This window comes from Streptomyces phaeoluteigriseus (assembly GCF_001896135.2).
Taxonomy (GTDB): Bacteria; Actinomycetota; Actinomycetes; order Streptomycetales; family Streptomycetaceae; genus Streptomyces; species Streptomyces phaeoluteigriseus.
In genome coordinates, this window is sequence record NZ_MPOH02000009.1 from 277,725 (window position 1) to 335,395 (window position 57,671).

48 protein-coding genes and 6 pseudogenes (1 of these 54 only partly in view) are annotated in these 57,671 nt (G+C 71.8%); 19 read left to right on the plus strand and 35 right to left on the minus strand.

Features of this window, described 5'->3' with window-relative positions; all coding sequences use genetic code 11:
• Positions 1–312: 312 nt before the first annotated feature.
• From BM536_RS09005 to BM536_RS09015, 3 genes are all read right to left on the minus strand, one after another.
• On the minus strand, positions 313–1,218 hold the full coding sequence (locus BM536_RS09005; protein WP_073491624.1) for an ADP-ribosylglycohydrolase family protein: 906 nt from the start codon (positions 1,216–1,218) through the stop codon (positions 313–315).
• Positions 1,208–1,888 (minus strand): histidine phosphatase family protein, encoded by a 681-nt coding sequence (locus BM536_RS09010; protein WP_073491625.1) that lies wholly within the window; start codon positions 1,886–1,888, stop codon positions 1,208–1,210. The genes BM536_RS09005 and BM536_RS09010 overlap by 11 nt, the downstream gene beginning before the upstream one ends.
• Before the next feature lie 121 nt (positions 1,889–2,009).
• On the minus strand, positions 2,010–2,615 hold the full coding sequence (locus tag BM536_RS09015; protein WP_073491626.1) for a YdbC family protein: 606 nt from the start codon (positions 2,613–2,615) through the stop codon (positions 2,010–2,012).
• 149 nt (positions 2,616–2,764) lie between these two features.
• Between BM536_RS09015 and BM536_RS09020 the strand changes: the two are divergent.
• A pseudogene (locus tag BM536_RS09020) lies at positions 2,765–3,304 on the plus strand (TerD family protein); the annotation flags it as partial.
• Here the strand turns inward: BM536_RS09020 and BM536_RS09025 are convergent.
• From BM536_RS09025 to nrdR, 4 genes are all read right to left on the minus strand, one after another.
• Positions 3,279–3,866: a hypothetical protein gene (locus tag BM536_RS09025; RefSeq protein WP_073491628.1), complete on the minus strand. Its 588-nt coding sequence runs from the start codon at positions 3,864–3,866 to the stop codon at positions 3,279–3,281. The pseudogene BM536_RS09020 and the gene BM536_RS09025 overlap by 26 nt on opposite strands.
• Positions 3,867–3,980: 114 nt before the next feature.
• A complete protein-coding gene (locus tag BM536_RS43945; RefSeq protein ID WP_281258553.1) occupies positions 3,981–4,106 on the minus strand; it encodes a hypothetical protein in 126 nt (41 codons plus the stop codon).
• A gap of 563 nt (positions 4,107–4,669) precedes the next feature.
• A complete protein-coding gene (locus BM536_RS09030; RefSeq protein ID WP_073491629.1) occupies positions 4,670–7,564 on the minus strand; it encodes a vitamin B12-dependent ribonucleotide reductase in 2,895 nt (964 codons plus the stop codon).
• Between the two features lie 163 nt (positions 7,565–7,727).
• Positions 7,728–8,330, minus strand: coding sequence for a transcriptional regulator NrdR (nrdR, locus tag BM536_RS09035; protein ID WP_073491630.1), 603 nt, complete (start codon positions 8,328–8,330; stop codon positions 7,728–7,730).
• Between the two features lie 606 nt (positions 8,331–8,936).
• On the opposite strand from nrdR, the gene lexA reads away from it, so the two are divergent.
• Positions 8,937–9,716, plus strand: coding sequence for a transcriptional repressor LexA (gene lexA / locus BM536_RS09040; RefSeq protein WP_073491631.1), 780 nt, complete (start codon positions 8,937–8,939; stop codon positions 9,714–9,716).
• Positions 9,717–9,855: 139 nt separating this feature from the next.
• Here the strand turns inward: lexA and BM536_RS09045 are convergent, their stop codons facing one another.
• The 4 genes and pseudogenes from BM536_RS09045 to BM536_RS09060 form a co-directional block, all read right to left on the minus strand.
• On the minus strand, positions 9,856–11,829 hold the full coding sequence (locus BM536_RS09045) for an ATP-dependent DNA helicase (protein WP_073491632.1): 1,974 nt from the start codon (positions 11,827–11,829) through the stop codon (positions 9,856–9,858).
• A 183-nt stretch (positions 11,830–12,012) separates the two neighbouring features.
• Positions 12,013–12,705: a GNAT family N-acetyltransferase gene (locus tag BM536_RS09050; RefSeq protein ID WP_094102782.1), complete on the minus strand. Its 693-nt coding sequence runs from the start codon at positions 12,703–12,705 to the stop codon at positions 12,013–12,015.
• A gap of 28 nt (positions 12,706–12,733) precedes the next feature.
• A pseudogene (locus BM536_RS09055) lies at positions 12,734–14,607 on the minus strand (IucA/IucC family protein).
• Positions 14,604–16,088, minus strand: coding sequence for a diaminobutyrate--2-oxoglutarate transaminase family protein (locus tag BM536_RS09060; RefSeq protein WP_073491633.1), 1,485 nt, complete (start codon positions 16,086–16,088; stop codon positions 14,604–14,606). The pseudogene BM536_RS09055 and the gene BM536_RS09060 overlap by 4 nt, the downstream one beginning before the upstream one ends.
• Positions 16,089–16,462: 374 nt before the next feature.
• On the opposite strand from BM536_RS09060, the gene BM536_RS09065 reads away from it, so the two are divergent.
• Entirely contained in the window at positions 16,463–17,686 is a 1,224-nt protein-coding gene (locus tag BM536_RS09065) for a trypsin-like serine peptidase (RefSeq protein WP_094102783.1), read from the plus strand.
• Positions 17,687–17,708: 22 nt separating this feature from the next.
• On the opposite strand, the gene hflX is transcribed toward BM536_RS09065, so the two are convergent.
• The 6 genes and pseudogenes from hflX to miaA form a co-directional block, all read right to left on the minus strand.
• Positions 17,709–19,202, minus strand: coding sequence for a GTPase HflX (hflX, locus tag BM536_RS09070; protein ID WP_073491634.1), 1,494 nt, complete (start codon positions 19,200–19,202; stop codon positions 17,709–17,711).
• A gap of 134 nt (positions 19,203–19,336) precedes the next feature.
• Positions 19,337–20,770, minus strand: a complete 1,434-nt coding sequence (locus BM536_RS09075) for a M1 family metallopeptidase (RefSeq protein WP_245873401.1) — start codon at positions 20,768–20,770, stop codon at positions 19,337–19,339.
• Positions 20,771–20,983: 213 nt separating this feature from the next.
• Positions 20,984–23,156, minus strand: a pseudogene (locus tag BM536_RS09080) (RelA/SpoT family protein).
• A 297-nt stretch (positions 23,157–23,453) separates the two neighbouring features.
• The gene (dapF, locus tag BM536_RS09085; protein WP_094102785.1) at positions 23,454–24,323 is read right to left on the minus strand and encodes a diaminopimelate epimerase; all 870 of its coding nucleotides are present in this window, start codon (positions 24,321–24,323) and stop codon (positions 23,454–23,456) included.
• Between the two features lie 71 nt (positions 24,324–24,394).
• Positions 24,395–24,988, minus strand: a complete 594-nt coding sequence (locus BM536_RS09090) for an ICP22 family protein (RefSeq protein WP_073491636.1) — start codon at positions 24,986–24,988, stop codon at positions 24,395–24,397.
• A 108-nt stretch (positions 24,989–25,096) separates the two neighbouring features.
• Positions 25,097–26,035 carry a tRNA (adenosine(37)-N6)-dimethylallyltransferase MiaA gene (gene miaA, locus BM536_RS09095; protein WP_073491637.1) on the minus strand — a complete coding sequence of 313 codons (939 nt, stop codon included), beginning with the start codon at positions 26,033–26,035 and terminating at the stop codon, positions 25,097–25,099.
• A 191-nt stretch (positions 26,036–26,226) separates the two neighbouring features.
• On the opposite strand from miaA, the gene BM536_RS09100 reads away from it, so the two are divergent.
• Together BM536_RS09100 and BM536_RS09105 are read left to right on the plus strand one after the other, a co-directional pair.
• Positions 26,227–26,487 (plus strand): hypothetical protein, encoded by a 261-nt coding sequence (locus BM536_RS09100; RefSeq protein ID WP_245873335.1) that lies wholly within the window; start codon positions 26,227–26,229, stop codon positions 26,485–26,487.
• A 24-nt stretch (positions 26,488–26,511) separates the two neighbouring features.
• Complete coding sequence (locus BM536_RS09105; RefSeq protein WP_073491639.1) at positions 26,512–26,781, plus strand: antitoxin; 270 nt, start codon at positions 26,512–26,514, stop codon at positions 26,779–26,781.
• Between the two features lie 174 nt (positions 26,782–26,955).
• Here the strand turns inward: BM536_RS09105 and BM536_RS09110 are convergent, their stop codons facing one another.
• The 4 genes from BM536_RS09110 to BM536_RS09125 all read right to left on the minus strand — a co-directional run bounded on the left by BM536_RS09110 (position 26,956) and on the right by BM536_RS09125 (position 30,716).
• Positions 26,956–27,672, minus strand: coding sequence for a class III extradiol dioxygenase subunit B-like domain-containing protein (locus BM536_RS09110; RefSeq protein ID WP_094102786.1), 717 nt, complete (start codon positions 27,670–27,672; stop codon positions 26,956–26,958).
• Between the two features lie 75 nt (positions 27,673–27,747).
• Positions 27,748–29,277: a tRNA (N6-isopentenyl adenosine(37)-C2)-methylthiotransferase MiaB gene (miaB, locus tag BM536_RS09115; RefSeq protein WP_211362852.1), complete on the minus strand. Its 1,530-nt coding sequence runs from the start codon at positions 29,275–29,277 to the stop codon at positions 27,748–27,750.
• A gap of 112 nt (positions 29,278–29,389) precedes the next feature.
• Positions 29,390–29,899 (minus strand): hypothetical protein, encoded by a 510-nt coding sequence (locus tag BM536_RS09120; RefSeq protein ID WP_143650864.1) that lies wholly within the window; start codon positions 29,897–29,899, stop codon positions 29,390–29,392.
• Between the two features lie 433 nt (positions 29,900–30,332).
• Positions 30,333–30,716: a hypothetical protein gene (locus BM536_RS09125; RefSeq protein WP_073491642.1), complete on the minus strand. Its 384-nt coding sequence runs from the start codon at positions 30,714–30,716 to the stop codon at positions 30,333–30,335.
• Between the two features lie 3,842 nt (positions 30,717–34,558).
• Between BM536_RS09125 and BM536_RS09130 the strand changes: the two genes are divergently transcribed.
• Complete coding sequence (locus tag BM536_RS09130; protein WP_245873337.1) at positions 34,559–35,359, plus strand: CHAT domain-containing protein; 801 nt, start codon at positions 34,559–34,561, stop codon at positions 35,357–35,359.
• Positions 35,360–35,397: 38 nt separating this feature from the next.
• Here the strand turns inward: BM536_RS09130 and BM536_RS09135 are convergent, their stop codons facing one another.
• Positions 35,398–36,069 (minus strand): response regulator, encoded by a 672-nt coding sequence (locus BM536_RS09135; protein WP_094102789.1) that lies wholly within the window; start codon positions 36,067–36,069, stop codon positions 35,398–35,400.
• 76 nt (positions 36,070–36,145) lie between these two features.
• Positions 36,146–37,114 (minus strand): sensor histidine kinase, encoded by a 969-nt coding sequence (locus BM536_RS09140; protein ID WP_094102790.1) that lies wholly within the window; start codon positions 37,112–37,114, stop codon positions 36,146–36,148.
• Between the two features lie 310 nt (positions 37,115–37,424).
• Here BM536_RS09140 and BM536_RS09145 point away from each other — a divergent pair, with 310 nt between their 5' ends.
• The 3 genes and pseudogenes from BM536_RS09145 (at position 37,425) to BM536_RS43950 (ending at position 39,367) form a co-directional block, all read left to right on the plus strand.
• Positions 37,425–37,910, plus strand: a complete 486-nt coding sequence (locus tag BM536_RS09145; protein WP_073491648.1) for a cation:proton antiporter regulatory subunit — start codon at positions 37,425–37,427, stop codon at positions 37,908–37,910.
• A gap of 4 nt (positions 37,911–37,914) precedes the next feature.
• Positions 37,915–39,142 (plus strand): annotated as a pseudogene (locus BM536_RS09150) (cation:proton antiporter).
• Between the two features lie 102 nt (positions 39,143–39,244).
• Positions 39,245–39,367, plus strand: a complete 123-nt coding sequence (locus BM536_RS43950; protein WP_281258554.1) for a hypothetical protein — start codon at positions 39,245–39,247, stop codon at positions 39,365–39,367.
• Positions 39,368–39,458: 91 nt separating this feature from the next.
• Here the strand turns inward: BM536_RS43950 and BM536_RS09155 are convergent, their stop codons facing one another.
• On the minus strand, positions 39,459–39,866 hold the full coding sequence (locus tag BM536_RS09155) for a pyrophosphohydrolase domain-containing protein (protein WP_073491649.1): 408 nt from the start codon (positions 39,864–39,866) through the stop codon (positions 39,459–39,461).
• Positions 39,867–39,965: 99 nt separating this feature from the next.
• On the opposite strand from BM536_RS09155, the gene BM536_RS09160 reads away from it, so the two are divergent.
• The gene (locus BM536_RS09160) at positions 39,966–40,964 is read left to right on the plus strand and encodes a TAXI family TRAP transporter solute-binding subunit (RefSeq protein ID WP_094102791.1); all 999 of its coding nucleotides are present in this window, start codon (positions 39,966–39,968) and stop codon (positions 40,962–40,964) included.
• A 34-nt stretch (positions 40,965–40,998) separates the two neighbouring features.
• Here the strand turns inward: BM536_RS09160 and BM536_RS09165 are convergent, their stop codons facing one another.
• Both BM536_RS09165 and BM536_RS09170 read right to left on the minus strand, forming a co-directional pair.
• Positions 40,999–42,411: a sensor histidine kinase gene (locus tag BM536_RS09165; protein WP_094102792.1), complete on the minus strand. Its 1,413-nt coding sequence runs from the start codon at positions 42,409–42,411 to the stop codon at positions 40,999–41,001.
• A gap of 9 nt (positions 42,412–42,420) precedes the next feature.
• Positions 42,421–43,104, minus strand: a complete 684-nt coding sequence (locus BM536_RS09170) for a response regulator transcription factor (RefSeq protein ID WP_073491650.1) — start codon at positions 43,102–43,104, stop codon at positions 42,421–42,423.
• 324 nt (positions 43,105–43,428) lie between these two features.
• Here BM536_RS09170 and BM536_RS09175 point away from each other — a divergent pair, with 324 nt between their 5' ends.
• The 8 genes from BM536_RS09175 (at position 43,429) to BM536_RS09205 (ending at position 49,963) form a co-directional block, all read left to right on the plus strand.
• Positions 43,429–44,205, plus strand: coding sequence for an amino acid ABC transporter ATP-binding protein (locus BM536_RS09175; protein ID WP_073491651.1), 777 nt, complete (start codon positions 43,429–43,431; stop codon positions 44,203–44,205).
• Positions 44,206–44,299: 94 nt separating this feature from the next.
• Positions 44,300–45,145 carry a glutamate ABC transporter substrate-binding protein gene (locus BM536_RS09180; RefSeq protein WP_073491652.1) on the plus strand — a complete coding sequence of 282 codons (846 nt, stop codon included), beginning with the start codon at positions 44,300–44,302 and terminating at the stop codon, positions 45,143–45,145.
• A 131-nt stretch (positions 45,146–45,276) separates the two neighbouring features.
• On the plus strand, positions 45,277–45,945 hold the full coding sequence (locus BM536_RS09185; protein WP_073491653.1) for an amino acid ABC transporter permease: 669 nt from the start codon (positions 45,277–45,279) through the stop codon (positions 45,943–45,945).
• Entirely contained in the window at positions 45,942–46,841 is a 900-nt protein-coding gene (locus BM536_RS09190) for an amino acid ABC transporter permease (protein WP_073491654.1), read from the plus strand. The genes BM536_RS09185 and BM536_RS09190 overlap by 4 nt, the downstream gene beginning before the upstream one ends.
• 175 nt (positions 46,842–47,016) lie before the next feature.
• Positions 47,017–48,618, plus strand: a complete 1,602-nt coding sequence (locus BM536_RS09195; protein WP_094102793.1) for an FAD-dependent monooxygenase — start codon at positions 47,017–47,019, stop codon at positions 48,616–48,618.
• 197 nt (positions 48,619–48,815) lie between these two features.
• Positions 48,816–48,887, plus strand: a complete 72-nt coding sequence (locus BM536_RS44310) for a putative leader peptide (RefSeq protein WP_309544753.1) — start codon at positions 48,816–48,818, stop codon at positions 48,885–48,887.
• Between the two features lie 87 nt (positions 48,888–48,974).
• Complete coding sequence (locus tag BM536_RS09200) at positions 48,975–49,526, plus strand: cupin domain-containing protein (RefSeq protein ID WP_211362853.1); 552 nt, start codon at positions 48,975–48,977, stop codon at positions 49,524–49,526.
• Positions 49,523–49,963 (plus strand): rhodanese-like domain-containing protein, encoded by a 441-nt coding sequence (locus tag BM536_RS09205; RefSeq protein ID WP_425444614.1) that lies wholly within the window; start codon positions 49,523–49,525, stop codon positions 49,961–49,963. The genes BM536_RS09200 and BM536_RS09205 overlap by 4 nt, the downstream gene beginning before the upstream one ends.
• Before the next feature lie 57 nt (positions 49,964–50,020).
• Here the strand turns inward: BM536_RS09205 and BM536_RS09210 are convergent, their stop codons facing one another.
• From BM536_RS09210 to BM536_RS09235, 6 genes and pseudogenes are all read right to left on the minus strand, one after another.
• On the minus strand, positions 50,021–50,989 hold the full coding sequence (locus BM536_RS09210) for a sugar ABC transporter substrate-binding protein (protein ID WP_073491657.1): 969 nt from the start codon (positions 50,987–50,989) through the stop codon (positions 50,021–50,023).
• Between the two features lie 167 nt (positions 50,990–51,156).
• Positions 51,157–51,579, minus strand: a pseudogene (locus tag BM536_RS09215) (ABC transporter permease family protein); the annotation flags it as partial.
• Positions 51,580–51,716: 137 nt separating this feature from the next.
• Positions 51,717–52,505 carry a recombination regulator RecX gene (recX, locus tag BM536_RS09220; protein ID WP_094102794.1) on the minus strand — a complete coding sequence of 263 codons (789 nt, stop codon included), beginning with the start codon at positions 52,503–52,505 and terminating at the stop codon, positions 51,717–51,719.
• Between the two features lie 8 nt (positions 52,506–52,513).
• A complete protein-coding gene (recA, locus tag BM536_RS09225; RefSeq protein ID WP_073491658.1) occupies positions 52,514–53,650 on the minus strand; it encodes a recombinase RecA in 1,137 nt (378 codons plus the stop codon).
• Positions 53,651–54,076: 426 nt separating this feature from the next.
• Complete coding sequence (locus BM536_RS09230; protein WP_073491659.1) at positions 54,077–55,333, minus strand: AI-2E family transporter; 1,257 nt, start codon at positions 55,331–55,333, stop codon at positions 54,077–54,079.
• Positions 55,334–55,393: 60 nt separating this feature from the next.
• On the minus strand, positions 55,394–55,588 hold the full coding sequence (locus BM536_RS09235; RefSeq protein WP_073491660.1) for a DUF3046 domain-containing protein: 195 nt from the start codon (positions 55,586–55,588) through the stop codon (positions 55,394–55,396).
• Between the two features lie 79 nt (positions 55,589–55,667).
• Between BM536_RS09235 and BM536_RS09240 the strand changes: the two are divergent.
• Positions 55,668–56,613, plus strand: a pseudogene (locus tag BM536_RS09240) (hypothetical protein).
• Positions 56,614–56,644: 31 nt separating this feature from the next.
• Here the strand turns inward: BM536_RS09240 and BM536_RS09245 are convergent.
• The 3 genes in view from BM536_RS09245 to BM536_RS09255 are tightly spaced (each overlapping or abutting the next) and all read right to left on the minus strand, a layout consistent with a single transcriptional unit that may run on beyond the window.
• Positions 56,645–56,953, minus strand: a complete 309-nt coding sequence (locus BM536_RS09245) for an AzlD domain-containing protein (protein WP_073491663.1) — start codon at positions 56,951–56,953, stop codon at positions 56,645–56,647.
• Positions 56,950–57,666: an AzlC family ABC transporter permease gene (locus tag BM536_RS09250; protein ID WP_245873403.1), complete on the minus strand. Its 717-nt coding sequence runs from the start codon at positions 57,664–57,666 to the stop codon at positions 56,950–56,952. Before BM536_RS09250 ends, BM536_RS09245 begins: the two co-directional genes overlap by 4 nt.
• Positions 57,570–57,671: the 3' portion of an AraC family transcriptional regulator gene (locus BM536_RS09255; protein ID WP_245873340.1), read on the minus strand. Its footprint extends 885 nt past the window's final position; only the last 102 of its 987 coding nucleotides appear in the window; the start codon falls outside the window, past its right edge; the stop codon is at positions 57,570–57,572. Before BM536_RS09255 ends, BM536_RS09250 begins: the two co-directional genes overlap by 97 nt.

The following is a 57,671-nucleotide window of genomic DNA, read 5'->3' on the forward strand; positions in this document are numbered from 1 at the left end:
CCGCCCCACCCCACCCACCCGGGCCGATGCGCACTCGCCCTGTGCCTCCCCGCCCGCCGAGCACCCCGGCCACGACCGAGGACACCAGCAGGACCACCCGGCCCACCCGGACCACCGACCTCATGACCACCGCGCACACCTCCACCACAGCCGCTCGTCCCGCCCTCCACCGCCGTGCCCGTACATGGCACAGCGGATGCCAGGACAACGCCCACCGGATCACGCAGAGTTCCCACCGAACACACAGTGTTCACATCGACGGGCTGGGAGGGGCGGGCGGCGACCACTCGGTGGGACACCGGGCGGAGCCGCTCAGACGGACGAAGGGACCCAGGCCGGGAAGGCCTCCACCCGCTCCGTCCAGGCGGCGGGAGGCCTCCCGGCCGTGCCGGAGGCGATGACGCCGCCCACGATGGCGCAGGTCGTGTCCACGTCCCCGCCGACCTGCGCGGTGGTCCAGAAGGCCTCCTCGTAGTCACCGAGGGAGCGGGCCGCGGACCAGAGCGCGAACGGGACGGTGTCATGGGCCGTCGTACGCCGTCCGCAGCCCAGGACCGCCGCCACGGTGCCGGCATCGCCGTAGTCGAGCATGTCCCGGGCCCGCCGCAGTCCCGCGGTCACGGCGCTCCTGGGGATGAGGCCGATGACGCCTTCCAGGAGGGCGTCCGCGCTGGGCGGGCCCCCCGGCGCACCGGCCAGCGCGGCTGCCGCGGCGACGGCCATGGCGCCGACCACGGCCTCCCGGTGCTGGTGCGTGGGGTAGGCGGAGATCTCCGCCTGGTGGATCGCCTGTTCGGGATCGTCGGCGTACCAGGCGCCCAGGGGGGCGATCCGCATGGCGGCACCGTTGCCCCAGGAGCCCTGGCCGTTGAACAGGGCGGCGGCGAGTTCACGCCAGTCGCCGCCCTCCCGGACGAGTCTCAGCAGCCGGTTGACGGCGGGGCCGTAACCGCGGTCGAAGTCGTGGTGCGCGGCGAAGGACTGGGCCAGGGCGTCCTGGTCGATGCGCCGGTGTGCGGCCAGGACGGCGACGACGGAACAGGCCATTTCCGTGTCGTCCGTCCACTGCCAGCGGCCGGGCGGCAGCCCGCGGTCCTTCAGCAGCGGGTAGTGCGCCGGCACGAAGAACTGCGAGCCCAGCGCGTCCCCCACCGCCAGTCCGCGCAGGGCCGCCAGGGCGCGCGCCAGGCGCCCCTCGGGGGAGGAGTCAACGGTCATCGCTCTGCCACTCTCCAGTGATCCCGTACGGCTCCGGATCCCGCCAGCGGCCGAACGGCCGGTCGAGGGCGTACTTGCCGTCGTCCCCGAGAACGAGCATCCGCATCTCGGCGTTCCCCGGATTCGACAGGGACTCGAACTCGGCGACCGTCCAGTGGAACCAGCGCATGCAGAACAGTCGCATGGCCAGCCCGTGCGTCACGATCAGCACGTTCGGCGGGTGGTCGGGAGCCTCGAAACTGCGGAACAGGCTCTCCAGGAAGCCGCCGACCCGGTCGTACACGTCCGCCCCGCTCTCGCCCTGGGCGAAGCGGTAGAAGAAGTGCCCGTACGCGTCACGGTAGGCCTTCTGGAGGCGGACGTCGTCGCGGTCCTGCCAGTTCCCCCAGTCCTGCTCGCGCAGCCGGGGTTCCTCCCGTACGCGTATGAGGTCGGGGTCGAGGTGGAACGCGCGGAGGGTCTCGTGCGTGCGCCGGTAGGGCGAGACGTACACGCTGACCCGCTCGTCGCCGAGCACCTCCCGCAACCGCTTGCCGGTCTCCTCCGCCTGTTGCCGGCCTCGCTCGGTCAGTGCCAGTGCGTGGTCGGGTTCACGCTCGTAGACGGTGTCATCAACATTGCCCGTTGACTCCCCGTGCCGGACAAGGACGATGCGCCGTGGTCTTACCATGCGAAAACACTAGATCGGGTGGCGCCCGATCGAGCACTCGTACGGCCTCCATACGGCGTAGGTCACACGAAAACCGCACACAGGAGGCGTCTCCGGGGGACATGACGTGTGGGTCCGGACATCAGACTATCCAGGTGGGTTCCAGCTCGACGATGTCGCCCGTGAGGGCGGAGACATCCGCTTCCGTCTGTGCTCGCAGGGCCAGCCGCTCTATCCGCTCGGCGCGGTACTTGCCGTGTTCGGCCTGCGAGCGCCACATCGACAGGACCAGGAACTCGTGTCCCGGCGCCTCGGCGAACATGCCGCGGATCATGCCGGGCGACCCGGCCATGGCCGGGTTCCACACCTTCTCCTGCATCAGGGTGAAGTGTTCGGCCCGTTCCGCATGGACCCTGCACAGGGCCACCCGCACCAGGTCGGAGTCGGTGAAGCGGGGTTCGAAGCCCGTCTTCACGTCGAACCGGTAGTCGAACAGCCGGACCTGGGCGTCCTTGAAGGTGCCCGCCTGGGTGGTCGCGAGCCGGTCGTGCGAACGCGCCATGAAGGAGTCGTAGAAGGCGCGGCTCTCCCAGAACGCGAAGACGTGCGCGACCGAAGGCCGTCCCCTGCTCCAGCCCCCGCCCTGTCCCCGGAATCCCGGCTCTCCCAGAAGCCCCGCCCACTTTCGCTGCCCCCGCTCGAAACCGCGGCGGTCCACCACGGTGCAGCGAATCCACTTGACCAGCACCGCGCCATGGTACGGCCAGCAGGCGTGGCGTCGGTCACTCTTGGCGGCCGGGCACCCGTGCGGGCCGCCACGCGCGCGTGGCAGGATGGACAACCGGCCCTGATGAGCGGCCAGTTCGGCGCGACAGTTGACGGGGACGGGGAGGGAAAAGACCGGTGAACGGCCTCAACAAGGGGATCCGCAAGGTCGAGATGGCTCTGAAGTGGGACCCCAGTCCGGCGGGTGAGCCGCCCACCGACCTGGACATAGTGGCCGGGACCTACCTGGCGGACGACCCACGGGGCGAGCCCGCCTACGTGGTGCACTTCGACAGTCGCTCCCCCGACGGCACCATCACGCTCAACCGCGACAGCACGGACGGCAAGGGCTTCGGCTGGGACGAGGTCATGACGATCGAACTCGACCGGCTGGACGCCCGGTACGCGCGCGTGGTGGTCGGTGTCGTCATCCAGCAGCGTCCCGCGGAGCGGACCTTCGTCAGCGTGATCAACCCGGCCTTCCGGATCCGCGAGGGCTACAACGTGCTGGCCGAGGACGACTTCGGCGGGGTGCTCGGCGCGACGGCGGCCACGGTCGCGGAGTTCGTGCGCGACCCGGCCGACGGCTGGTCGCTCCACGACGGCGTACAGGGCTACGAGGACGACCCGGCGACGTTCACGAGGATCATGGGCCGGCTGCGCCGGTCCTGAAACTCCGGTGGGCTCGGACGACGCTGGTGGAGCCGGCCCTCGGCTCCACCAGGTCATCCGGGTCGGCCGACGTGTCCGAGAAGGCCCGCAGCTCCGGATCACCCGCTACGGCGGTCGCCGGCCACGTCAGCCGTTCGTCCCCCTCGGCGAGGCCCCTCCGGGCCACCTCGCGCCACTCCCTACGGTCGACGAGGGCGAGGTAGGACGCTCGGGCCTCGTCCCAGCGCTCCTTGATTCCAGGGACCTCGTCAGTGGGAAGAGGGGTCTGCTGGACGAGGTGGTGGGCGACGGTCGCCGCGGCGAAGAAGCGCTCTGCCGTCGGCCCGAGACGCCGCAGATGCCGGACGTGCGCTTCCATCAGGGAGACCGCGTGCGGACAGCGGCGGAGGGGGGTGCCCATGCCCTCGCAGTACGTCATCACGTGCAGGATCCGCCCGGTCTGGTCCACCACTTCGGCGTCGGCCCCGGACGCCGCGACCGCCTCGTGCAGCGCCGTCACCCGCGCGACGGTGTCGGCGAAGTAGCTGTTGAGGAAGTCGCCGTCCAGGGCTCGGCGCAGCAACCAGGGCCGGACAGCCGGGTGGTCATCGACATGTCGGCAGAGTGCGTCCACCGCATGGACCCGGCCCCAGGCCGTCACGCGGTCCGCCAGCCAGATCAGCGCGTCGACTCCGCCCTACAGACGGTCGAGAGCCCGCACCGCGAGAGGGCCGAAACCGTTGGACAGCAGGACGACGGTCTGGATCCGGGGGACGTCGTCCGATGTCGCGACCTCGGCGAGCACGGCCAGGCCGACGGCCACAACAGCGGCATCGGTCCCGTACCGGACCAGCCATCCGCCCGTCTCCCGAGCCCTTGGCTCCGGCGCTCTCCGGACCGCCTGGGCGACACGCTCGTCGTGCCGGAAGGGCACAGGACGGGGCTGAAGGCGGCGGGCCAGTGCGAGCGGCGTCGCGCTCGGGTCCGCGAAGTGCTCGTCGAGGATCCTGGCCGCTTCGCTTCCGTCGATCCTGTGGTCCGGCGGATGTCCCTGCCGACGCCGACGTCTCGCCGGAGCGTCCGGACAGGGCTCCCCGCTCCGCGGAAGGGGTTCGTGCGGGGTGAGGCGGTGCAGCCGCAGCGCGTGCTCGTACAGGGTGCGCGGGTGCTCGGCTTCCCGGGCGGTGGGGTCCCGATTATCGCGCTCACCGGCGGGAGAACGGCTCGATTCTGTTGATCATGCTCCGCAGCCTGCCACCCGAACATCCGCTCGACAAGCCCCGTGCGGAAGGGTGCCCGCCTCCCCGAACGCAGAGGGCGGTGGCGCCGGAAACCGGCTCCACCGCCCTGTGCCAGGTCATTCACCCCTGGCTGGTCCTACTGGGGTCAGCTGCAACCGCTGGTCGAGCCGCAGCCCTCGCAGATGTAGCAGGAACCGGCGCGCTGCATCTTCGTGCCGCAGGAGAAGCACAGCGGGGCGTCGGCCTGGATGCCCAACTGCATCTCCACCAGCTCGGCGCTGGTGTGGGCCTGCATCGGGGCGGGCTTGGCCGCCTCGACCTCGGCCTTCGGCGTGGCGACGGCCTTCAGGTCCGTCGGGCGCGGGGCCGACTGGGCCATGCCCTCCACGTCGACGTCCTCGTCGGACGGCTCGTACGAACCGGTCTCCAGGTGACGCTGACGCTCCTCGGCGGAGTGGATGCCGAGCGCGGAGCGCGTCTCGAAGGGCAGGAAGTCGAGCGCCAGGCGGCGGAAGATGTAGTCGACGATCGACTGCGCCATCCGCACGTCCGGGTCGTCCGTCATACCGGCCGGCTCGAAGCGCATGTTGGTGAACTTCGAGACGTACGTCTCCAGCGGCACGCCGTACTGGAGGCCGACGGAGACCGCGATGGAGAAGGCGTCCATCATGCCCGCGAGCGTGGAGCCCTGCTTGGACATCTTCAGGAAGACCTCGCCGAGACCGTCGTCCGGGTAGGAATTGGCGGTCATGTAGCCCTCGGCGCCACCGACGGTGAACGACGTGGTGATGCCGGGACGGCCCTTGGGGAGACGCTTGCGGACCGGGCGGTACTCGACCACCTTCTCGACCGCGGTGCGGATCGTGTCCTCGGCCTTCTCGGTGATCTCGACCTTCTCCTTCTCCTTGGTCTTCGCGGAGAGGGGCTGGCCGACCTTGCAGTTGTCGCGGTAGATCGCGAGCGCCTTGACGCCGAGCTTCCAGGCCTCGAAGTAGATCTCCTCGACCTCCTCGACGGTCGCCGTCTCCGGCATGTTGACCGTCTTGGAGATGGCGCCGGAGATCCACGGCTGGATCGCGGCCATCATGCGGACATGGCCCATCGGCGAGATGGCGCGCTCGCCCATGGCGCAGTCGAACACCTCGTAGTGCTCCTGCTTGAGACCGGGGGCGTCGATCACATTGCCGTTGTCGGCGATGTGGGCGACGATCGCCTCGATCTGCTCCTCCTGGTAGCCCATGCGGCGCAGGGCCTGCGGGACGGTGCCGTTGACGATCTGCATCGAGCCGCCGCCGACGAGCTTCTTGAACTTGACCAGGGCGAGGTCGGGCTCGACGCCGGTGGTGTCGCAGGACATCGCCAGACCGATGGTGCCGGTCGGGGCGAGCACGGACGCCTGGGAGTTACGGAAACCGTTCTTCGCGCCGAGGCGCAGCACGTCCTGCCAGGCCTCCGTGGCGGCGGCCCAGACGGGGCTGTCCAGGTCGTCGATGCCGACGGCCTTCTGGTTGGCGTCGGAGTGCTGCTTCATGACGCGGTTGTGGGCGTCGGCGTTGCGGGCGTAGCCGTCGTACGGACCGACGACCTCGGCCAGCTCGGAGGAACGGCGGTAGGCCGTGCCCGTCATCAGGGAGGTGATGGCGCCGGCCAGCGAGCGGCCGCCGTCCGAGTCGTACGCGTGGCCGGTCGCCATCAGCAGGGCGCCGAGGTTGGCGTAGCCGATGCCGAGCTGGCGGAACGCGCGCGTGTTCTCGCCGATCTTCTGGGTCGGGAAGTCCGCGAAGCAGATGGAGATGTCCATCGCGGTGATGACCAGCTCGACGACCTTCTGGAAACGGTCGGCCTCGAAGGACTGGTGGCCCTTGCCGTCGTCCTTCAGGAACTTCATCAGGTTCAGCGAGGCGAGGTTGCAGGACGTGTTGTCCAGGTGCATGTACTCGCTGCACGGGTTCGACGCGGTGATCCGGCCGGACTCGGGGCAGGTGTGCCAGGTGTTGATCGTGTCGTCGTACTGGATACCCGGGTCGGCGCAGGCCCAGGCGGCTTCGGCGATCTTGCGGAAGAGCGACTTGGCGTCGACCTCCTCGATCACGTCACCGGTCATCCGCGCACGCAGGCCGAACTTGCCGCCCTGCTCGACGGCCGTCATGAACTCGTCGTTCACGCGGACCGAGTTGTTGGCGTTCTGGTACTGGACGGACGTGATGTCGTCGCCGCCCAGGTCCATGTCGTAGCCCGCGTCGCGCAGGACGCGGATCTTCTCCTCCTCCTTCACCTTGGTCTCGATGAAGTCCTCGATGTCGGGGTGATCCACGTCGAGAACGACCATCTTGGCGGCGCGGCGGGTGGCACCACCGGACTTGATGGTGCCGGCGGAGGCGTCGGCGCCGCGCATGAAGGAGACCGGGCCGGAGGCGTTGCCGCCGGAGGAGAGCAGCTCCTTGGAGGAGCGGATGCGGGAGAGGTTCAGGCCGGCACCGGAGCCGCCCTTGAAGATCATGCCCTCTTCCTTGTACCAGTCGAGGATCGACTCCATGGAGTCGTCGACGGCCAGGATGAAGCAGGCGGAGACCTGCTGGGGCTGCGGGGTGCCCACGTTGAACCAGACGGGGCTGTTGAAGCTGAAGATCTGGTGCAGGAGGGCGTACGCCAGCTCGTGCTCGAAGATCTCGGCGTCGGCGGGCGACGGGAAGTACTTGTGGTCCTCGCCGGCCTTCCGGTACGTCTTCACGATGCGGTCGATCAGCTGCCTGAGGCTGACCTCGCGCTGCGGGGTGCCGACGGCACCTCGGAAGTACTTGCTGGTGACGATGTTGACCGCGTTCACCGACCAGAAGTCGGGGAACTCGACGCCACGCTGCTCGAAGTTGACCGAGCCGTCGCGCCAGTTGGTCATGACGACGTCACGGCGCTCCCAGGCCACCTCGTCATACGGGTGCACGCCGGGGGTCGTGTGGATGCGCTCGATACGCAGGCCCTTGGTCGCCTTGGCGCCCTTGGCTCGGGAACCCCGTGCCGGACCGCTCGCCGTCTCTGTCATGCCGCCTCCCTGTACGGGCGAAAACGCCCATAAATGCCACGTTGTTCCTGTGACACGGTGTTCTGTCTTGTGCTGCGGGCACCACGCGCTACGCCCGCAACAGGTCTTGGTCCGCCGCCGCCCGGCCGGACCCGGAGCTGCCGTTCCGGTTCCGGCCCGCCGGTCAGTCGGCGGAGTGGGCGGGCTCGGGAACCTGAACGGTTCCTCCGCGCCCGCCGTCGTCTTCCCGGCCCCCCGCGACAGCGGCTTCAGCACCGTCAGTGCCGTCAGCGCCGTCTGTGCCGTCGGCGTGTTCGCGGTCTTCGTCGTCCGCGGCGGGGTGCCCCGTCTCCCTGAGTTCCGCGATGGCGGCCTCGAAGTCGTCGAGCGAGTCGAATGCCCGGTAGACGGAGGCGAATCGCAGATAGGCGACGAGGTCCAGCTCCTGCAACGGGCCGAGTATGGCCAGCCCCACGTCGTGGGTGGTCAGCTCGGCACTCCCGGTGGCCCGCACCGCCTCCTCGACCCGCTGGCCGAGCTGGGCGAGCGCGTCCTCGGTGACAGGCCGTCCCTGGCATGCCTTGCGGACGCCATTGATGACCTTGGTGCGACTGAAAGGCTCGGTGACCCCGGACCGCTTGACCACCATGAGCGAGCACGTCTCCACGGTCGTGAAACGACGGGAGCAGTCAGGGCACTGGCGGCGCCTGCGGATCGACGTGCCGTCGTCGGTCGTACGACTGTCGACGACGCGGCTGTCGGGGTGCCTGCAGAAGGGGCAGTGCATGATCCATCCCTCCTCGCAGCAGACTCAATGGCCTCGCCGGGCCTCACGGGCCCCTCGAAGCAGCCCCCAGCATAGGCGATCCTCGAGGGTGCGAAGTCCCGGGGGACCACAACTTGTGGGCTGCTGGTGATATCCAACCACTAGATGTGGTGCCTGACTCATTCACCCAGGCTGTGTCGCGTGTCGCGTCGACGGCCTTCACACGCAGCGGTCCCACGGTCACAGCGAGCACCCGGAAACCGCCCTGCGCGACCCGCCCCGCGCGACACGACGCACGCGCGCGTACGGCCATATCGCCGGGCGTCGCGCAGGGATACGGTGAGCGCCAGGAGGAGGAGAGGTGGGACTCTCGCGCAGAGCCGGGCCCGGTTCCCGGATCACGGGAGTGCGGATGGCAGACTGGGGTCACACCTCACCAGGCCATCGGCCCCGGTGGCGAAGGGTACGACAAGCAGCCCTTCCGCCCGGCGGGCAACGCGTCAGCCATACACCCAGACACATGATCAAGTCAGGCTATCTGCGCTTTTTCACTCGAACGTGTGTTTGGCGCAACCTTTCGAAAGCAACTACCGTTGTCCAGCAGGGAGACAACCGAGAGGGGCCGACGTGACCACCACCGCAGACAGTGCCACCATCACTGCCCAGGACCGCTCCCAGGGCCGACTCGAGCCGGTGCATGCGATGAACGAAACCACGAACCCGGAGGGGCACAAGCGCTCCCTGCCGGGCCGACCTCCAGGCATCCGGGCGGACAGCTCGGGCCTCACCGACCGGCAGCGTCGGGTGATCGAGGTCATCCGGGACTCCGTGCAGCGGCGCGGGTACCCGCCATCGATGCGCGAGATCGGCCAGGCCGTCGGTCTGTCCAGCACCTCATCCGTCGCACACCAGCTGATGGCACTGGAGCGCAAGGGCTTCCTGCGCCGCGACCCGCACCGCCCCCGCGCCTACGAGGTGCGCGGGTCCGACCAGTCCGCGGCCGTCCAGCCCACGGACACCGCCGGCAAGCCCGCCGCGTCGTACGTCCCGCTGGTCGGCCGCATCGCCGCCGGTGGCCCGATCCTCGCCGAGGAGTCGGTCGAGGACGTCTTCCCCCTCCCCCGGCAGCTCGTCGGCGACGGTGAGCTGTTCGTGCTGAAGGTCGTCGGTGACTCGATGATCGAGGCCGCGATCTGCGACGGCGACTGGGTCACCGTCCGCCGCCAGCCGGTCGCGGAGAACGGCGACATCGTGGCCGCCATGCTGGAGGGCGAGGCCACCGTCAAGCGTTTCAAGCGCGAGGACGGCCATGTCTGGCTCCTCCCGCACAATGCCGCGTACGAGCCGATCCCCGGCGATGACGCGACCATCCTCGGCAAGGTGGTGGCCGTACTGCGCCGCGTCTGAGCGCGGCGGCGGACGGGTCTCCTCGACCGCCCCCTGACTGGGCCCCGGGATCCCTGCGCCGGTTCCGGGGCCCTGTGCTGTCCCGCAACCGGTCACATGGTCAAGAGGGTGTGTCCCCCGCGGGGACACACCCTCTCCGCTATTCCTCCGCCTGCTTCGCCGCCGCGTCGATCGCCGCCAGCGACCTGCGGACCTGGTTCGGGTCCGTCGTGAACCAGAAGTCGGGCATCGAGGCCTTCAGATAGCTGCCGTAGCGGGCCGTCGCCAGCCGCTGGTCCAGTACCGCGACGACACCGCGGTCGCCCGACGCACGGACCAGGCGACCCGCTCCCTGGGCCATCAGCAGCGCGGCATGGGTGGCGGCGACCGCCATGAACCCGTTGCCACCGGCCTCCTCGACCGCCTTCTGGCGTGCACTCATCAGCGGGTCGTCCGGCCGCGGGAACGGGATCTTGTCCATGACCACCAGCTGACAGCTGGGCCCGGGCACGTCGACGCCCTGCCAGAGCGACAGCGTGCCGAAGAGGCAGGTCTTCGGATCCGCCGCGAAGTTCTTGATCAGCTCCCCGAGCGTCTCCTCGCCCTGCAACAGGATGGGGAACTCGGGGACGCGGCCGCGCAGCTCCTCCGCGGCCAGCTGGGCGGCACGCATGGAGGAGAAGAGACCGAGGGTCCGTCCACCGGCCGCCTGGACCAGCTCGGTCAGCTCGTCCAGCATGTCCGCGCGGTCGCCGTCGCGCGCGGGGCGGGCCAGGTGTTTCGCGACGTACAGGATGCCCTGCCTGGGGTAGTCGAAGGGGGAGCCGACGTCGATGCCCTTCCACTGCGGGACGTCCTCGCCCTGGGTGCCCTCCGGGGCGAGCCCCATGGAGGCGCCCACGCCGTTGAAATCACCGCCCAGCTTCAGGGTCGCCGAGGCCAGGATCACCGAGCGGTCCGCGAACAGCTTCTCCCGCAGCAGGCCCGAGACGGACATGGGGGCGACGCGCAGGGAGGCGCCGAAGCGGTCGTGCCGCTCGTACCAGACGACGTCGTACTCGGAGCCGTTCACGAGGCGCTCCGCCACGTCGTGCACGCTCTCCACCGAGGCCAGCGCCTGCTTGCGGACCGAGTCCTCGTCCTGGACGGACTTGTCGCGGGTCGCACCGATCCCGGAGATGACCGTGCGGGCGGCGTCGCGCAGTGCCATGAGGGCGTAGCCGAGGTCCTCCGGAATCTCCTCGATGCGGCCCGGCAGGGCCAGCTCCATCAGCCGCTCGAAGCCCTCGGCGGCGGTCTGGAGCTGATCGGCGGCCTTCTCGTTGACCAGCTTCGCCGCACGGCGTACGGCTCTGTTGACCTGGCCCGCGGTCAGCTCGCCGGTGGCGACGCCGGTGACCCGCGAGACCAGCTCGTGGGCCTCGTCGACGATCAGCACCTCGTGCTGGGGGAGGACTGGCGCGCCCTCGATGGCGTCGATGGCCAGCAGAGCGTGGTTGGTGACGACGACCTCGGCCAGTTTGGCCCGCTCCCGGGCCATCTCCGCGAAGCACTCGGCGCCGTACGCGCATTTCGTGGCGCCGAGACACTCGCGTGAGGAGACCGAGATCTGCCCCCAGGCGCGGTCGGAGACGCCGGGGGTCAGGTCGTCCCGGTCGCCGTTCTCCGTCTCGTCCGCCCAGTCGCGCAGCCGCAGCAGGTCCTGGCCCAGCTTGCTGGTCGGCGCGGCCGCCTCGAACTGGTCGAAGAGGCCCTCCTCCTCGTCCTGGGGCATGCCCTCGTGCAGCCGGTGCAGACACAGATAGTTCGACCGGCCCTTGAGCATCGCGAACTCGGGACGGCGGCGCAGGAGCGGATGCAGCGCGTCGACCGTGCGCGGCAGGTCGCGCTCCACGAGCTGGCGTTGCAGCGCCAGGGTGGCGGTCGCCACGACGACACGCTCCCCCTGCGCGAGCGCGGGCACGAGGTAGCCCAGCGACTTACCGGTGCCGGTGCCGGCCTGGACCAGCAGATGGGAGCCGTCGTCGATCGCCTCCGCGACGGCTTCGGCCATGGTCACCTGGCCGGGGCGCTCGGTGCCGCCGACGGCGGCGACGGCAGCATGCAGGAGTTCAGGGAGTGAGGGCTTCGTCATAGCGCGACCACCCTACGGGGCGCCACTGACAAACGTGTGGCCACGGGGGACGGGAGGGACTCGATCAAGATGGCGGGCGTTTCGGTGAGTGGGGAGGCGCTGCCGGTATCGGTTCGGGAGTGACCGATCGGGACCGGATGCGACCGGCTGGTGGTCGGGAAGATCGGCAGGCCGGGCAGGGCGTCACAGCCATTCACGCAGGGCCCGGTCCCGGATCATGAGGGCGGCTCGCTTCGCGGGCAGATCGATCTCCGCGGAGAACCGGAAGCCGGCGGTCAGGAAGGCCGTGACGGACGGGGTGTTCCGCAGGTCGGGCTCGGCGACGACACGCACGCAGGCGGGTCGCCTGTCGAGGACGAGATCGGCGACCGCCCTGAGCAGTACGCCGCCGAGCCCGCGGCCCCGGTCGGCGACAGCTCCGAGCAACAGGTGGATGCCGGTGTCGTGCGGCCGGGCCGGGTAGGAGCGGGCCAGCGGATCGAGGTCCGCCCGGTAGATCTCCCAGTAGCTCATCGGGGTGCCCTCCAGGACGCCGAGGCACGGGACGCTGCGGCCGTCGCCGGCGAGCTGGCGGCGCAGGTGCGCCGCGGTCACGGTCTCGGGACCGGCCAGGTCCCAGAAGGCCGCGACCGCGGGGTCGTTCATCCACCGGGAGATGCGGGGCAGGTCCCGCCCGATCCGGACGGGGAGGAGATGGAAGGCACCGGCGGGGGTGGCTGCCCGCCCCCAGCCGCCGACGCCGTCGAGAAGGTCTCCGGGGACCACGGAACCCCTCGTGTCCGTCGCGGTCCTGGACCCGGGCGCCGTTCCTGGCGAGGGGAGGAAGTCGCCGGGCGGACGCAGTGCCGGCGTGACCTCGGCGTCGGCGGACGGCACGGTTCGGCTCCTCTCGGGACGCGATGGTTCAGCGGTGCAGGGGGTTGGCGATGGTGACGTAGACGGACTGGGTGTCGACCGGGCCGACGAGTTCGTCGAGGCCCTGGAGGCGGGTGAGCAGATTGGCCTTGCAGCGCAGGACGGGTGAGTCGAGCAGCCGGGCGGGCAGGGAGCTTCGGGGCCGGCCGGGGCCGGTGCGAGAGGTGGCGTCGGCGAGGAAGCGTCGGCAGGCGGCGAGCAGGACCTGCTCGTCGGCGAGACGCTGGGAGCCGAGGGCGCCGACGAGTCCCAGCACGTTGTTGATGCCGAGGTAGTAGGCGAAGCGCTCGTCGGTGACCTCGTCCGGGACGAAGGTGTCGGCCGTCTCGCCGACGCCGGGCAGCCGGGCGTCCAGTTCCGCCCGGTGGGACTCGCGGAAGTAGTAGCCCTGGTTGTCCCGGTAGCGGCCGCCGCTGGGCCAGCCTTCGGGGTCCAGGAGGACCAGGGTGTTCTGCTGGTGCGCCTCCAGCGCGATGCCGGCCTCACCGTCGAGCCACAGCACGGGGCGTACGACCTGCTCCAGGTAGCGCAGGAACCACTCGGCTGCCACGGCCTCCCGCGGCCGGCCCGTGACGGTGGCGAGACGTGTGACGAGCGCGGCGAGCCGGGAGGGCGCGGAGCCGCCGCCCTGCGTCCGACACGGGTCGGGGCGAGGTGCGACGAGTGCGGCGACGCAGGAGACGTCGTCGGCGGGAGCGAACGGGTTGTGGCGGATCATCACGTCCAGGCCGGTCACCGGACGGCCGTCGGGCCCGTCCACGGCGAGCCAGGCCGGGTCCCGGACGATGTCGAAAGCCGGGTGGGCCGCCCGCCACCGCTCCCCGAGGCCGGTGCGGAGCAGGCGGTGGACGTCGACGCCGCGGTGCAGTTCCTTGCGGAGGTTCTCGCGGCGGGAGTTGGTGATGCGCAGCCCCAGCGAGAGCTTGAGCATCGCCGGTGCCCCGGAGCGGTGAAGGGTGCGCACGGACGAGGTGGGATGCCACGGGAGGCCGTTCGGGCCGAGGTCTCGGAGCAGACCGGCGTCGAGCAGGGCCGCCACCTCGGGACGGTGACGGGTCTCGCGCAGTTGCCAGGGGTGCACGGGCAGGGCCGCGTACCCCTCGGGCAGCGGCAGCCGGGTGCCGGCGAGCCGGGCCGTCAGCACCTTGGCGGGGACGGGACGCCTCGCTCGGTCCAGGCGGAGTCGGCGGCGAGCGCCGTGGGAGCGACGGCCAGCCAGTGGAGGGGGAAGGAGCCGTGCGACTCGGGTGAGTACAGCCGGGCTTCGGAGTCGGTGAGACCTTCGCGGCTCTTGGGGGTCGGATGGAGGGGATGCCCGAGCGTCAGAGCCTGCTCGGCGGAGCGGAAGAGGTCGGTCCGGTCTGTGGGGCCCTCGCGGTAGGCGCTGATGAAGGTGGCCGTGCGGCGGACGGAGTCGGCGACACGGGCGACCAGGTCGACGCCTTCGGCCACACCCGTGGGGACGGGAGTCTCGACGCGGAGGGCCCCGCCGGGCGTGGCCACGGGCCTGGGCGTCTCGCGGCTCAGCAGCGTGGCGACCATGACCGCGTCCGCGGGCGCGCAGTGCGCCGGAGCGTCGGCCGGGCGGGGCGGACCGAAGCGGTGCCATCCGGTGGGCGACCAGTAGCGGACGGGGACGAGGAGCGCGGTGCCGGTGGCGGGCAGCGGGATCCGCAGGACGTCACCGCCGGGGGCGGGCAGGCCGGTCTCGCGGACCCAGCAGCGCAGCAGGCTCTCCACGGCCGCCGCCTGGGCCGCCTGGTGCGGGTCGGGGTGATGCAGGGGGTCGGCCGCGTCGCCCTCCCGCCGCCGGGGGGCCGGGAGAACGGACGTGGAGGACGAGGACGGAGGTGGGGTGTTCAAGGTCGTTCCTTTGCTCGCGCGCGGGCCACGGCCTGCACCGCGTCCGACAACCGGTCGAGTACGGCCGCGGTCTGTTCGTCGGTGATCGTGAGGGGCGGCAGCAGGCGTACGACGCCGGCGTGGCGTCCGCCGAGCGCGACGATCAGGCCCCGGCTCAGGCACTCCCGCTGGACGGCGGCGGCCAGTTCGAAGGACGCGGGACGCGTCGCACCGGCACCATGTCCGCCCCACTTCTCCTCGGCCTCCCCCTCCGGGTCGACCATCTCCACCCCGATCATCAGGCCGCGCCCGCGCACCTCCCCGACGCACGGGAACTCAGCCGACAGGCGGCGCAGTTCGCGCAGGATGCGGTCGCCGAGGGTCGCCGCACGTCCGGCGAGGCCGTTGGCGCGGACGTGGGCGAGGGTGGCCGTACCGGCGGCCATGGCGAGTTGGTTGCCGCGGAACGTGCCCGCGTGGGCGCCCGGTTCGCAGACGTCGAGGTCGTCCCGGTAGACGATCACGGCGAGGGGCAGGCTGCCGCCGATGGCCTTGGAGAGGACCATCACATCGGGGGTGATGCCGCTGTGCTCGACCGCCCAGAAGGCGCCGGTCCGGCCGACGCCCGTCTGGACCTCGTCGGCGATCAGGGGGATCGACCGGTCGGCGGTGATCCGGCGCATTCGGCGCATCCAGGCGTCCGGCGCGGGAAGCACACCGCCCTCGCCCTGCACCGGTTCGACGATCATCCCGGCCGGTCGGCACACACCCGACCCGGGGTCGTCGAGGACCGACTCGGTCCAGCGGGCGGCGAGTTCGGCACCGCCCTCGCCGCCGACGCCGAAGGGGCAGCGGTAGTCCTGCGGGTAGGGCAGGCGGGTCGCCCGTACGTCGCAGGCGCCGCCGGAGCCTTCGGGGGATCCCGCGGTCAGGCCGTGGTCCGCGCCGGTGAAGGCCAGGACGCCGGTCCGGCCGGTGGCGGCCCGGACCAGGGTGAGCGCGGCCCTCACCGCCTCCGTGCCGGCCGGTCCGCAGAACTGCACGCGCGCGTGGTCGGCCAGCCCCGGCGGCAGGGTGTGGAACAGCTCGGTGACGAAGGCGTCCCTGACGGGCGTGGCGAGATCGAGGACCTGTAGCGGAGCCTCCGAGTCCAGGACCTTGCGGATGGCCTCCAGGACGACGGGGTGGTTGTGGCCGAGCGCGAGGGTACCGGCGCCCGAGAGGCAGTCGAGGTAACGGCGGCCGTCGGCGCCCTCGATGGTCAGGCCCCGGGCCCGCACCGGCACGATCGGCAGGGCTCGGGCGTATGTACGCGCCGCCGCTTCGCGTGCCGACTGCCTGCGCAGGATGTTCTCCTGGGCGAAGCGCCCCGCCCCCGGGGCCCTATGAGCAGAGGCCCCCTCATCGGCAGCCCTCTCATCGGAAGCGCCCCCGTCGACAGCGCCCTCATCGGCAACGTGCCCCGCGGTCGTCTCCCCCCGCACTGGTTCCGTCACGGCCACGGTTCCTGTCCTCCCGCTGTCCAGAGGCGAGTCGGTTCGCCGCGCGACCCCCCGCCGCCGGGACCGGAACCGGTGCAGCCGGGCGGAGGACGGTGGTTTCGCGCCTCGGGGGATTCGCTGGTCCGGCCCCGCACGGGCGGCCCGCCCCACGGCTACCAACCGCCGACGGTCCACCGGGTTACGGGTTGCCTCAAGATCCTTGCCGTGACGGAACCGTTGCTGTTCCGTCGGCGGTCCCCCACAGCGAACGCATATCGTGTGATGCCGTCCCACCCGGCCGTGAGACCCGCGTGAACCAGGCATGAGAAGACGCCGGGTTCCCGCGGTGGCGCGGCCACCGCTCCAAGTTCCTTGACACCACGGGGAGTCACACCATGCGATCCATACGGCCGTCGTTCTTCGCTCGGCGGGGGAGGAACGCCTCACGCAGCATCTCCCCCGCACTGGGTGCCGTCGCCCTCGCCTCGGCGCTCGCGCTCACCGCGACCGCCTGCGACTCGGGCGGCTCCGACGCGGACAGCCGGGCCAGCGCCGCCGCCTCGGCCACGGGCGACGGAAAGATCACGATCCCGGACGACATCAAGGACCGGCTCAAAGAGCACGGGATCGACCTGGACAAGTGGAAGAACGGCGCCTGGAAGAACTGGGACAGGGACGACTGGCTGCGCGAGGCGCAGGACTACGTCAACCCGATCATCGAAGGCCTGTGGGACCCGGACCGGATGCGTGACGCGGAGGACCCGAACCGCGGCGTCGACGAGAGCGACCTCGGCGACGACCAGGGCGTGACCGACCCCGAGCCGACGGCGGTGGACGCGGCGGCCGTGCCGAGCACCTATCACGCCAACGCTCCCGAGGCGGGCAAGGTGTTCTTCGACTCCCCCGAGGGCACGATGGTCTGCTCGGCGACGGTCGTGCAGGACCCGGCCAACCCCGGCAAGTCCAACATGGTGTGGACGGCCGGCCACTGCGTGCACGCCGGCAAGAAGGGCGGCTGGTACCGCAACATCGCCTTCGTGCCGTCGTACAACGACTCGGGCCTGTCGGCCGCGAAGCTGAAGACGGCCACCAAGGAAGAGGTGGCGCCGTACGGCGTCTGGTGGGGCGACTGGGCGCAGACCTCCGACCAGTGGATCGAGCAGGGCGGGCAGACCGGCGGTGACGGTGCCTCGTACGACTTCGCCGTCATCCATGTGACGCCCGAGGAGGGTGGCGCCGGCAAGTCGCTGGAGGAGACGGTCGGTTCCGCGCTGCCGGTGGACTTCGCGGCCCCGGCCGTGGCCAAGGTGGAGAGCATCACCGCGACCGGCTACCCGGCGGCGGCGCCGTACGACGGGCAGACGCTGTACCAGTGCCAGGACAAGCCCGGGCGGTTGTCGCTCAACGGCACCGACCCGACGATGTACCGCATCGGCTGCACGATGACCGGTGGTTCGTCCGGCGGTGGCTGGGTGGCCGCGGGCTCGGACGGCGAGCCGGCGCTGGTCTCCAACACCTCGATCGGCCCGGTGGACGCCGGCTGGCTCGCGGGACCGCGACTGGGCGAGGTGGCCAAGGGCGTGTACGACTCGGTGAGCGACAAGTTCGCCGGTCGGTAGAGGATTCGCGCGTGCGCGTGCGTCAGACGAGCGGCGCGGGAACGTACGGCGCGAGTTCCGCCGCCAGTTCCTCGTGCACCCGCGCCTTCAGCAGGGTGCCCTCCGCCGTGTGCTCCTCGGAGATCACCTCGCCGTCGGCATGGGCGCGCGCGACGAGCTGGCCGTGCGTGTACGGCACGAGCACCTCGACCTCGACGGACGGCCGCGGCAGCTCCGCGTCGATGAGCGCCAGCAGTTCGTCGATGCCCTGGCCGGTGCGGGCCGAGACGGCGATGGAGTACTTCTCGTTGCGCATGAGCCGCTGGAGCGTCAGCGGGTCGGCCGCGTCCGCCTTGTTGATCACGACGATCTCGGGGACACCGGTGGCGCCGACGTCCCTGATCACCTCGCGTACGGCGGCGAGCTGCTCCTCCGGGGCCGGGTGCGAGCCGTCCACCACGTGCAGGATCAGGTCGGACTCGCCGACCTCCTCCATGGTGGAGCGGAACGCCTCGACCAGGTGGTGCGGCAGGTGCCGGACGAAGCCGACGGTGTCCGCCAGCGTGTACAGCCGGCCGCTCGGGGTCTCGGCCCGGCGCACGGTCGGGTCGAGGGTCGCGAACAGGGAGTTCTCGACCAGCACGCCCGCGCCCGTGAGGCGGTTGAGCAGCGAGGACTTTCCGGCGTTGGTGTAGCCCGCAATGGCCACGGAGGGCACCTTGTGACGCTTGCGCTCCTGGCGCTTGATCTCGCGGCCGGTCTTCATCTCCGCGATCTCCCGGCGCATCTTCGCCATCTTCTCGCGGATCCGGCGCCGGTCCGTCTCGATCTTGGTCTCACCGGGACCACGGGTGGCGAGCCCGCCGCCCTTGCCGCCGCCCATCTGGCGGGACAGCGACTGACCCCAGCCTCGCAGCCTCGGCAGCATGTACTGCATCTGCGCGAGCGCGACCTGTGCCTTGCCCTCTCGGGACTTGGCGTGCTGGGCGAAGATGTCCAGGATCAGGGCCGTACGGTCGATGACCTTGACCTTGACGACGTCCTCGAGGTGGATCAGCTGGCCGGGGCTCAGTTCACCGTCGCAGATGACGGTGTCCGCGCCCGTCTCGAGGACGATGTCGCGCAGCTGGTCGGCCTTGCCGGATCCGATGTAGGTGGCCGCGTCGGGCTTGTCGCGGCGCTGGATCACGCCGTCGAGCACCAGAGCGCCCGCGGTCTCCGCGAGGGCGGCCAGCTCCGCGAGGGAGTTCTCCGAGTCCTGTGCGGTCCCCGAGGTCCAGACGCCGACGAGCACGACCCGCTCCAGGCGGAGCTGCCGGTACTCGACCTCGGTGACGTCCTCGAGTTCGGTGGAGAGGCCCGCGACGCGGCGCAGGGCCGCTCGCTCGGAACGGTCGAACTGGTCGCCGTCCCGGTCTCCGTCGGTGTCGAGGCTCCAGGCGACGTCCTCTTCCATCAGGGCATCGGCCCGAAGACCTTCGGGGTAGGCGTGCGCGAAGCGCTTGTTGTCCTGGGAAGGGGAAGAAGAGGAGGTCATTGGGTCCTTACGTCGTTGCGGATGCCGGTTCGGCGGTCATACTGCACAACGCACGAGCACCTCGGGAGATTCCCGTGTCCCGTGCCCCGCCGACCCGACGATGGTCGCACGGCACGGCCCGTCTCGTCATCGCCTTATTCGGCAGCCTTGACGGCGGGCGCGACCGGCTTCCACTCCGGGTGGCCCGGCATCGGCGGGGTCTTCTCGTCGTACAGCCAGTGCTGGAAGAAACTCCCGAGGTCACGGCCGGCGACCTTGCCGGCGAGGCGGACGAAGTCGGCCGTGCTCGCGGAGGCGTCGCGGTGGTCGGTCAGCCAGGTCCGCTCCAGCCGGTCGAAGGCCTCCTCGCCGATCTCCTCGCGCAGGGCGAACAGCACGAGGGCCGCGCCGTCGTAGACGTTGGCGCGGAAGATGCCGATCTTCTGGCCGGGCGCGGGCGGCTTCGGGGCGCCGGGCGGGCCGCCCGCCGTGCGCCAGCGGTCGGAGGCGCCGTACGCCGCCTTCATACGCGCCTCCAGGGTGCGGTCGGCGTTCCTCTCCTGCGCGTACAGGGCCTCGTACCAGGTGGCGTGTCCTTCGTTGAGCCACAGGTCGGACCAGGTGCGCGGGCTGACGCTGTTGCCGAACCACTGGTGCGCCAGCTCGTGCACCATGATCGACTCGACGTACCACTCGGGGTAGCCGGGTTCGGTGAACAGGCCCTTCTCGAAGAGGGAGAGGGTCTGCGTCTCGAGTTCGAAGCCGGTGACGGTGTCGGCGACGAGTACACCGTAGGTCTCGAAGGGGTAGGGACCGACCTTGCTCTCCATCCAGGCGATCTGGTCGGGGGTCTTCTTCAGCCACGGTTCCAGGACCTCTCGGTCCTTGGTGGGGACGACGTCCCGCACGGGCAGTCCGTGCGGTCCCTCGCGGCGCAGGACGGCGGAACGGCCGATGGAGACCTGGGCGAGTTCGGTGGCCATCGGGTGCAGGGTGCGGTACGTCCATGTCGTCGCGCGGCCCGCCCGCTCGACGTCGGTCGGCAGGCCGTTGGCGACGGCCGTGTAGCCGTTGGGCGCGGTGACCCGGACGGTGAACATGGCCTTGTCGGAGGGGTGGTCGTTGCACGGGAACACCAGGTGGGCGGCGTCGGCCTGGTTGGCCATGGCGAGGCCGTCCGCGGTCCGCAGCCAGCCGCCGTCCCGGCCCTCGGTGCTCACCGGATCGCTGGTGTGCCGCACGGTGACGCGCATCCAGTCACCGCGGGGCAGCGGGTCGGCCGGCGTGATCACCAGGTCCTCACCGGCGGTGGCGAAGGCGGCGGTCTCCCCGTCGACCTCGACCGACTGGACGTCGCCGTGGGCGAAGTCGAGGTTGATCCGGTCCAGGGTGGCGGTGGTCCAGCCGTCGATCGTGGTGACCGCCTGGAGCGGCTTGGTGTTGCTTCCGGAGTACGTGAGGGCGAGGTCGTACGACGCCACGTCGTAGCCCGGGTTGCCCAGGTGCGGGAAGAGACGGTCGCCGACGCCGAGCGGGGTGGGCGGGGCGCCCGCTGCTACGAGGCAGACGGAGACGGCCGAGGCGAGCAGGGCTGAGGCGAGGCCGCGGGAGCGGGCTGTACGGGGCCGACGGGTGCCGGCGCCGTCCCGGTGGGCCCGGGGGCGGGGGGGAGAGCAGCATGCACCACGGCTACCAGCGCGCCCCGCCCGTACGGCGCCGACGCGCGACCGGCCCACCCGAACGGGTTGCCCACGCGCGCGTGCGCTGACGGACGCGGCCGGAAAGGGCCCCGGAGCCGCGTCTCAGAAGGGTGGTGCCTGGTGGTGCGCGCGGCCCACGTCGTACACGCCGGGCACGTCGCGCATGGCGCGGATCAGGGTGGGCAGCCGGCCCGCGTCGGGGAGCTGGACGGTGTAGGTATGGCGTACCCGCTGCTGGCTGGGCGGTTCGACGGTCGCGGAGACGATCTCGGCGCCTTCCAGGGCCATCGCCTCGGTGAGGTCGGCCAGCAGATGGGGGCGGCCGAACGATTCGGCGAAGAGGGTGACCCGGCACTCGGTGGTGTCCCCCCAGCGCACGTCGACCGCCGCGCGCCCCGCCTCCGCCATGCGCTTCACGGCGTCACATTCCACGCGGTGCACGGTCACCACTCCCCCGCGTACGGCGAAGCCGGTGACCTCGTCGGCCGGTACGGGCGTGCAGCACCCGGCGAGCCTGACTCCGGCGTCGGGCCGGTCCACGACGGTGATCGCGGCGCCGGGGCGAGGTGCGGGAGCGTCGGGGCGGGGTGCGGGGCGTCGGGCGCGGGTCGAGGCGCGATGCCGTCGGACGGGGGCTGGGCGGGGCCGGTGTTCGTGTCGTCGGTCCCTGGGGCCGGGCCGTCCGTGCCCGGGTGCGCCGCCAGCCAGCGTTGGATGGCGATGCGGGCGGCGGGGGTGTGGGCGTGCTCCAGCCATTCCCTGGAGGGCTCGGAGGCGGGGTCCTGGCCCATCAGGAGCTGGACGGTGTCGCCGTCCCGCAGCACGGTGCTCAGGGTCGCCAGGCGGCCGTTGACACGGGCGCCGAGGCAGGCGTGGGCGTCCTCGCCGTACTGCGCGTACGCGGCGTCCACGCAGGTGGCACCGTCGGGCAGGCCGAGGGCGCGCCGTCGGGGCGGAAGACGGTGATCTCTCGGTCCTGGGCGAGGTCCTCGCGCAGGGTGGACCAGAACGTGTCCGGGTCGGGGGCGGCCTCCTGCCAGTCGAGGAGGCGGGAGAGCCATCCGGGACGGGTGGGGTCGACGCGCTCGCCGTCGGGCGCGGTCTGCTCCTCCGGAGGGGCTGCGTACGGGTTGCCCAGCGCGACGACTCCGGCCTCGGCGACCTTGTGCATCTGGTGCGTGCGGATGAGGACTTCGGCGACCTGGCCGTCGTCACGGGCGACGGCCGTGTGCAGCGACTGGTAGAGGTTGAACTTGGGGACGGCGATGAAGTCCTTGAACTCCGAGACCACGGGCGTCATACAGGTGTGCAGCTCGCCGAGGACCGCGTAACAGTCCGCGTCCTCGTTGACGAGGACGAGGAGGCGGCCGAAGTCGGAGCCGCGCAGTCGTCCGCGTTTGCGGGCGGTGCGGTGCAGGGAGACGAAGTGGCGCGGCCGGATGAGGACTTCGGCCTGGATGTCGGCGTCGCGCAGCACCGCGCGCATCGCGTCGGCGAACTCGGCGAGGGGGTCGTCCGCGCGCGAGGCGTTCTCGACGATCAGCTCGCGCGTGTACGCGTACTCCTCCGGGTGCAGGATCGCGAAGACCAGGTCTTCCAGCTCGGTCTTGAGGGCCTGCACGCCGAGGCGTTCGGCGAGCGGGATGAGGACGTCGCGGGTCACCTTGGCGATGCGTTCCTGTTTCTCGGGGCGCATCACGCCGAGGGTGCGCATGTTGTGCAGCCGGTCGGCGAGTTTGATCGACATCACGCGGACGTCGTTGCCCGTGGCGACGAGCATCTTGCGGAAGGTCTCGGGTTCGGCGGCGGCGCCGTAGTCGACCTTCTCCAACTTCGTGACACCGTCGACGAGATAGCGCACCTCGGCACCGAACTCGTCACCCACCTGATCGAGCGTCACATCGGTGTCCTCCACGGTGTCGTGGAGCAGCGAGGCCGTCAACGTGGTCGTCTCGGCGCCTAGTTCGGCCAGGATGAGCGTCACCGCGAGCGGGTGCGTGATGTACGGCTCGCCGCTCTTGCGCATCTGACCGCGGTGGGAGGACTCCGCGAGCACATAGGCGCGGCGCAGCGGTTCGAGGTCGGCGTCCGGATGGTGGAAGCGGTGGGACTCGACCACGTGGCCGATGGCGTCGGGCAGCCTGCCGCGGGAGGCGGGGCCCAGCAGGGCCGCCCGGCCCAGGCGGCGCAGGTCGATCCGGGGGCGGCTGCGCCTGCGGGGCGCGGCAGGCACTACCGGGCCTGGGGTCGCGGGGTTCGTGGCCTCCGCACTCATGGGCACCTCCGGCTGCGTGGACCGGCGGACGGGGTGCCCCAGGGCGGACACGGCTCAGGGGGCTGGCAACAGTCCCCGTCCGGGCCGGTGCTTGATGCTACCGAGCCCATCACGCCCGACCGACCGCCTCTCGCCGAGCGTGAAACGGATCACCCATTCGAGCGATGCTCTCGAGGTTTACGGTTTTGCGCCGTCCGAGCCAGGTCGGTCTTGATTTCGAACTCACAGCCGTGGGTCCGGCGGCACTCCTGTGCCTGCCGGGGGGCCGATGCCTGCGATGCGCAACCGCCCCTCGTGTCAGCGGACGGCGTTTTCCAGCCACTCGGGATCGATCTCGCCTTCGGCGACGATCACCGCCGGGCCGGTCATCTCGATCTCGCCGTCGGGACGCTCGGTGATCACCAATCGGCCGCCGGGGACATCCACGGTGTACGTCGCCGGACTGCCGGTGACGGACGGGTCGGCGCCGTCCCGGCGGGCGGCGGCCACGGCGACGGCGCACGCGCCCGTGCCGCACGAGCGGGTCTCGCCGGAGCCGCGCTCGTGCACGCGGAGCGCGACGTGCCGCGGGCCGCGGTCGACGACGAACTCGACGTTGACCCCGTCCGGGTAGGCGGAGGCCGGGCTGACGGGCGGCGGGGCGTGCAGGTCGCCCGCGTGCGCCAGGTCGTCGACGAAGGCGACGGCGTGCGGGTTGCCCATGTTCACGTTCCGCGCGGGCCAGCTGCGCTCACCGACGCTCACCCTGACGTCCCCTTCGGGGAGGCGCGCACTGCCCATGGCGACGGTGATGTCGCCGTCCTTGGCGAGGTGCACGCCCTTCACGCCCGCGCGCGTGGCGATCGCGAGGTCGCCCTCGGCGACGAGGCCGGCGTGCCGGAGGTAGCGGGCGAAGACCCGGACGCCGTTGCCGCACATCTCGGCGATCGAGCCGTCGCCGTTGCGATAGTCCATGAACCACTCGGCCTCGGCCGCCATGGCCTTCGCCTCGGGGTGCGCGGCGGAGCGCACGACGTGCAGCAGGCCGTCCCCGCCGATGCCCGCGCGGCGGTCGCACAGGGCGGCTACGGCTGCCGGGGGGAGGTCGACGGCGTTCTCGGGGTCCGGGACGATCACGAAGTCGTTCTCGGTGCCGTGCCCCTTGAGGAAGGCGATCCGCGTGCTCATCCCTCGATCGTACGGGGTGGGTACGACAGTCCCGTCCGGAGGCGACGTGGGACAGGGGACGCGCGCAGGGCCTAACGGAGCCGCGCGACCCGCCAGACGGCGAGGACCACGACCGCGGCGACCAGCACGACGTAGGCGAGGACGACCCGCCAGTCGGGGCGGCGGCCGGAGCCGCGCTGGGGCAGGCCGGGCCAGGTGTGTCCGACGCGGCGGGCGGCCATCATGCCCCAGCCCGCCGCGCAGGAGCAGATCAGCAGGCCCAGCATGGCGATCACGGCCCCGCTGTCGCCGAAGTCGAAGGCGAGCGGGAAGGCGAACATCAGGGAGCCCGTCGCGGCCAGGGCGACGATCGGGGCGAGCTGCCAGATCCGCAGCCGGCGCTGGGGGCGCAGCTCGACCTCGACCTCCGGGCCGCCGGCGAACATCTCCTCCGGCTCGGGCCCGTCGGCGGTCACGCCTTCCTCGACGTCGTCCGTGTCCTCGATGCCGTCCGGGCCGTCGATGCCGTTCGAGGCGTCGACTTCGTCGGAGGCGTCGACGTCGTTCGAGGCGTCGAAGTCGTCCGGTCCGTCGGAACCCGGACGGCCTTCCACGGGCTCCGGTTCACCCCGCTCGGGGGTGACGTGCTCGGTGCCTTGTGCGGTGTCGCGAGGGCTGGCCTCCATCGCCACGCGCCCTCCCAACTCGGACTCCACTTGGTCGATCGAAGCTCGATGATGGCATGGTGCCGGAGGCCCGGATGACGGCCTGAGCGTCCCGATGCCATGACGTGATCAGGCTGTGACCGGTCGTTCGACCAACGCCAGCGCGAGCTGCGGAAGTTCCGTGAGGTCCGCCGCGGCCCCACTCAGCCAGTGCACCCGCGGATCGCGCCTGAACCACGAATCCTGACGGCGCGCGAAGCGTTTCGTGGCACGGACGGTCTCCGTGCGCGCCTCCTCGTCGGTGCACTCACCGGCCAGCGCGGCGAGGACCTGCTGGTAGCCGAGCGCCCGGGAGGCCGTACGCCCCTCGCGCAGGCCTTGCGCCTCCAGCGCGCGCACCTCGTCCACGAGCCCCGCGTCCCACATCCGGTCGACGCGGCGGGCGATGCGCTCGTCGAGTTCGGGGCGGGCCACGTCGACGCCGATCTGGACCGTGTCGTAGACGGAGTCGTGCCCCGGCAGATTGGCCGTGAAGGGCTTCCCGGTGATCTCGATCACTTCGAGGGCGCGGACGATGCGGCGGCCGTTGCTCGGCAGGATCGCCTGCGCCGCCTCGGGGTCCGCGGCGGCCAGGCGGGCGTGCAGCGCGCCCGAGCCGCGCAGTGTCAGCTCGTCCTCCAGCCGGGCCCGGACCTCGGGGTCGGTGCCGGGGAACTCCAGGTTGTCGACGGCGCCGCGGACGTACAGCCCTGAGCCGCCGACGAGGACCGGCCAGCGACCCTCGGCGAGCAGGGCGTCGATGCGGGCGCGGGCCAGCCGCTGGTACTCGGCGACCGAGGCGGTGACGGTGATGTCCCAGATGTCGAGGAGGTGGTGCGGGACTCCGCCGCGTTCCTCGGGCGTCAGCTTGGCGGTGCCGATGTCCATCCCACAGTAGAGCTGCATGGAGTCGGCGTTGACGACCTCGCCGCCGAGCCGTTGGGCCAGAAAAACGCCCAGATCGGACTTTCCGGCCGCGGTCGGTCCGACGACGGCGATGACGCGGGGGGCGGGGGGTGCGCTGCTCACCGGACCAGTCTCCCAAACGTCACACCGTGCCCTCGAACGAGTTAGGTGACGGGACTCGCCCCCGGTCGTTGCCCGTTGCGAGACTTCCGTCGCCCGTTCACGGGGCGGCGCGTCCCGGTGACGCAAACGGACGCACCGGGCTACGCGGGATTTCGCCCGCACGAGTACCGTATGGAGTGAATATGGGCGTTATGGCACGGCTTTTCCGTAGGTCGAAGGCCGCACAGCAAGCGGCCACGGACGAGACGGTCACGGAGGAGACGGTCACGGAGGAGACGGTTACGCAGGACGCGGCCGTGCGGGAGACGACGGCCACCACCGGGACATCGACCGGTTCGCCCGAGGGCGGCACCGGGGCGGAGGAATCCGCCGAGGACGGTGTCGGTATCCCGCGGCAGCAGTCGTCCGGGGAGACCGTCGAGAGTGAGGCCGGCAAGAGCGCCCGCACCTGACGGACCCGCTAGGGAAGGTGACCCATGGGTCTCTTGAACAACCTGAAGGCCAAGCTCAGCCCTGCCAAGGACAAGGTCTCCGGCCTCGCGCAACAGCACGGGGACAAGATCCAGCACGGGATCGACAAGGCCGCCCACGTCGTCGACGAGAGGACGAAGGGCAAGTACTCGGACAAGATCGAATCGGGCACCGGCAAGGCCAAGGGCGCGGTCGACCGACTCGCGCACAAGGACGAGCCGGGGGCGGCCGGCGACACGTTCACGCCCCCGAGCACGCCTCCGCCGACGTCCTGAGCGACGACAGGCAACGGCGGCCCGAGCGACGACGGGCAGCCGCGGCCTGAGCCACGGCGGGCAACCGCGGGATCGAACGACGGACGGCCACCGGGCGCGAAACGCCCGCGGCCGTCCGCCGTTCCGTTCCCGGACGTTCTTCCGGACCATCCCGGAAGCCCTTCCGGTCCAGGACTACGACCAGGCCGCGACCACGTACCCGACGCCGTACGGCGCTGCCTCGTACAGCAGGGTGCCGGACAGGACGGCGTCCTCCGCCGCGCCCGCGAGCACCTGCCAGGGGGCCCGGCCGGCCGCCATCAGCTCGCGGGCCAGTTCGGCGTCGAGCCCCTTGATCGCCGCGAGGTCGGCGGCGCCGAGCGCCCGCGCGACCGCCGTGTCGAAAGGCACCGCGCGTTCGTCGAGGTAGCCCGGCGCCTTCAGCGTGCGGCACGCGCTCGCGTCGCCCATCACCAGCAGCGCCACCCGACCGGGCTGGGCACCGATCTCCCGTCCGACCTCGGCACACCGCTCCGGCGCCAGGGGCTCCCCCACGCCGACTCCCTCGACCGGGGCACCCGACCAGCGGGCCCGCTCCAGCAGCCAGGCGCCGACGGCGAGGGAGGGCGGCAGCTCGCGCTCGGACACCGTGTCCCCGCCCGGCCGGCCGAGCCGTACGGCGAGGTCAACGCCGAAGCCGCGGAACGAACCGGGCGTGCCCTCGGGGTGCGTGCCCCGCCCGGCCTCATCGGCGGGGCCGATGACCACGAGCCGGTCCGGCCGGGCGGCGGCGAGCACCGCGAGCGCGTCCGAGCAGGCGGTACGCGCGGCGTCCAGCTCGGGTGCGGCACCCGCGGCCACCTCGGGCACGAGCAGGGGCGGACAGGGACAGACTGCGGCGGCGACAAGCATGATCGGCAGGGTAACCCCGAGGCGCGCACGCGCGCGCGGCGGCACCGGCCTGCGGCCCGGGCGGAAGCGCCCCGGTCAGTCGGAGCCGCAACCGCTTCCGGTGGCCACCGGGAGCGGGGCCGGAACGCCGACCCCGGGCAGGCCCAGCATGACGCCGGCCGGCTTGGCCGCCTTCTCCGCGGTGCGCTTCTCCCAGGCGTCCCCCGCGCGCGTGCGGCGCACGCCGAGAACCTGGCCCTCGGCGAGCAGGTGGTGCGGGGCGGCGTAGGTGATCTCGACCGTGACGACGTCGCCGGGGCGGACTTCCTGTTCCGGCTTGGTGAAGTGCACCAGGCGGTTGTCGGCGGCGCGGCCGGAGAGGCGGTGGGTGGCACCGTCCTTGCGGCCCTCGCCCTCGGCCACCATCAGCTCCAGGGTGCGGCCGACCTGCTTCTTGTTCTCCTCCCAGGAGATCTCCTCCTGGAGGGCGACGAGACGCTCGTAGCGCGCCTGGACGACCGCCTTCGGGATCTGGTTCTCCATGGTGGCGGCCGGGGTGCCGGGCCGCTTGGAGTACTGGAAGGTGAACGCCTGGGCGAACCGGGCCTCGCGCACCACGTGCAGGGTCTGCTCGAAGTCCTCCTCGGTCTCGCCGGGGAAGCCCACGATGATGTCGGTGGTGATCGCGGCGTGCGGGATGGCCGCGCGGACGTTCTCGATGATCGCCAGGTAGCGCTCCTGGCGGTAGGAGCGGCGCATCGCCTTGAGGACGGTGTCCGAGCCGGACTGGAGCGGCATGTGCAGCTGCGGCATCACGTTCGGCGTCTCGGCCATGGCGGCGATGACGTCGTCGGTGAAGTCGCGCGGGTGCGGCGAGGTGAACCGCACGCGCTCGAGGCCCTCGATCGTCCCGCACGCGCGCAGGAGCTTGCTGAAGGCCTCACGGTCGCCGATGTCGGAGCCGTACGCGTTGACGTTCTGGCCGAGCAGCGTGATCTCGCTGACGCCCTCGCCCACCAGGGCCTCGATCTCGGCGAGGATGTCGCCGGTACGGCGGTCCTTCTCCTTGCCGCGCAGGGCCGGGACGATGCAGAAGGTGCAGGTGTTGTTGCAGCCGACGGAGATCGACACCCAGGCCGCGTAGGCGCTCTCGCGGCGCGTGGGCAGGGTCGAGGGGAACGCCTCCAGGGACTCGGCGATCTCGACCTGCGCCTCTTCCTGCACGCGCGCGCGTTCCAGCAGGACCGGGAGCTTGCCGATGTTGTGGGTGCCGAAGACGACGTCGACCCAGGGGGCCTTCTTCACGATGGTGTCGCGGTCCTTCTGCGCCAGGCAGCCGCCGACCGCGATCTGCATGCCGGGCCGCGACGCCTTCTTCGGCGCGAGGCGGCCGAGGTTGCCGTACAGCCGGTTGTCGGCGTTCTCCCGCACCGCGCACGTGTTGAAGACGACGACGTCCGCGTCGCCGTCCGACCCCTCGGGGGCGCGCACGTACCCGGCGTCCTCGAGCAGCCCGGACAAGCGCTCGGAGTCGTGGACGTTCATCTGGCACCCGTAGGTGCGAATCTCGTAGCTCTTGGGTGCGGGGACGTCCACTGCGAGGCTCCGGTCGCTGCTGCTGGTCATGCCTCAAGGGTAGGCGGTCCCGGGGAGACCCCTGCGCGGTGCTTCGGGGCCCCACCTGCCCGGTGCTCCCCTGCTCCGGCGTGCTTGCGGGCCTCCGGCCGGGAGGCGGCGGTCAGGCGGGCGGCGGCGGAGCCGTCCGTTGCAGCGCGACGACCGCCTCGGCCGTGTGGCACAGCCCGTCCGCCGCCCGGCGCAGGGACCGCCAGGAGACCAGCCAGAGGACGATCCCGCCGAGGCCCGCGGGCCACCACCAGATGCCGACGGCGGTGAACGCGACGCTCCAGACAAGGGCCTCGCAGGCCGCCTGGTAGGCGTCGCGGGCCTCGCCCAGCGCGGCGCGGGAGGCGTCCGGCACTTCGAGGAGCAGCCTGGTCCACTCGCCGGGGAGGTCGGTTCCCGTCTCCACCCTGGCGCTCTGCTCGGCGGCGCGGAGCCGGTCGCCCGACCAGGTCGGGGAGGTGGGCCTGAGCGGTGCGGCACGGGCCCTGCGGGCGTCGAGCCGGGCGGCGCGCAGTTCGTGGCCGCCGCGCGGGCCCGTACGGCCTCCCTGCCGATCTCCTGGGGCGGGGTCCAGCGGCGGACCCGCCACCGGGTGAGCCGCCGGGCCAGGGACGCCAGCCACCAGGGCCAGGCACCGGCGGCCAGCGCGCCGACCCCGCCCGCGCCGAGGGGCACCGCCAGCGCGACGGCCACCGCCGCCAGTACGACGAGCAGCAGCGTGGCGGCGCCGTCGGCGGTGAGCCCGCCGTTCAGCGGCAGGGCTCCGGCGATCCGGTCGCGGGCCAGTCCCACGTCGTCCCACTTGCGGTGGCCGAGCCGCCCGCCTCCCACGACGGCCACTACGACGAACAGCAGGGCGGGCAGCAGCCGCCGCAGGAACCATCCGTCGGGGATGCGCCTCTGGAGTTCGAGAAGCAGTGCCACCGTCTCAGCCCGTCCCCCGTGTCTTGCCGTGCGTCAGTGTCTTGCCGTGCGTCAGTGTCTTGGGCGTCCTGGGTGTCCTGCCGTGCATCCGCGGCGCCGTGCCGTGCGCTCGCACCCCCGTGCCCCCGCCGTCAGTCCACGCGTCTCATCGGGCCGTCCGCCAGGGTGCAGAGACCCGTGCCGGGGCCGCTCTCCTCGTGCAGGTCGACGCGTGCGCAGCGTCCCGTGGGGCAGACCCAGCCGGTCGACCGCGGCACGGGGGCGGACGGCCAGTCGCCCACGCCCATGGTGGAACGCAGGCCGAGTCCGCCGGGGATCCCGGCCGTCTCGGCCGCGTCGTGCAACGCGCGTACGGCGTCCCGCCAGGACTGCGCGGACGGGTCGCCGTCGCGGACGACCGCGAACGGGTCGTCCCAGCGGGCGGGGCCGATCAGCTCGCGCAGTGCGCCGGCATTGCGGCACAGGTAAGCGACGGCATCGTCGTACAGCCTCTGTGCCTTCGCACCGTGCCCCACTGCGCCCCCTGACGATCCGGAAAACACTCTCGTCCGACGTGGAATCAAAGCACCATAGGACGAATGACGGAACTTCATGAGCACGTCGTGGCCCGTCTGATGGCGGCGCAGAACAGCCGTGACCCCGCGCCTCTGCGCGAGCCGGAGGCGGTCGCCGACGCGCTCTCGCTGCTGCGGGCGGCGGCGCCCTCACCCGAGGGGGCCGTCGACCTCGACGCGGTCGCCGCGGTCTTCTGGACGTTCTGGTTCCGGCACCTGGGCCCCGACGATCCGGACATCCAGCAGAACATGACGATCGCCGTCAGTTCCTTCGGCTTCCTGCGGCGGCGCGCGCCGGAGGACGTCCGGTTCCCGCCGGTCCTGGAGGAGGCGTACGACCCGGCCGATCCGACCCTGGACGCCCGGTTCGCCTATCTCGTCAGCTCGGCCCACGGCGAGCTGCTCCAGAGAGGCGACCTGCCCGACTCCGACCGGCGGGCCGCCCTGGAGCGCGCGCTGGCCTGGTCGGAGACGGCCCGGAGTCTGTTGTCCGAGGAGCACGAGGGCTTCGTGGAGCTGACGCTGCACGCCCTCGACATCGAGCTGTTCCGGTTCCGCACGGACGCGGAGCCGGACGCGCTCGCCGCCGCGGCCCGGCACGCGCGGACGGTGTGCGAGCGGCTGCCCGGCCTCGGCCCCGACGTACTCGGCCCGGCCACCGCCGACGCGGCCGCCCTCGCCCTGAGGACGGTCGTGGACGCGTCCCGGCTGCTGGGTGAGCCCGGACTCGCCGAGGTCGAACGGCTGGTGGCGGCGGCCCCCGACGGCACGCTCGACCCGGAGGGCGCGGAGGGCCTGCACTTCCTGCGCGCGCTGCACGCCCAGCCGGCGGCCTGGCCGGGCCAGCTGGACCTCCAGATCGGGGCGGCGGTCGCCGAGGCGGGGGCACAGGAGCACGACGCGGGCCGCATCGCCTGCGCCGTACGACGGCTGCGCGCGGCTCTCGGACACACCCCGGCCGGTCATCCGGCCCACCTGGCCGTCACGGTGGCCCTGAGCGAGGCGCTCGCCTCTTTCGCCGAGGAACGGGACGACGAGGCTGCCGCGCGCGAGGCGGTGGCCGTCCTGGACGCCGTCGACTCGGCCACGTTGAGCGACGCCGACCGGGAGCGTCTCGAACTGGTGCGTGGCTTACGTCGGCTGATGGCCGGTCAGGACGGCGCGCGAGCAGGCGGTGAGGACGACATCGGGGCGTCGCTCGGACCGCTGCTCGACCGGCTCAGGGACGGTTCCGCACGGCGCGGCGAGGCCCCGGACATCGCCCTGGAGACCCTCGCCATCGTGTCGTCGCTCTCCGGTGGCGGCTCGGACGGCAAGGCGGCAGGCATGTCGCCAGGCGCGTCGGCCGGCCACGCGGACGGTGTCTCCGACGGCATCTCCGACGAACGGATCGCCCGGTATCGAGCCGCGCTGGCCGCGGTTCCCGCCGACGCGCCGCAGCGGTACGCGTGCGTGGCCGTACTGGCCGCACTCACCGGGCTGCGGGCCGAGCGGCTGCGGGAGTCCGGCTCCGCCCGTGCCGCCGACCGGCTCGACGCGGACGCTCGCGCTCTGATCGAGGAGGTGACGGCCACCGCTCCCCCGGACGGGCAGGCACTGCCCGTCCTGCTCCGCAAGGGCACCCACGAGGCCGCGCTCGCCATCGCCGCCTCGACCGTCCTCACCGGCGAACCCGACGGCCGCGCCGACCCCGAACTGGCCCGCATGGTGTCCCAGCTGTCCCGCATGGCCGAGGTCAGCCTCGAGGACCCCGAGGACCTCGCCTCCGACATCGCCGTCATGCGGGAACTGCTGGACGGGCTCGACGAGGACGACGTCGAGCAACGCGCCAACCTGTCCGCCGCACTCGGTGGCGCGCTGTCCTCACACGCCGCCCACCTGAGCGATCCCTCCCCACTGGAAGAGGCCGTGCCACTTCTGCGGTACGCCCGCGAGCACGCCGCGGAGCTGCCCCCGACCATCGACGCGGTGCTCGCCCAGGCGCTCACGGTCGTGTCGGCCACCCAGATGGACACGGAGGCCGCGCGCGAGGCCGCCGTACTCCTCGCGACGATGCCGGGGGCGGCGAAGGCGGCGGGCGCACCCGGGGCGACCGATTCATCGGGAGCGGCGGGCGCGGCGGACACGACGGGCTCGTCGCAAGCGGCGGATGCGCACGCCACCTCACCGGACACCGCACCGCACTCCGCCGCGACCGACCTGGCCCAGGCCGTCATGACGGCCCACACCGAACTCCACAACGCCCTCCAGCTCTACCTCTTCGGCCAGGACCCGGGCCAGCTCGACCGGGCCCGCGAGATCGCCCGGCAGATGCGGACCCTCGACCGGGGCACGGTCCAGGCCGGGACACCGGGCACCGGGACGCCGCAGGCCGGCATCCCGGGGCTCGACATGCTGAGCGACGTCCATCTCGACCTGCTGGAGACGGTCGGGCCGGGTGGCGGCCCGAAGAAGGACATCACCGACGACCTGGTCGACCAGTGCCGCCGGAGGTACGCATCGGCCGGCGACCCCCGTACCCGGGTCCTCACCGCGATGACGCTGATGCGCGTGCTGGGCATGCGCGCCCTGGCCCTGCGGGACATCGAACCGGAGCGCGCGCGGGGCCTCGTCGCCGAGGCGGCCCAGCTGGTGGACGCCGTCGCTCCGGAGGCGCCCGCGGGCTGGGCCGACTCCATGCGCCCCTTCGTCGCCATGACCGCCATCGGCGTCACCGGCGGCGGCCGGCTGCCGCCGGTCACCTCGGAGCAGGCTCCCAGCGGGACGCCGTCCGCGACCCCCCTGTCGGGCGCCCTCGAGGCGGTGATGGCGCCGCTGCGCAACCGCCTCGCCGGTGTCGACGACCCCGCCTCGATGCGCGACCCGAGGATTCCGGTCCTCTTCCGGGCACACGGTGAGATCGGGGCCGCGGCGGGCGCGCTGGGCAGGCCCGAGCCGCGGATCGACCTCGCCCTCTCCCATCTCGAAGCGGCCGTGGACGTGCTGCCCGGCATCACCGACCGTGGTAGCGGCCAGGAGTCCGCCGAGCACGGTCTGACCCAGTTCGAGGGGGACATCCGGGGCATCGTCGAGCTGATCCTGGCGGCGGTACTGGTCCGTGACGGCTCCGCCCGGCTCCGGGGGCACATGGAGAGGCTGAAGGAGATCGTCGCCGCGGTGAAGCGCGACGGCCGCCTCCCGGAGGCGCTGCCGGAGCCCTCCGCGGAAGGGCGCAGTGTGACCGGCCCCGACGTCGACCGTGCCGCCGAGCTGCTGGAGCGCGGCCGGGGCCTGCTGCTGTCCCGGCGGATGGAGGCGCGGGCCGACCTCGGCCGGCTGCGGTCGGCCCATCCTGAGCTGGCGGACGAATTCGAACGGTTGACCGATCTGCTCGCCGCCGAGCACGAGCCGGTGGCCCCCGGGGACGCCGAGCGGGACCGGCTCGACAAGCTCCGTACCTCACGGGCCCTCGACGGGCTGGTCGACCGCGTCCGCGACCGGCCCGGCTTCGGCGACTTCCTGCGCCCGCTGGCCGCGGAGCAGTTGCGCGTCCTCGCGGCGGACGGCCCGGTGGTGGTGCTCAACCACGCGCGGCAGCTGTGCCACGCCGTCGTGGTCACGGAACGGTCGATCACCGCCCTGACCCTGGAACCGGAGGCGGAGGAGGTGGCCGGGGCGGCCCGACGACTGCGGGAGGCCGTCGACGTCATCAACGCGCAGGGCGCGTCGAGGAGTTCCCCGGCGAGCTGGTCGGCGCCGGGGCGGAGGTCCGCCGGACGCTGTCCTGGGCCTGGCACCGGGTCGTGCGGCCCGTCCTGGAGCATGTGGGTGCCGCCGATCCCGTGCCCGGAGGCGGCCCGTGGCCGCGGATCTGGTGGGTGCCCACGGGCGCCTTCCACGCCCTGCCGCTGCACGCGGCCCAGTGCACCCGGCCCGACTGCGACCTGCCGGGCTGCGGCGCCGCTCTGGACACCGTGGTGTCGTCGTACGTGCCCGGCTTCCAGACGCTCGCCTACGCGCGTGCCCGGGCGGAACGGCGTGGCCTGGACGCCGACGGGAGCGCACTGCTGGTCGCCGCACCCGAGGAGGAGCTGCCCGGTGTCGCGGCCGCGACCCGCTACGCGGCCGGGCTGCTGGGGGCCGGTGAGCCGCTGATCGGTGACGCCGCGACCCGGGAGGCCGTCCTGGCGGGCCTCGGCGGCGCGGCCTGGGCCCATTTCGGCTGCCACGCGGCGACCGACCCCGCGGCACCGTCCGGTGCCGTGCTGCACCTGCCGAGCGGCGAGTCGCTGCCGGTGCTGGACATCTGCCGCGCGCGGCCGGGTACGGCGCGCCTCGCGTTCCTCGCGGCGTGCGGTACGGCCCGTACCTCCGAGCGGCTCAGCGACGAGGCGATCCACATCACCAGTGCCTTCCTCCTCGCCGGTTTCCCGACCGCCGTCGGCACGCTGTGGGAGATCGACAGCACGCACGCGGACCACGTCACCCGCGACTTCTACGGCCGGGCCGTGGGCGAGTCGGGGCAGGGACCCGCCCTCGCCCTGCACCACAGCGTCCGGGCCCTGCGCGAGCGGATACCGGAACGCCCGCACATCTGGGCCGCGTACGTGCACGCGGGCGCGTGAGCGCGCGTGGACGCACGGGACGCGCCCCGGAGGCGGGGTCAGGGGTCGATCAGGCCCGCCCGGATGGCGTAGCGCGTGAGTTCGAGGCGGTCGCGCATGCCGAGCTTCTGGAGGAGGTTCGCGCGGTGCCGTTCGACGGTCTTGGCACTGATGAAGAGGAGCGTGCCGATCTCCTTCGAGGTGTGCCCCTCGGCGACGAGCTTGAGGATCTCCTCCTCTCGCTCGGTGATGGGCCGGTCGGGGAGCCCGTCCACGTCGCCGCCGCGGTGCAGCCGTTCGAGGTACGACCGCACGAGCGCCCGTTCCGCTCCCGGGTAGATGAACGGCTCGTCGCGCACGGCTGCCCGGCAGGCCTGGACGAGGTCGCGGTCGGCGACGGACTTCAGGACGTACCCTCCCGCCCCGGCCTTGAGGGCCTCGAAGAAGTACTGCTCGTTGTCGTACATGGTGAGGATGAGGATCCGCAGGCCGGGCAGTCGGCGGGAGAGTTCGCGGGCCGCCTGGAGGCCGGTCATCCGGGGCATGGCCACGTCGAGGACGGCCAGGTCGATGTCCCCCGCACGTGCCCGCTCGACGGCCTCGGCCCCGTCGCCCGCCTCCGCCACGACCGTCAGGTCGGGTTCACCGTCCAGGATGAGCCGTACTCCGCGGCGCACGAGGGTGTGGTCGTCGGCGAGGAGCACACGGGTCGGCGCGGACTCGTCGGTCATCGGCGGCCTCCGGGGACGCTGGTGCGGACGGGGTACGGGAGCGACGGAGCCCCGCGCCGACAGGAGCGTACGACCGTCACCGCAGGTCGCCGCCGGGCGGCGGGAGGGCGGCGGGCGCGGTCCGCAGGCGTACGGCCGTCCCGCCGCCGAGTCCGGGGCCGAAGGTGAACGTCGCGCCGATCAGCAGGGCGCGTTCCCGCATGCCCAGGACTCCGGCGCCCTCCCCCGCCGCCGGGCCGGGGCCCCGGCCGTTGTCCCGTACGAGCAGTTCGACGCCGTCGGCGACCGGGCGGAGGCGCAGGTCGGCGCGGTCGGCGCCGGAGTGCCTGGCGGTGTTGGTGAGGGCTTCCTGGGCCACCCGGTAGAGCACCAGTTCGGACTCCTCGGTCAGCGCGGGCAGCCCGGGTCGCACGTCGAGACCGACCGTGAGCCCATGGGTGGTGAACTCCGCGGCGAGCGAACGCAAGGCGCTGACCAGGCCGAGTTCGTCCAGGACGCCGGGGCGCAGACGACGAGCGATACGGCGGATCTCGTCCAGGCCGGCGCGGGTGGCCTCCTGCGCCTGGCCCACCTCGCCGCGGAGGTCGTCGGGGGCCCGGTCCGCGACGCGCTTGAGCTGGAGGAGTACGGCGGTGAGGGTCTGGCCGACCTCGTCGTGCAGTTCGCGGGCGATGCGGTGGCGTTCGCGTTCCTGGGCGGACAGGGCGCGGGCGGCGCTGGTCGCGCGCTCGGCCTCCAGCCGGTCGAGCATGGAGTTGTACGTCCGGATCAGCTCGGCCGTCTCCACCGGACCGCAGACGACGGCACGGGCTCCGGGACGCAGCAGGTCGGCGTCGGTCATGGCCCGGGCGAGCCGCCCGAGCGGGGCCAGTCCGACGCGCAGCACGACGGCGTTGACGGCGAGCAGCGAGGCCAGACCCACCAGGACGACGAACGCCTCGGCCGGCAGAACGGGGGTGGAGACGGTGACCGGACCCAGGAGCAGCGCGGCGGCCACGACCAGGCCGACGGCGTTGAGGGCGAAGATCCGCCGGAACAACGACACGCGCGTGGCTCCTCCTCCCTCGGTTCCCACCGGCCGGTTCCCCTGCGACGGCGAAGCCGTACCCGCCCCGTCCGTCCCGGACCACGGCTCCGCCCGGACCAGCCTCTCCGCCCCGCGCGGCCCTGTCCATCCGTGACGACACCCATGTCGTCACCGTACGGGGGGATGGCAGCATGGCGGGTCGGCACACCGGTGATCGACGGTCCCGAGGGCCGGTTCGGCTACCGACGCCGGCACAGACGCCGGTACCGGTGCTGGCATCGACACCGGTACCGGCGATCACCGCCCACGACCGCAAGGGGAAGAAACCGTGTCCGCTCCACGCCTCCGGACGACACCGCTGCCAGGCATCGGCGTCCAGTACGACCTCGTGACACGGGAGCAACGCCACCTGTCCGTGGTGGCCCACCGCGACGGAAGCCGGACGGTGAGCCTGTACCGGGCCGACGACCCGGACTCCTGCGCCCAGTCCCTGCGGTTGTCGGGGGCCGAGGCGGGCTCGCTGATCGACGCCCTGAAGCCGTCCCACCACAGTGCGAGCCTGCTGTACACGACCGACCTCGGGCTGGTCGCCGAGCGCATCGAGGTGGCCGCGGCCTCCCACTGGAACGGGCGGCTGCTGGGCGAGACCCGGATGCGCACGGAGACCGGCGCGTCGATCGTGGCGGTGCTGCGGCGGGCCGAGGCGACCCCCTCGCCGGCGCCGGACTTCCGGCTGGCCGGCGGGGACACCCTCATCGTGATCGGCACCCGCGAGGGCGTGGACGCGGCCGCGGCGATACTCGGCCGGGAGTGAACCGGTGCACTCCTCCGCGGTCCTTCTGATCGAGTTCGGTTCCATCATCCTCGGCCTCGGCCTGCTCGGCCGGCTCGCCGCCCGCTTCCGGTTCTCGCCCATCCCCCTCTACCTGCTCGCAGGTCTGGCCTTCGGCGAGGGGGGGGCTGCTCCCGCTGGGCGCGAGTGAGGAGTTCGTGGCCATCGGCGCCGAGATCGGCGTCATCCTGCTGCTGCTGATGCTCGGCCTGGAGTACACGGCGAGCGATCTGGTCTCCAACCTCAAGGCCCACTATCCGTCCGGCCTGGTGGATTTCACGCTCAACGCGCTGCCGGGCGCGGCCGCCGCGCTGCTGCTGGGCTGGGGGCCGGTGGCGGCCGTGGTGCTGGCGGGCGTCACCTGGATCTCCTCGTCCGGGGTGATCGCCAAGGTGCTGGGCGACCTGGGCCGGGTCGGCAACCGCGAGACGCCGGTGATCCTGAGCGTCCTGGTGCTGGAGGACCTGGCGATGGCGGTCTACCTGCCGATCGTCACCGCCCTGGTGGCGGGCGTCGGGCTGGCGGCCGGCAGCGTGACCCTGGCGGTGGCGCTGGGCGCCGCGGGACTCGTCCTCTTCGTGGCACTGCGCTACGGCCGGATCCTCTCCCGGTTCGTGTCGAGCGACGACCCGGAGAAGCTGCTCCTCGTGGTCCTGGGGCTGACGATCCTGGTCGCCGGTGTGGCGCAGCAGCTCCAGGTGTCGGCGGCCGTCGGCGCGTTCCTCGTCGGCATCGCGCTGTCCGGTGAGGTGGCCGAGGGCGCGCACACGCTGCTGAGCCCGTTGCGGGACCTCTTCGCGGCCGTCTTCTTCGTGTTCTTCGGGCTGCACACCGATCCGGCCAGCATTCCTCCGGTGCTGGTGCCCGCCCTGGCCCTCGCGGTCGTGACGGCCGCGACGAAGATCGCGACCGGCTACTGGGCGGCGCGGCGGGCCGGGATCTCGGTCAAGGGCCGCTGGCGCACGGGCGGTGCGCTGGTGGCGCGCGGGGAGTTCTCGATCGTCATCGCGGGGCTGGCGGTCACCGCCGGCATCGAGCCGTCCCTGGGCCCCCTGGCTACGGCGTACGTCCTGATCCTGGTCGTTCTGGGCCCGCTCACCGCCCGCTACACGGAACCTCTGGCCGGCCGCTGGACGCGCCTCCGTGAAGCGCGCCGGCCTCCGGCGGAGGAGCCGGCACCCGAGGCACGCACGGAGACGCCGGTGGGCGACTGAGGGGTGGGTCGGGACGACGACGGGCACGGCGACGGCACCCACAGGGCCCACACGCCGCATCAGTGACACGCTCTGGGTCACTGCCGTCCGGTTGAGCACCCGGTGCCTACGTCCCTCCACCAGCGCGGTCAGCGCCGAGGCGGCACCGCGCGCCGAGGCCCGCTCGGCCTCACCGGCACCGGGCGCGAGCGTGCCGGCCTCACCGGCACCCTCGGCCACACCTGACGGTCTTCCGCACCTCGCACCGCATCACGAGTGAGCCGCTCGTGGGCAGCGACGCCGCCTGTCCCCGACGGCGAAGGTCAGGCACGACGGGTCAGGCCGCGCCGCCGGGGACCCAGCCCTGGCGGCGCAGTACCGCCGCCACGTCCGGTGCCTCGTAGTGCTCGCCCTTGAGGACCTTGCCGTCCGCACGGCGGGCGACCCGCCCGTCGGGGCCCCGCTTGGTCATGTTGGAACGGTGGATCTCGGCTATCACCGCGTCGAGGTCGATCCCGTGCACCAGAGCCGTGCCGTACGCGACGTAGACGACGTCGGCCAGTTCGTGCGCGAGGCGGTCCAGGGGGCCGCTCACCGACACCTCGGCCACCTCGGCGGCCTCCTCCGCGAGCAGCTCCCCGCGGTGCGCGGCGAGGCCGGGCGGCACCTCCGTCGGTGTACTGCGGGCATCGAGACCCAAGGCCAGGTGGAACTGACGGACCAGGTCGGCGGGCGAGGAACTCATGCACCGACTGTAACGACGGCCACTGACAGTCCCGTCCGCCACCGCCCCGGCGCGGCCCGCCCTGGCCAGCTCGCCGCCCCACCTGGCAGGATCGCGCGCATGTCCAAGGTGTTCCCTCCCATCGGCAGGCGCCGGGCCCTCCAGGGCACCGCCGCCGCTGTCGTCGTCCTCGGGCTGCTGCTGTGGTGGCTGCTGCCCCTGGGCGAGGACCCGCCGAGCGGCAGGATCACCTTCAGCACGGGCACCACGAGCGGCGTCTACTACGAGTACGGCACCCGGCTGCGCACCGCGCTGGCCGAGGACATGCCCGATCTGGACGTGAACCTGACCGCCAGCAACGGCTCCCAGGAGAACGTCGCGCGCGTGGCGACCGGCCAGGCCGACTTCACCATCGCCGCGGCCGACGCGGTGGAGACGTACGAGAAGGACCACCCCGGCGCCTCCGCCCGGCTGCGCGGGGTCGCCCGGCTGTACGACGACTACGTGCAGCTGGTCGTGCCACGCGACTCGGACGTGCGGTCCGTGGCGGACCTGAAGGGGCGGACGGTCGCGACCGGGCTGCCCCGCTCGGGGGTGCGGCTGATCGCCGAACGGGTCCTGATGGCGGCGGGCGTGGATCCGGCGAAGGACATCACGGCGGTCTCGGAGGGCATCGACACCGGCCCCGAGCGGCTGAAGCGGGGGAAGATCGACGCGTTCTTCTGGTCCGGCGGAGTGCCGACGGCCGGTCTGGAGAAGCTGGCCGACGGCTTCACCTTCCGGTTCGTGCCGATAGACGCCGCGCTGGTGGCCAAGATGCACCGGCAGGACGACGCGACGGGCTTCTACCGGGCCACCAACATGCCCGAGTCCGCCTACCCGGTCATCCAGAACGGCTCCACCGTGCCGACGATCGCGGTGTCCAACCTGCTGATGACCCGCACGGACGTGGACCCCCGGCTCACCGAGTGGCTGACCCGGACCGTGATCAAGAGCCGCGACAACATCGGGCGGCACGTGCACTCCGCCCAGCTGGTCGATCTGCGCACGGCCATCTACACCGACCCGCTCCCGCTGCACGAGGGCGCCCGGCGCTACTACCGCTCCGTCAAGCCGTAACGGGGCGGACGCCAGGCCGCCGCCGGGACCGGCCTCAGGCCACGGGTCTCGACCTCGGCACGGAGACCGTCACCTCCAGACCGGTGGGCTCGTGACGGTCGTAGGAGATCGTGCCGCCGCCGGCCGCGAGCAGGGCGCGGGAGATGGACAGGCCCAGGCCGGAGCCCTTGATGTTCTGGTGCCGGCCACTGCGCCAGAAGCGGTCGCCCACGCGCGCGAGCTCCTCGTCGGTCAGGCCGGGCCCGTGGTCGGTGACGACGACGGTCGAGGTCTCGCCGTCGACGGCGACCGACACCTCGACGCTCTCGCCCTCCGGCGTGAACTTGACCGCGTTGTCAATCACCGCGTCAAGGGCGCTGGAGAGCGTGACCGGGTCGGCCCAGGCCGTGGTGGGCGGGCAGTCTCCGATCAGGCGGACGCCTTTCGCCCCGGCGGTGGGCGCCCAGGCGGCGACGCGCTCGGCGGCCAGCGCACCGATGTCGGTGACCCGCAGGTCGGCCTCGGTGTGCTCGGCCAGGGCCAGGTCGAGCAGGTCGTCCAGGACGTGGGCGAGGCGCTTGCCCTCGTTCTGCACGGACGCGATCTCCTCGTTGCCCTCCGGGAGTTCGTAGGCGAGCAGTTCGATGCGCAGCAGCAGCGCCGCGAGCGGGTTGCGCAGTTGGTGCGAGGCGTCGGCGACGAAAGCGCGCTGCTGTTCCAGCACGTCCTCGACGTTGTCCGCCATCTCGTTGAACGACCGGGCCAGCCGTCGGAGTTCCGGCGGACCGCTGGCGACCGCGACCCTGGACTTCAGGCGGCCGGTGGCGATGTCGTGGGTGGTCGCGTCCAGGACGCGGACGGGCCTGAGCACCCAGCCGGTCAGGCGCAGGGCCGCTCCGATGGCGAGCAGCATCGCCGCGCTCTCACCCGCGCCGATGAGCAGCCAGCCGTGCAGAATGCGCGAGCGCATGGCCCCGGTGGGCGAGTCGGTGACGACTACCGCGACGACGTCGCCGTCCCGGATCACCGGGGACGCCACCACGAGCCGGTTGCGCTGCCAGGGCCACACCTGCTGGGGGTCGTGGCTGCGACGGCTGAGCAGCGCCTCCTCGAACGCTTCCCGCACCTCACCCTTTTCAGGGAGGTACCAGTCCCTCGGCGCATGAGCCATGGGGGTGTCGCTGCCGTAGAAGACACCGGCACGGATGCCGTAGACGTCGTAGTAGTTGACCAGTTCACGAATCAGTGTTTCGCGCCGCTCGTCGTTGGTCGTGGCCACCGGGCCGGAGTCGCCGGCCGGGACGGTGACGAACTGGGCGAGGGCGGCGAAACGTGCCGTGTCGTCGATGCGGTCGACGACCACGTCCTGTTGCTCGGCGCCGGCCACGCTGACCGCCAGCGGCACACCGAGGGCCAGCAGCACGGCCGCCATCAGGACGATGAGCAGCGGCAGAAGACGTGTGCGCAACGATCCCCGCTAGGCCGGGGCGACGAGCCGGTAGCCGACCCCGCGTACGGTCTCGATCAGGGCCGGCATGCGCAGCTTGGCGCGCAGGGAGGCCACGTGCACCTCCAGGGTGCGTCCCGTCCCCTCCCAGCTGGTGCGCCACACCTCGCTGATGATCTGCTCCCGCCGGAAGACCACACCGGGCCGCTGGGCGAGCAGCGCCAGGAGGTCGAACTCCTTACGGGTCAGCTGGACGACGGTGCCGTCCACGGTGACGCGCCGGGTGGGCAGTTCGATGTGCACGGGCCCGAGCAGCAGCTCGTTCTCACCGGCCGCGGCCACCTCCCCGGGGACGGTGCGCCGGCTGACGGCGTGGATACGGGCGAGCAGCTCACCGGTGTCGTAGGGCTTGACGACGTAGTCGTCGGCGCCCAGGTTGAGCCCGTGGATGCGGGAGCGCACGTCGGCGCGGGCCGTCACCATGATGACGGGGGTGGCGGTGCGCTTGCGGATCTTGCCGCAGACCTCGTAGCCGTCCTGGTCGGGCAGGCCCAGGTCGAGCAGGACGACCCCGAAACCGGGTCCCTCCGGGACGAGCGCCTGGAGCGCCTCCTCGCCGCTGCGCGCGTGGGTGACGTCGAAACCGTGCCGCTTCAGGACCGCGGACAGCGCGGCGGCGACATGGTTGTCGTCCTCGACGAGCAGCAGTCTCATCCCGGCCTCCTCCGGTTCATCGGGCGTACCAGCTGGTTCTGTACAAAGTCGTACGACCTAGGCGTACGGTTTCGGTGGACGAAAAGCGCGGTGCACGCGCGCGTGCACCATGGCAGTCACGCTGATGGACGAGGACGCCGTCAAGTGCGTTCCGGTTGCGCGGGGCTTCCGTTATCCGCCCGATACGGTCCCGGGTCGCCACTGCCACGACAGGTGTCCGATTGCTATCGGATCGTGATCCTCAGATTCACCTCAGATGTAATGACGCTGGTCGCAGTGGTTACTACTGTCCTCCGAAACCGAGGAGGACGGAGCCCGAGAGCGATGACCGAAGTATCGGTGGCCAAGGAAGACGCGGCCGCGCCCGGAGAACTGGTCGTCCTGAAGAGCGTCAACAAGCATTTCGGCGCGTTGCACGTTCTCCAGGACATCGATCTGACCATCGAGCGCGGTGAGGTCGTCGTGGTCATCGGACCCTCCGGGTCCGGTAAGTCCACGCTGTGCCGCACCATCAACCGCCTGGAGACGATCGACGCGGGCACGATCACGATCGACGGGAAGCCGCTGCCCCAGGAGGGCAAGGAGCTGGCACGGCTGCGCGCCGACGTCGGCATGGTCTTCCAGTCGTTCAACCTGTTCGCGCACAAGACCGTGCTGCAGAACGTGATGCTGGGCCAGGTCAAGGTCCGCAAGGCGGACAAGAAGAAGGCCGAGGCCAACGCGCGCCTCCTGCTGGACCGCGTCGGCGTGGCCAGCCAGGCCGACAAGTACCCCGCACAGCTCTCCGGCGGCCAGCAGCAGCGCGTGGCCATCGCGCGCGCCCTGGCCATGAACCCCAAGGTGATGCTCTTCGACGAGCCGACGTCCGCCCTGGACCCGGAGATGATCAACGAGGTGCTGGAGGTCATGCAGCAGCTCGCCCGGGACGGTATGACCATGATCGTCGTCACCCACGAGATGGGATTCGCACGATCGGCTGCAAACCGCGTGGTGTTCATGGCCGACGGCCGCATCGTCGAACAGGCTGCGCCAGACCAGTTCTTCAGCAATCCGCGCAGCGACCGCGCCAAGGACTTCCTGTCCAAGATCCTGCATCACTGACGGCGCCCTGCGCGTCCGCGACCAGCGTCACCCGCCTCTCGACGGCTCGCACGTCTCCTTCATCACCGAAGGCATCACCCAAAGGAAGTCGATCATGAAGCTTCGCAAGGTCTCCGCCGCCTCGGCCGCCGTCCTCGCCCTCGCCCTCGCCGCCACCGCGTGCGGTTCCGACGACAAGGACGACACGAGCAGCGGCTCCAGCGGTGGCGGCGACAAGATCAAGATCGGTATCAAGTACGACCAGCCGGGTCTCGGCCTGAAGGAGCCCGACGGTTCCTTCTCCGGCTTCGACGTGGACGTGGCGACGTATGTGGCCAAGGAGCTGGGCTACGAGCCGAACCAGATCACGTTCGTCGAGACCAAGAGCGCCGACCGCGAGAACGCGCTCGCCCGCGGCGACGTCAAGTTCATCGCGGCCACCTACTCGATCAACGACGAGCGCGCCAAGAAGGTCGACTTCGCCGGCCCGTACCTGCTGGCCCACCAGGACCTGCTGGTGAAGAAGGACTCCGACATCGCGAAGGGTGCGGACCTCAACGGCAAGAACCTGTGCTCGGTGACCGGTTCGACGTCGGCGCAGAACGTCAGGGACAAGATCGCCCCGAAGGCCAACCTGAAGCAGCTGGGCGGTTACTCGGAGTGCATCTCCGCCCTCCAGAGCGGCGCCGTCGACGCGGTGACCACCGACGACTCGATCCTCGCGGGCTTCGCCGCGCAGGACAAGTACAAGGGCCAGTTCAAGCTCGTGGGCGAGAAGCTCTCGAACGAGAACTACGGCGTCGGTGTCAAGAAGGGCGACAAGGCCACCGTCGACAAGATCAACGCCGCGCTGGAGAAGATGGTCAGCGACGGCGCGTGGGACAAGGCGGTCACGGAGAACTTCGGCCCGGCCGAGTACAAGAACGAGAAGGCCCCGAAGATCGGCGTCATCGTCAAGTAACCCGGCAGCCGCTGCCTCAGGAATCCCGCGTACGACGTGGGGTTCCGCGGGCGCGCCGCCCGTCGTCGCGATCACGGCGGGCGCGCGTCACGCCCTCCACGTACCCCACACACCCGGAAGCGCGGGAGATCGTGTTCGACTTTCTTGAAGGCTACGACGTCCTCGCGGCGTTCTGGTTGACGATCAAACTGACCGTCTTCTCCGCCGTCGGCTCCCTGGTCTGGGGCACCATGCTGGCCGCGATGCGCGTCAGTCCGGTCCCGCTGATGCGCGGGTTCGGCACCGCCTACGTCAACATCGTCCGGAACATCCCTCTGACGGTCATCATCGTCTTCACCTCGCTCGGCCTCGCCGACATCTTCGGTATGACGATGGGCGCGTCCCACGACTTCAACCTGCAGGGCTTCCGCCTCGCGGTGCTCGGTCTGGTCGCCTACACGGCGGCCTTCGTCTGCGAGTCGATCCGGTCCGGCATCAACACCGTGCCCCTCGGCCAGGCCGAGGCGGCACGCGCGATCGGGCTGAGCTTCAGCCAGACGCTGCGGCTCGTCATCCTGCCGCAGGCGTTCCGCTCGGTCATCGGCCCGCTGACCAACGTCCTGATCGCCCTGACCAAGAACACCACTGTGGCGGCCGCCATCGGCGTGGCCGAAGCCGCCTTCCTGATGAAGGAAATGATCGAGAACGAGGCCCAGACGCTGGCCATCGGCGCGGTCTTCGCCCTCGGGTTCGTGGTGCTGACCCTTCCCACCGGCCTGCTGCTCGGCTGGCTCGGCAAGCGACTGGCGGTGAAGCGATGAGCTCGGTCCTCTACGACGCCCCCGGGCCGCGCGCCAAACGGCGCAACGTCCTGCTGTCCATCCTCTTCTTCGTCCTGCTCGCCCTGCTCCTGTGGTGGCTGTGGGAGAAGATGGACGACAAGAACCAGCTCGAATGGGCCCTGTGGGAGCCGTTCACCACGTCCCAGGCGTGGACGACCTATCTGCTGCCGGGCCTCGCCGACACCATGAAGGCCGCGGCGCTCTCCATGATCATCGCCCTTCCCCTGGGCGCGTTCCTCGGCATCTCGCGGATGTCCGACCATCGCTGGGTGCGCGTCCCGGCCGGCGCGGTGGTCGAGTTCTTCCGGGCGATCCCGGTCCTGCTGCTGATGCTGTTCGCCAACGAGCTGTACGTCCGCTCCTCGGACATCTCCAGCGAGGACCGCCCCATGTACGCGGTCGTCACCGGCCTCGTGCTCTACAACGCCTCGGTCCTCGCGGAGGTCGTCCGGGCCGGCATCCTCGCCCTGCCCAAGGGACAGACGGAGGCCGCGTTCGCGATCGGCCTGCGCAAGGGCCAGACGATGACCAGCATCCTGCTGCCGCAGGCCGTCACGGCGATGCTGCCGGCGATCGTCAGCCAGCTCGTCGTCATCGTGAAGGACACGGCGCTCGGCGGCGTGATGCTCGGGTTCACCGAGCTGCTCAACGCGCGCAGCACCCTGGCGGCGAACTACGCCAACGTCGTCCCCAGCTTCATCGTCGTGGCGCTCATCTTCATCGTCGTCAACTTCATCCTGACGTCCTTCGCCTCCTGGCTGGAGGGCCGGCTGCGCCGCAGCAAGCGCGGCACGGGCGCGGTGCTCGCCCCGGACGACGTCGAGGACAACCCCGCCGCGATCCCCGGCAGCTACGGAACGGGCCAGGCGGTCTGACGCTCACTCATACGGCGTGACCTGTACGGAGGCAGTGGCGTGCGCGCCGCTGCCTCCGTCGCTTGACGCAAGCTGCGGCAGTGGGTTGCATACGTTCTGTGATCGTGCACCCTGCTCCAACCTCTTGTTCACCTACGTCCCTCGGGACGCCGTCGCGGGCAGGGGGTGCCACCCCGTGGACCCGGTGATCATCGTCGGAGCGGGGCCCGTGGGGCTCACGCTCGCCCTGGCGCTGGCGCGTCAGGAGGTGCCCTGCGTCGTCCTGGACGAGGGGCCGGGCAAGGACGAACCACGTCTCGCGCGCACCGTCGTGCTCCGTGAGGACACCGCCGCCCTGATGGAGCGGCTCACCGGCACCTCGCTCGCCGGGGCGGGCGTCCACTGGGCCGGTTGGCGGTCGATGCGGCGCAAGCAGGTGACACACGAGATCGGGTTCGACGACACCGACCCTGCCCCGCTGCACCTCGCCCAGCATGTGCTGACCGACGCCCTGCGCACGGCCCTGGCCGGCGAGCGGCTCGTGCGGATCGCCGTGGACAGCCGCCTGGACGGCGTCGAGCAGGAAGCTTCCGGCGTCACGGCCCACACCCGCGGCCCCAAGGGCACCTGGTGGCGCGGCAGCTATCTGGTGGGCTGCGACGGCCCCCGCTCCACGGTCCGCAAACTCCTCGACATCCGCTTCCCCGGCCGTACGGCGGTCGAGCGGCACGCCGTCGCCGCCCTGCGCACGGAACTTCCCTGGGCCGACGAGGCGTTGCTCCACCGGACGCCGCCGTGGCGGACGTCCGGTCCCTCCGCCGGGGAGATCACGGGGCGTCCGCTGCCGGATGACGTCTGGCGCCTGGACTGGCTCCTGCCGCCCGGCAAGGACCTCGTCACGCCCGAGCTGCTGGTGGCCCGCATCCGCGAGACCCTCGCGGGCTGGTGCGGCGGCACGGCCCCGGCGTACGAACTGCTCGACACCGGTGTCCACACGGTCCACCACCGGCTGGCCCGCCGCTGGCGCGCCGGGCGGGTCTTCCTCGCCGGGGACGCCGCCCACCTCCTCGGCGCGTTCGGCACCCAGGGGCTCGACGAGGGCCTGCGGGACGCCGACAACCTCGCCTGGAAGCTCGCGCTCGCGTGGCACCACGGGTCGCACGAGGCCCTGCTCGACAGCTATCAGGCGGAGCGGCGCGCGGTCGTCGCCGCCCGGCTGCGCGCGGCCGACCAGATCCTGCCGACCCTGCGCGGCGGCCCCGGCATAAGGGCGTACGTCCCCGGCGCCGCCCGCGGCCACGACGCGCTGCTCACCGACGCCCACCTCGGACGCGGCCCGCTGGGCGCGCCGGGCACGTACGCCGGCTCCCCGCTCGCGCCCGGGCACCTGGAGGCGGAGGTGCCGGTGGACACGCCCCCCGGCGCGCCGGTCACGGACGTCCGCGTCACCGCCGAGGACGGCTCCTTCGTACGGCTGCGGGACCGGCTCGGCCGCGGGGCCCTGCTCGTCCTGCTGATCGCCCCGGGCACCGGCGTATGGGAGCGCCGGCACTGGGTGGGGGCGGGGATCATGCCCCGGCTCGCCGCCGCGGTGACGGCGCTGCCCAGTCCGGCCGAGCTGCTGGTCGCCGAGAGCTATCCGGGCGCCGCCGCCCACACCGTCCTGCTGATCCGCCCCGACGGCCATCTGGTCACCGCGCTCAGCGGGGTCCGTCCCGCCGATCTGTACGCGGCGGCGGAGGCGGCGGTGGGAGGCGCTGTGGAGGCGGGAGCGGAAGCGGCGGCCGGGGCCAAGTGAGGGGGCGGGCCCCGGTGACCTGATCGGGTGGGGGCGGGTGGGCCGCCGGTGTGCGGTGAGCACCCAGGCGGTGGGCGTGCGCGTCCGGTGTGACGGTCGGATGGTCCTGCTCCCCGTCACTCCGCGGTCCACATGGTGACAGTCGGTTGACCGGCGTATCCCGGCATGGTCTACTCCCGATCGTGACCGACACCTGTGTGCGCCTGTGGCGGAGGGTCCATATGGACCTCGTCCGCTATGCGGGCTGCGTGTGTCGTCCGTCCTGCTGAATTCGCATCCCCCTCTTCCCCCGGCGCGCGCGCCGACGCGCTCTCGCGCTATCCGCGCGCGCCCGCGAACGCCCCAGGACGGTACCCGTGTCTGTCTCGCCTTCCGTGTCCCCCTCCGCGTCTCCCTCCCTGTCCGCTCCCGTGGCCACGCCCACCCAGGCGGACCTCCTCGACTTCGTACGGCGTACGGCGGCCGACACCGCGCTGATCGCCTCGCTCCCCCTCGACCGGGAAGGCCGCACCTGGGTGCGCCTGGAGGGCCCCGGCGGCAGCGAGGCCTGGCTGATCGGCTGGCCGCCCGGCACCGGCACCGGCTGGCACGACCACGCCGACTCGGTGGGCGCCTTCCTGACCGCCCGGGGCGAGCTGAAGGAGAACTCCCTCGCCGCACGGCTGCCCACGGACGGCTGGAAGACCCTGGAGCTGTCGGAGGACGTCGACCGGGAACGCCGCCTGCCGGCCGGCAAGGGCCGCGCCTTCGGACGCCACCACGTCCACGAGGTGCTCAACGAGTCCCGCGAGGAGCACGCGGTCTCCGTGCACGCCTACTACCCGCCCCTGCCGAGGATCCGGCGGTACAGCCGCACCGGCCAGGTGCTGCGCCTGGAGCAGGTCGAGCGCCCGGAGGACTGGCAGTGAGTGGTGACGCGCCGAGGAACGACGTGGTCAGTGGTGACGTGGTGAAGGGCGAGGGGCCCGTCGGCATAGACGAGTTGCTGGAGCGGGTGCGGGCCGGGTACGCGCGCGTGGAGGCACGGGATGCGTACGAGGCCGCCCGCGCGGGCGAGGCGCTTCTCGTCGACATCCGGTACGCCGCCCTGCGCGAGCGGGACGGGCTGATCCCCGGCGCCCTGGTCGTGGAGCGCAACGAGCTGGAGTGGCGCCTCGACCCCCAGGGCAGCCACCGCGTCCCCGAGGCCACCGGCCACGACCTGCGGATCGTCGTGATCTGCAACGAGGGCTACGCGTCGAGCCTGGCGGCGGCGTCCCTGCACCGGCTGGGGCTCTACCGGGCCACCGACCTGGTCGGCGGCTTCCAGGCGTGGCGGTCGGCGGGACTGCCGGTGACGTACTAGAGCGGGGCTGCGGGCAGCAGCCCCCGGTGCGGGGAGAGCCGGCACGCGCGCGTGGGCTCAGTCCTCGGGCGGGCAGTACAGCGGGGCGGTGTCCGCGTTGTCCTCGGTCACCAGCCGCACCCGGGTCTTGTCGATCTTGTCGGCCTTCTCCTTGCGGAGCAGGGAGACGACGTTCTCCACGGCCAGCTCGCCGGTGTCCGCCGCCGAGTTGGAGACGGTGGCGGCGAAACGGCCGTCCTTCAGGGCGGCCAGTGCCTCGTCGGTGCCGTTGACCGTCACGATCCTGACATCCTTCCCGCCGGCCGCGTCGAAGGCCTTGCGGGCCGCGAACGCCATCTGTTCGTTGGCCACGAAGGCGTAGTCGAGACCGGGTTGCGCCCGGATCATCTCCGCGGCCACGGTGCGGGCCTTGACCGGGTCGTACATGCCGGGCCGACTGGCGACCACCGAGGCGTTGCCGGGGAGATGCGCGGTGAACGCCTCGACGAGCACGTCGGAAGCGGCTCCGGGGGCTCCCGCGATCACCCCTACGCTCACCTGGCGGCCCGCGGCGTCCTTCTCGATCCACTCGGCGTCCAGTCTGCCCACCTCCTTCTGGTCGACGACGACGGCCCCGAGGACGTCGGAGGTGTCCTCGGGGACCACCGACGTGAGGAAGATCGGCACACCGGCGGCCCTGGCCTTGGCGATGCCGTCCTCGAGGGCGTCCACGTCGACGGTCTGCACGATCAGCGCGTCGACGTCCCGGGCGATCAGCCGCTCGATGTTGGCGACCTCCGTCGCCGCGTCCTGCCGCGAGTTGGCCGTCTGCAGGCCGACGCTGTTGTTGCGGGCCGTGCGCTCCACGGACTCCTGCAGGCAGGTGTGGAACTCGGTGCTGCCGCCGTTGACGAACCCGAGCGTGATCCTTCCGTCCACCGCGCTCGCGGGCTCCGACTCCCACGGGGCGGCGCAGCCGCCGAGCAGCAGACAGGTGCCGAGGGACGAGGTGACCAGCGTTCTTCGGGCACGGGTGGGCACGGACATGGCGGAGCCGCCTTTCGGGACGTGCGGGACACAACGCCCGTACGGGGAACGGGCATGCGCGGGCGGCAGCAGACGGTACCCGTGGCCGGAACGGGCTCACCCTTCCGGGAACGCAAGGTAAATCTGCACTCCCCGGGGGTCTCACCCGCGTGACTACCTGGGAGGCTTCACTCCTGCACCGTCGCCACCGTCACCGCGCGGATCCGCAGCGCCACCCGGCCCGGCAGCGCGGTCGCGACGAGCGCGAGGAGTCCGGTTCCCGCGACCACGGTGACGTACGTCAGCGGGGTGACCGCCGGTGCCGCGCGTCCCGTCATGCCGGTGCTGAGTGCGGTGAGAACGGCCAGGGCGACGGCGCTGCCGAGGGCCGTGGCGATGAGGAGTACCGACAGGGTCTCGGTGCGCAGTATCCCCGGTACCTGACGGCGGATCGCCTCCGCCAGCCGCAGCAGCGCGAACTCCCTCACCCATGCGGAGACGGACATGGCAAGGGCATTGACGACGGCGATGGCCGTGAAGGCCAGGACGAGTGCCATGGCGAGTGCCATGGCGGAGAAGTTGACCTCCGCGTTCGCCTGCTGCCGCTCGGCTGAGGCAACGAGGAGCTGATGCCCGGCCCCGGACAGGATCGGCGCCCCCGCGCGTCCACCGTGTCCCGAAACCGGAGCGAACCGAGTTTCCGAGCCGGTGGGGTCACGTCCCGCCGCCCGTCGCAGCCTCTCGAGGGTCAGAACTCCCCGTCCTCCAGGAACTCCGTGTCCTCGCCCTCCTCCTCCAGCGCCTGCCGGACCACGCGCAGGGCCATGCCCTGGGGGTAGCCCTTGCGCGCGAGCATCCCGGCGAGACGGCGCAGCCGCTTGTCACGGTCGAGTCCGCGGGTCGAGCGCAGTTTGCGGGCGACCAGGTCACGGGCGGTCGCTTCCTCCCGCTCGGAGTCGAGCTGGGCGACGGCCTCGTCGATCAGTGTCGAGTCGACGCCCTTGGTGCGCAGTTCCTGAACGAGGGCCCGCCGGGCCAGACCGCGGCCGTGATGCCGGGACTCCACCCAGGCGTCCGCGAAGGCGCTGTCGTTGATCAGCCCGACCTCCTCGAACCGCGAGAGAACCTCCGCGGCCACGTCGTCCGGGATCTCCCGCTTGCTGAGGGCGTCGGCGAGCTGCTTCCGGGTGCGCGGGGTCCCGGTGAGCAGGCGCAGGCAGATCGCCCGTGCCCGCTCAGCCGGGTCCCCTGAAGACCCCCCCTTCTCGGCCCTCGACGAGGCAGAGGTGTCTTCATCCTTGGCGGACGGTTCTCCGAAGCCGCGCCGACGGCGCCCGCCCCGTGAACCGCCCTCGTCGCCGCGTCCCGCCCGGCGGCCACGGGGTCGGCCTGCGCCGGCCGACCCGTCGTCCCCGTACGAGCCGCTGCCCGGCCGGTCGTCACCGGCGCGGGCCAGGCCGTCGCCGTCGACGCTCCCCGGCTCGCGGTGGATGCCGGGGCGGGCGTCGTACTCGGCCCAGTCCGTTCGTCGTGTCACGGGTCGGCTCAGCTCTTGGCGGCCGCGGCCTTGGTCTTGGTGGCCTTGGCTGCGGGAACGGTAGCGGGAACCGTCTTGGCGGCGTCGTCCGCCGGTGCGCCCGGGGTGACCGCGGCATCCGCGTCGGTCGCCGCGTCGGGCTGCTCGGGGCGCACGCCCACGCCCAGCTTCTCCTTGATCTTCCTCTCGATCTCGTTGGCGAGGTCGGGGTTGTCCTTGAGGAAGTTGCGGGCGTTCTCCTTGCCCTGGCCGAGCTGGTCGCCCTCGTACGTGTACCAGGCGCCGGCCTTGCGGACGAAGCCGTTCTCCACGCCCATGTCGATCAGGCCGCCTTCACGGCTGATGCCATGTCCGTAGAGGATGTCGAACTCGGCCTGCTTGAAGGGCGGCGCGACCTTGTTCTTGACCACCTTGACGCGGGTGCGGTTGCCCACCGCGTCGGTGCCGTCCTTGAGCGTCTCGATGCGCCGGATGTCGAGCCGCACCGAGGCGTAGAACTTCAGCGCCCGGCCACCGGTCGTGGTCTCCGGGGAGCCGAACATCACACCGATCTTCTCGCGGAGCTGGTTGATGAAGATGGCGGTGGTCTTGGACTGGTTGAGCGCGCTGGTGATCTTCCGCAGGGCCTGGCTCATCAGACGGGCCTGGAGACCGACGTGGCTGTCGCCCATCTCGCCCTCGATCTCCGCGCGCGGGACGAGCGCGGCGACGGAGTCGATGACGATCAGGTCGAGGGCTCCGGAGCGGACGAGCATGTCCACGATCTCCAGGGCCTGCTCGCCGTTGTCCGGCTGGGACAGCAGCAGGTTGTCGATGTCGACGCCGAGCTTCTGCGCGTACTCGGGGTCGAGGGCGTGCTCCGCGTCCACGAACGCGACCGTGCCGCCGGCCTTCTGGGCGTTCGCCACCGCGTGCAGCGTCAGGGTCGTCTTACCGGAGGACTCCGGTCCGTAGACCTCGATGACCCGGCCGCGCGGCAGGCCGCCGACGCCGAGGGCCACGTCGAGCGCGGTCGACCCGGTGGGGATGACCTCGATGGGCTCCCGGGACCGGTCGCCCATGCGCATGACCGCGCCTTTGCCGAATTGCCGTTCAATCTGTGCGAGTGCGGCATCCAGGGCCTTCTCGCGGTCGGTACCTGCCATGGGTTCCACCCGATTTGCTTGAGTCGATCGCTTCACGTCAACGACGCTAACGCCTACCACTGACAACGCGCCTCGACGCTGGTCCGGCCTGTGGATAACTCGGACACTTACCCAGGCAAACCTGGACGAAGTACCCGTCGAGAACCCTGCCGGAGCCTCCATCAGAATGGATGTTCGATTTTCGTGTCAAGCGCACCACGCGGCACTTGCGAGCCTACGTTCGCGTACCCGCAACACCCCGGATCCGCCGCTTCGGACCCGGCCCGACCGGACTGCGGCACCACGGACCCGGCCCGACCGGACTGCAGCACCACCGCGCTGCACGCGCTGCCATCATGACCAGGCTGCGGCGGGACCATGCCGCGCCAGGCCCCTGCTCCGACGGCCTGGCTCAGGGCGTGGCTCAGTGCCGGCTCAAGGCCTGCCTCAGCCGGACCCGTCCACCGGCCCGGCCGTCCGCTCCCGCGCCCTCGTCCACAGCCGCCGAGCCCGCGTGAGCGGGTTCGGCCCCGCGCCCCGTCTCCGGTGCCCGTGCACACGGGGATCGTCCGTGACGTCGTAGCGCTTCACGTACGCGCCGAGGAACGCCTGGAGCGTGGCGACCGCGGGGATGGAGATCAGGGCGCCGACCGCGCCGAGGAGGGCGGTGCCGGCGATGACCGAGCCGAAGGCCACGGCGGGGTGGATGTCGACGGTCTTCGAGGTGAGCTTCGGCTGCAGCACGTAGTTCTCGAACTGCTGGTAGAACACGACGAAGATCAGCACCCACAGCGCGTACCAGGGATCGACCGTGAAGGCGATCAGCATGGGCAGCGCCCCCGCGAGATAGGTGCCGATGGTCGGGATGAACTGCGAGACCACGCCGACCCACACGGCGAGCACGGGCGCGTACGGGATACCGAGGAAGAGCAGCAGGACGTAGTGGGCCGCACCGGAGATCAGGGCCATCAGGCCGCGTGAGTACAGGTAGCCGCCGGTCTTGTCGACGGCGATCTCCCACGCGCGCAGCACCTCGGTCTGCCGGGACGGCGGCAGGACCGAGCACAGCGCACGGCGCAGCCGGGGCCCGTCGGCGGCGAAGTAGAACGAGAACAGCGCGATCGTCAGCAGTTGGAAGAGACCGCCGAGCACCTGCGTGGAGATGTCCAGGACGCCGGCCGCGCTGTTCTGCGCGTACTTCCTCAGCCAGTCGGAGTGAAGCAGGCCCTCCTGTATGTCGACCCGCCTGAGGTCGGTGTCGAACGAGGTGTTGACCCAGTTGATCACCGAGTCGAGGTACTGCGGGAAGTCCTCGATCATCTTGATGATCTGCCCCGCGAGGATCGAGCCGAGCAGCGTGAAGAAGCCCGCGAACGCGATCAGCAGGCCGGAGAAGACCACGAAAGTGGCGAGCCCCCGACGCATGCCGCGCGCGGCCATCCGGCTCACCGCGGGTTCGACGGCGAGGGCCAGGAAGAACGCGATCAGGATGTTGATCAGCAGGCCGATGACCTGGTGGAAGGCCCAGGTACCCAGCTGGAACGCGCCGACCAGGGCGAGTGCGAGCACCATCGCGCGCGGGAGCCAGCCCGGCATGCGGGCGCTCGGCTCGGCGTCGACGCCGGACGGCGGCCGGGTGGGCGGCGTCGGGCCCGGAGGGGGTGCCTGCGGGCCCGCGGGCCTGGTCTCGTCAGTGGGTGCCACGGGCCAAGTCTCGCCCACGCCACCGACACTCGATGACCCGCCTGCGGCGTTCTCCCCGGATCAGTGCCTCTCCCGCGGAACGTTCATCACCGCGCACACCACACGCCACACGTCCTTGGCGTCCCAGCCGGCCGCCAGCGCCTCGTCCACGGTGCGCCCGCCGAGTTCCGTCATCACGTGATCGCGCGCGAAGGTCTCGGCGTATCCCGTACCGAAGTGCTCCGCCATCCGCTGCCAGAAGACCGTCAACCGCATGACGCCATTATCCCGCGCCCGGGGGTGGCCCTGGCCGGGACCGCCTGCGGAGACCGCTTTCCGCCCTACGGTCTGACCCATGGTCGAATCAGGAGCATCCCCACTCCCCCCCGACGCCCACGGCGCGCTCCCCGCTCTTCCGCGCCGAGCACTTCGTCTGGCTCACCGCGCGCGTGCTGGAACAGCGTCTCTTCGCTCACCACTTCCTGCACGGCGCCGCCGACCCCGTCGAGACGGCACTCGACGCCTACCGCAACGAGGACGGCGGATACGGCCACGCACTGGAGCCCGATCTCCGCGGCCCCGTCAGCCAGCCCCTGCACACCGCCCGCGCCCTGCACGTCCTGGACTCGCTCGGCCGTTGCGGCGGGCAGCGCGTGGAACGGGTGTGCCGCTACCTCACGTCCGTCTCCACCACCGACGGGGCGCTCCCGGCGGTCCACCCCAGCCAGCGCGGCTACCCCGCCGCCCCGTTCGTCCCGATCGTGGACGACCCGCCCAGCGAGCTGCTGGCGACCGGACCGGTCGTGGGCCTGCTGCACCGCAACGAGGTCTGGCACGCCTGGCTGTTCAGGGCCACCGACTTCTGCTGGCAGGCGGTCGACGCCCTGGAGACGTCCCACCCGTACGAGGTCCAGGCCGCCGTGGCCTTCCTGGACTCCGCCTCGGACCGCCCGCGCGCGGAGGCGGCCGCCGACCGCCTGGGCCGTCTGGTGCGCGAGCACCGGCTCGCCGTACTGGATCCGGACCGCCGGGACGCCTACCCCGTCGCCCCCGGCTACGCGCCCGGCGAGCACCACTTCCCGTACGACTACGCGAAGACCCCGGGCTCGATCGCGCGCGCGTGGTTCACCGACGCCGAGATGGCGGGCGCCCTGGACTTCCTCGCTGCCGAGCAGCGGCAGGACGGCGGCTGGCCGATCCGATGGCGCCGCTGGGCACCCGGCACAGAACTGGAGTCCCGTCCCGCGGTGACGATCGAAGCCCTGAGCACCCTCAGGGCGTACGGCCGCGTCATCGGCTGATCCGACACGTCACCCGCAAGAGCACCCGCCCTCACCCGCCCACGGCCCGTACCGCCGCCGTGACCGCCACGGCCGCTGCGACGACGAGCAGGAACGGCGCTCGCAGGACGAGTGCCACGGCGGCCGCGGCGAGCCCGGCGGCCCTGGCGTCCAGTACGAGCGCCTGCCCGTCGGCGAAGGTCTGCTGGGACGTGAGGGCGGCCAGAAGGGCGACGGGGAGCAGGGCCGCGAGCCGCCGGACGAGGGGCCGCTCGAGCACACCCGCGGGCACCAGGAGGCCGGTGAGCTTGACGGCGTAGCAGCCGAGAGCGGTCACGCCGATCGCGATCCAGACGTTCACCGCCGCTCCTCCTCCGCGTCGCCCCGCGCGCGGCCCGCGCGCCGGCCCTCGGCCCACAGGGCGAGCGGCGCGGCGAGGGCGGCCACCAGGACGGGCACGCCGCCGGGCAGGAGGGGCAGCAGGCCGAGTCCCAGCAGGACCGCGAGTGCCGCGGCGGCCCGCTCGGTGGTGGTCTTCAGCATGGGCGCGAGCAGCGCCAGGAAGACGGCCGGGCCGGCCGCGTCGAGCCCCCACGCGTCGGTGTCCCCGATGGCCTCCGCGCCGAGGGCGCCCAACAGCGTGGTGAGGTTCCACAGCACGTAGAGGCTGAGTCCGGTGACGGCGAAGCCGATCCGTGCGCCTCGCCGATCGCGCTGTGCCAGCGAGACGGCCGTGGTCTCGTCGATCACCCACTGTGCGGCGAGCGGGCGCACCGCGCGCGGGAGGGCCAGCAACTGCGACAGTCGCAGACCGTAGAAGGCGTTGCGCACGCCGAGGAAGAAGGCTCCGGCGGCCGCCGTGAGCGGGTTGCCGCCCGCCGCGAGCGCCCCGACGAGCGCGAACTGGGAAGCGCCGGTGAACACCAGCAGGCTCAGCGCGCAGGTCTGCCACACCGTGAGTCCACTGCCCGCCGAGGTCACTCCGAAGGCGAACCCGGAGAGTCCGACGGCGACCCCGACGCCGAGCGCGTCCCGGACGACGGTGGAGTCCGGCCTCCCTCGGTCGTCCCGTATGTCTG

Coding starts and splice junctions, on each gene's coding strand:
- miaB (WP_211362852.1), bottom strand. CDS start 29,277: ATGACCAGCAGCAGCGACCGGAGCCTCGCAGTGGACGTCCCCGCACCC.
- BM536_RS09180 (WP_073491652.1), top strand. CDS start 44,300: ATGAAGCTTCGCAAGGTCTCCGCCGCCTCGGCCGCCGTCCTCGCCCTC.
- BM536_RS09210 (WP_073491657.1), bottom strand. CDS start 50,989: ATGTCCGTGCCCACCCGTGCCCGAAGAACGCTGGTCACCTCGTCCCTC.
- BM536_RS09030 (WP_073491629.1), bottom strand. CDS start 7,564: ATGACAGAGACGGCGAGCGGTCCGGCACGGGGTTCCCGAGCCAAGGGC.
- BM536_RS09155 (WP_073491649.1), bottom strand. CDS start 39,866: ATGAGTTCCTCGCCCGCCGACCTGGTCCGTCAGTTCCACCTGGCCTTG.
- BM536_RS09135 (WP_094102789.1), bottom strand. CDS start 36,069: ATGACCGACGAGTCCGCGCCGACCCGTGTGCTCCTCGCCGACGACCAC.
- BM536_RS09175 (WP_073491651.1), top strand. CDS start 43,429: ATGACCGAAGTATCGGTGGCCAAGGAAGACGCGGCCGCGCCCGGAGAA.
- nrdR (WP_073491630.1), bottom strand. CDS start 8,330: ATGCACTGCCCCTTCTGCAGGCACCCCGACAGCCGCGTCGTCGACAGT.
- BM536_RS09170 (WP_073491650.1), bottom strand. CDS start 43,104: ATGAGACTGCTGCTCGTCGAGGACGACAACCATGTCGCCGCCGCGCTG.
- BM536_RS09010 (WP_073491625.1), bottom strand. CDS start 1,888: ATGGTAAGACCACGGCGCATCGTCCTTGTCCGGCACGGGGAGTCAACG.
- BM536_RS09045 (WP_073491632.1), bottom strand. CDS start 11,829: ATGACGAAGCCCTCACTCCCTGAACTCCTGCATGCTGCCGTCGCCGCC.
- BM536_RS09110 (WP_094102786.1), bottom strand. CDS start 27,672: ATGCTTGTCGCCGCCGCAGTCTGTCCCTGTCCGCCCCTGCTCGTGCCC.
- dapF (WP_094102785.1), bottom strand. CDS start 24,323: ATGAGCACGCGGATCGCCTTCCTCAAGGGGCACGGCACCGAGAACGAC.
- hflX (WP_073491634.1), bottom strand. CDS start 19,202: ATGACCTCCTCTTCTTCCCCTTCCCAGGACAACAAGCGCTTCGCGCAC.
- BM536_RS09100 (WP_245873335.1), top strand. CDS start 26,227: ATGGCACGGCTTTTCCGTAGGTCGAAGGCCGCACAGCAAGCGGCCACG.
- BM536_RS09235 (WP_073491660.1), bottom strand. CDS start 55,588: ATGCGGTTGACGGTCTTCTGGCAGCGGATGGCGGAGCACTTCGGTACG.
- BM536_RS09065 (WP_094102783.1), top strand. CDS start 16,463: ATGCGATCCATACGGCCGTCGTTCTTCGCTCGGCGGGGGAGGAACGCC.
- BM536_RS09105 (WP_073491639.1), top strand. CDS start 26,512: ATGGGTCTCTTGAACAACCTGAAGGCCAAGCTCAGCCCTGCCAAGGAC.
- BM536_RS09160 (WP_094102791.1), top strand. CDS start 39,966: ATGTCCAAGGTGTTCCCTCCCATCGGCAGGCGCCGGGCCCTCCAGGGC.
- recA (WP_073491658.1), bottom strand. CDS start 53,650: ATGGCAGGTACCGACCGCGAGAAGGCCCTGGATGCCGCACTCGCACAG.
- BM536_RS09090 (WP_073491636.1), bottom strand. CDS start 24,988: ATGGAGGCCAGCCCTCGCGACACCGCACAAGGCACCGAGCACGTCACC.
- BM536_RS09005 (WP_073491624.1), bottom strand. CDS start 1,218: ATGACCGTTGACTCCTCCCCCGAGGGGCGCCTGGCGCGCGCCCTGGCG.
- BM536_RS09190 (WP_073491654.1), top strand. CDS start 45,942: ATGAGCTCGGTCCTCTACGACGCCCCCGGGCCGCGCGCCAAACGGCGC.